At 61.4% G+C, this 52,304-nt stretch carries 46 protein-coding genes and 1 pseudogene; 19 read left to right on the top strand and 28 right to left on the bottom strand.

What is annotated here, in order from left to right:
* On the bottom strand, nt 1–844 hold an 844-nt coding region (locus CXQ88_RS17315), incomplete at its 3' end, for an ABC transporter substrate-binding protein (RefSeq protein WP_104045377.1).
* Between the two features lie 252 nt (nt 845–1,096).
* Here CXQ88_RS17315 and CXQ88_RS17310 point away from each other — a divergent pair.
* Together CXQ88_RS17310 and CXQ88_RS17305 are read left to right on the top strand one after the other, a co-directional pair.
* Complete coding sequence (locus CXQ88_RS17310; protein WP_181037582.1) at nt 1,097–1,954, top strand: PfkB family carbohydrate kinase; 858 nt, start codon at nt 1,097–1,099, stop codon at nt 1,952–1,954.
* Between the two features lie 310 nt (nt 1,955–2,264).
* On the top strand, nt 2,265–3,371 hold the full coding sequence (locus CXQ88_RS17305; RefSeq protein WP_104045375.1) for a LacI family DNA-binding transcriptional regulator: 1,107 nt from the start codon (nt 2,265–2,267) through the stop codon (nt 3,369–3,371).
* A gap of 310 nt (nt 3,372–3,681) precedes the next feature.
* Here CXQ88_RS17305 and CXQ88_RS17300 read toward each other — a convergent pair whose 3' ends face one another.
* The 5 genes from CXQ88_RS17300 to CXQ88_RS17280 form a co-directional block, all read right to left on the bottom strand.
* The gene (locus tag CXQ88_RS17300) at nt 3,682–4,863 is read right to left on the bottom strand and encodes an NAD(P)/FAD-dependent oxidoreductase (RefSeq protein ID WP_104045374.1); all 1,182 of its coding nucleotides are present in this window, start codon (nt 4,861–4,863) and stop codon (nt 3,682–3,684) included.
* Nucleotides 4,864–4,942: 79 nt separating this feature from the next.
* A complete protein-coding gene (locus CXQ88_RS17295; RefSeq protein ID WP_104045373.1) occupies nt 4,943–5,986 on the bottom strand; it encodes a Gfo/Idh/MocA family protein in 1,044 nt (347 codons plus the stop codon).
* Nucleotides 5,986–6,768: an amino acid ABC transporter ATP-binding protein gene (locus CXQ88_RS17290; RefSeq protein ID WP_104045372.1), complete on the bottom strand. Its 783-nt coding sequence runs from the start codon at nt 6,766–6,768 to the stop codon at nt 5,986–5,988. Before CXQ88_RS17290 ends, CXQ88_RS17295 begins: the two co-directional genes overlap by 1 nt.
* Nucleotides 6,765–7,553, bottom strand: coding sequence for an amino acid ABC transporter permease (locus CXQ88_RS17285; protein WP_104045371.1), 789 nt, complete (start codon nt 7,551–7,553; stop codon nt 6,765–6,767). The genes CXQ88_RS17290 and CXQ88_RS17285 overlap by 4 nt, the downstream gene beginning before the upstream one ends.
* A gap of 104 nt (nt 7,554–7,657) precedes the next feature.
* Nucleotides 7,658–8,515, bottom strand: a complete 858-nt coding sequence (locus CXQ88_RS17280) for an ABC transporter substrate-binding protein (RefSeq protein WP_258061966.1) — start codon at nt 8,513–8,515, stop codon at nt 7,658–7,660.
* Nucleotides 8,516–8,679: 164 nt separating this feature from the next.
* Between CXQ88_RS17280 and CXQ88_RS17275 the strand changes: the two genes are divergently transcribed.
* The gene (locus CXQ88_RS17275) at nt 8,680–9,759 is read left to right on the top strand and encodes a LacI family DNA-binding transcriptional regulator (protein ID WP_104045369.1); all 1,080 of its coding nucleotides are present in this window, start codon (nt 8,680–8,682) and stop codon (nt 9,757–9,759) included.
* Between the two features lie 78 nt (nt 9,760–9,837).
* On the opposite strand, the gene CXQ88_RS17270 is transcribed toward CXQ88_RS17275, so the two are convergent.
* A complete protein-coding gene (locus CXQ88_RS17270) occupies nt 9,838–10,203 on the bottom strand; it encodes a hypothetical protein (RefSeq protein ID WP_104045368.1) in 366 nt (121 codons plus the stop codon).
* Between the two features lie 339 nt (nt 10,204–10,542).
* Between CXQ88_RS17270 and CXQ88_RS17265 the strand changes: the two genes are divergently transcribed.
* Complete coding sequence (locus tag CXQ88_RS17265) at nt 10,543–10,776, top strand: hypothetical protein (RefSeq protein WP_104045367.1); 234 nt, start codon at nt 10,543–10,545, stop codon at nt 10,774–10,776.
* Between the two features lie 452 nt (nt 10,777–11,228).
* Here the strand turns inward: CXQ88_RS17265 and CXQ88_RS17260 are convergent, their stop codons facing one another.
* A complete protein-coding gene (locus CXQ88_RS17260; RefSeq protein ID WP_104045366.1) occupies nt 11,229–11,657 on the bottom strand; it encodes a hypothetical protein in 429 nt (142 codons plus the stop codon).
* Between the two features lie 680 nt (nt 11,658–12,337).
* Between CXQ88_RS17260 and CXQ88_RS17250 the strand changes: the two genes are divergently transcribed.
* Nucleotides 12,338–12,640, top strand: coding sequence for a DUF4193 domain-containing protein (locus CXQ88_RS17250; RefSeq protein ID WP_104045413.1), 303 nt, complete (start codon nt 12,338–12,340; stop codon nt 12,638–12,640).
* Between the two features lie 49 nt (nt 12,641–12,689).
* On the opposite strand, the gene CXQ88_RS22625 is transcribed toward CXQ88_RS17250, so the two are convergent.
* From CXQ88_RS22625 to CXQ88_RS17230, 4 genes are all read right to left on the bottom strand, one after another.
* Nucleotides 12,690–12,965, bottom strand: coding sequence for an ANTAR domain-containing protein (locus CXQ88_RS22625; RefSeq protein WP_306737081.1), 276 nt, complete (start codon nt 12,963–12,965; stop codon nt 12,690–12,692).
* An 886-nt stretch (nt 12,966–13,851) separates the two neighbouring features.
* Nucleotides 13,852–16,473, bottom strand: a complete 2,622-nt coding sequence (locus tag CXQ88_RS17240; RefSeq protein ID WP_258061965.1) for a GH32 C-terminal domain-containing protein — start codon at nt 16,471–16,473, stop codon at nt 13,852–13,854.
* Between the two features lie 260 nt (nt 16,474–16,733).
* Entirely contained in the window at nt 16,734–17,027 is a 294-nt protein-coding gene (locus CXQ88_RS17235; protein WP_104045363.1) for a putative quinol monooxygenase, read from the bottom strand.
* Nucleotides 17,028–17,080: 53 nt separating this feature from the next.
* The gene (locus CXQ88_RS17230; protein WP_104045362.1) at nt 17,081–18,079 is read right to left on the bottom strand and encodes a LacI family DNA-binding transcriptional regulator; all 999 of its coding nucleotides are present in this window, start codon (nt 18,077–18,079) and stop codon (nt 17,081–17,083) included.
* 164 nt (nt 18,080–18,243) lie between these two features.
* Between CXQ88_RS17230 and CXQ88_RS17225 the strand changes: the two genes are divergently transcribed.
* From CXQ88_RS17225 to CXQ88_RS22165, 6 genes and pseudogenes are all read left to right on the top strand, one after another.
* Nucleotides 18,244–19,362, top strand: coding sequence for a substrate-binding domain-containing protein (locus CXQ88_RS17225; protein WP_104045361.1), 1,119 nt, complete (start codon nt 18,244–18,246; stop codon nt 19,360–19,362).
* 106 nt (nt 19,363–19,468) lie between these two features.
* Complete coding sequence (locus CXQ88_RS17220) at nt 19,469–20,515, top strand: ABC transporter permease (protein WP_104045360.1); 1,047 nt, start codon at nt 19,469–19,471, stop codon at nt 20,513–20,515.
* Nucleotides 20,512–21,306, top strand: coding sequence for an ATP-binding cassette domain-containing protein (locus CXQ88_RS17215; protein WP_104045359.1), 795 nt, complete (start codon nt 20,512–20,514; stop codon nt 21,304–21,306). The genes CXQ88_RS17220 and CXQ88_RS17215 overlap by 4 nt, the downstream gene beginning before the upstream one ends.
* A 100-nt stretch (nt 21,307–21,406) precedes the next feature.
* Complete coding sequence (locus CXQ88_RS17210) at nt 21,407–22,366, top strand: carbohydrate kinase family protein (RefSeq protein WP_104045358.1); 960 nt, start codon at nt 21,407–21,409, stop codon at nt 22,364–22,366.
* 375 nt (nt 22,367–22,741) lie between these two features.
* Nucleotides 22,742–23,299: pseudogene (locus tag CXQ88_RS22710) on the top strand (phosphotransferase); the annotation flags it as partial.
* Entirely contained in the window at nt 23,263–23,424 is a 162-nt protein-coding gene (locus CXQ88_RS22165) for a hypothetical protein (protein ID WP_219816351.1), read from the top strand. The pseudogene CXQ88_RS22710 and the gene CXQ88_RS22165, both read left to right, overlap by 37 nt.
* Before the next feature lie 514 nt (nt 23,425–23,938).
* Here the strand turns inward: CXQ88_RS22165 and CXQ88_RS17200 are convergent.
* Together CXQ88_RS17200 and CXQ88_RS17195 are read right to left on the bottom strand one after the other, a co-directional pair.
* Nucleotides 23,939–25,240: an Nramp family divalent metal transporter gene (locus tag CXQ88_RS17200; protein ID WP_219816347.1), complete on the bottom strand. Its 1,302-nt coding sequence runs from the start codon at nt 25,238–25,240 to the stop codon at nt 23,939–23,941.
* A 121-nt stretch (nt 25,241–25,361) separates the two neighbouring features.
* A complete protein-coding gene (locus tag CXQ88_RS17195) occupies nt 25,362–26,297 on the bottom strand; it encodes a dihydrodipicolinate synthase family protein (protein ID WP_104045357.1) in 936 nt (311 codons plus the stop codon).
* A gap of 166 nt (nt 26,298–26,463) precedes the next feature.
* Between CXQ88_RS17195 and CXQ88_RS17190 the strand changes: the two genes are divergently transcribed.
* Nucleotides 26,464–27,474 (top strand): LacI family DNA-binding transcriptional regulator, encoded by a 1,011-nt coding sequence (locus CXQ88_RS17190; protein WP_104045356.1) that lies wholly within the window; start codon nt 26,464–26,466, stop codon nt 27,472–27,474.
* 199 nt (nt 27,475–27,673) lie between these two features.
* Here CXQ88_RS17190 and CXQ88_RS17185 read toward each other — a convergent pair whose 3' ends face one another.
* Nucleotides 27,674–28,498 (bottom strand): alpha/beta fold hydrolase, encoded by an 825-nt coding sequence (locus CXQ88_RS17185; protein WP_104045355.1) that lies wholly within the window; start codon nt 28,496–28,498, stop codon nt 27,674–27,676.
* Between the two features lie 824 nt (nt 28,499–29,322).
* On the opposite strand from CXQ88_RS17185, the gene CXQ88_RS17180 reads away from it, so the two are divergent.
* Nucleotides 29,323–29,580 (top strand): hypothetical protein, encoded by a 258-nt coding sequence (locus CXQ88_RS17180; RefSeq protein ID WP_104045354.1) that lies wholly within the window; start codon nt 29,323–29,325, stop codon nt 29,578–29,580.
* Nucleotides 29,581–29,910: 330 nt separating this feature from the next.
* Here CXQ88_RS17180 and CXQ88_RS17175 read toward each other — a convergent pair whose 3' ends face one another.
* On the bottom strand, nt 29,911–30,192 hold the full coding sequence (locus CXQ88_RS17175) for a DUF4193 domain-containing protein (RefSeq protein ID WP_104045411.1): 282 nt from the start codon (nt 30,190–30,192) through the stop codon (nt 29,911–29,913).
* 271 nt (nt 30,193–30,463) lie between these two features.
* On the opposite strand from CXQ88_RS17175, the gene CXQ88_RS17170 reads away from it, so the two are divergent.
* A complete protein-coding gene (locus tag CXQ88_RS17170) occupies nt 30,464–31,051 on the top strand; it encodes an RBBP9/YdeN family alpha/beta hydrolase (protein ID WP_104045353.1) in 588 nt (195 codons plus the stop codon).
* 773 nt (nt 31,052–31,824) lie between these two features.
* Here CXQ88_RS17170 and CXQ88_RS17160 read toward each other — a convergent pair.
* From CXQ88_RS17160 to CXQ88_RS17115, 10 genes are all read right to left on the bottom strand, one after another.
* Nucleotides 31,825–32,544: a hypothetical protein gene (locus CXQ88_RS17160; RefSeq protein ID WP_104045351.1), complete on the bottom strand. Its 720-nt coding sequence runs from the start codon at nt 32,542–32,544 to the stop codon at nt 31,825–31,827.
* A gap of 901 nt (nt 32,545–33,445) precedes the next feature.
* A complete protein-coding gene (locus CXQ88_RS17155) occupies nt 33,446–34,939 on the bottom strand; it encodes an NAD-dependent succinate-semialdehyde dehydrogenase (RefSeq protein ID WP_104045350.1) in 1,494 nt (497 codons plus the stop codon).
* A gap of 136 nt (nt 34,940–35,075) precedes the next feature.
* A complete protein-coding gene (locus CXQ88_RS17150) occupies nt 35,076–36,173 on the bottom strand; it encodes an SDR family oxidoreductase (RefSeq protein ID WP_258061964.1) in 1,098 nt (365 codons plus the stop codon).
* 130 nt (nt 36,174–36,303) lie between these two features.
* Nucleotides 36,304–37,089 (bottom strand): SDR family NAD(P)-dependent oxidoreductase, encoded by a 786-nt coding sequence (locus CXQ88_RS17145; protein ID WP_104045348.1) that lies wholly within the window; start codon nt 37,087–37,089, stop codon nt 36,304–36,306.
* A 26-nt stretch (nt 37,090–37,115) separates the two neighbouring features.
* Nucleotides 37,116–38,174 (bottom strand): 2,3-butanediol dehydrogenase, encoded by a 1,059-nt coding sequence (locus CXQ88_RS17140; RefSeq protein ID WP_104045347.1) that lies wholly within the window; start codon nt 38,172–38,174, stop codon nt 37,116–37,118.
* A gap of 14 nt (nt 38,175–38,188) precedes the next feature.
* Nucleotides 38,189–39,187, bottom strand: a complete 999-nt coding sequence (locus CXQ88_RS17135; RefSeq protein ID WP_104045346.1) for an ABC transporter permease — start codon at nt 39,185–39,187, stop codon at nt 38,189–38,191.
* A 15-nt stretch (nt 39,188–39,202) separates the two neighbouring features.
* Complete coding sequence (locus CXQ88_RS17130) at nt 39,203–40,765, bottom strand: sugar ABC transporter ATP-binding protein (RefSeq protein ID WP_104045345.1); 1,563 nt, start codon at nt 40,763–40,765, stop codon at nt 39,203–39,205.
* Nucleotides 40,766–40,768: 3 nt separating this feature from the next.
* On the bottom strand, nt 40,769–41,548 hold the full coding sequence (locus tag CXQ88_RS17125; protein WP_104045344.1) for an SDR family NAD(P)-dependent oxidoreductase: 780 nt from the start codon (nt 41,546–41,548) through the stop codon (nt 40,769–40,771).
* A complete protein-coding gene (locus tag CXQ88_RS17120; RefSeq protein ID WP_181037581.1) occupies nt 41,548–42,876 on the bottom strand; it encodes a sugar ABC transporter substrate-binding protein in 1,329 nt (442 codons plus the stop codon). The genes CXQ88_RS17125 and CXQ88_RS17120 overlap by 1 nt, the downstream gene beginning before the upstream one ends.
* Before the next feature lie 459 nt (nt 42,877–43,335).
* Nucleotides 43,336–44,085, bottom strand: coding sequence for a helix-turn-helix domain-containing protein (locus CXQ88_RS17115; RefSeq protein ID WP_104045342.1), 750 nt, complete (start codon nt 44,083–44,085; stop codon nt 43,336–43,338).
* Between the two features lie 254 nt (nt 44,086–44,339).
* Between CXQ88_RS17115 and CXQ88_RS17110 the strand changes: the two genes are divergently transcribed.
* Nucleotides 44,340–45,125 (top strand): glucose 1-dehydrogenase, encoded by a 786-nt coding sequence (locus CXQ88_RS17110; RefSeq protein ID WP_104045341.1) that lies wholly within the window; start codon nt 44,340–44,342, stop codon nt 45,123–45,125.
* Nucleotides 45,126–45,195: 70 nt separating this feature from the next.
* Complete coding sequence (locus CXQ88_RS17105) at nt 45,196–46,593, top strand: M24 family metallopeptidase (RefSeq protein WP_258061963.1); 1,398 nt, start codon at nt 45,196–45,198, stop codon at nt 46,591–46,593.
* 176 nt (nt 46,594–46,769) lie between these two features.
* Here CXQ88_RS17105 and CXQ88_RS17100 read toward each other — a convergent pair whose 3' ends face one another.
* Both CXQ88_RS17100 and CXQ88_RS17095 read right to left on the bottom strand, forming a co-directional pair.
* Complete coding sequence (locus CXQ88_RS17100; protein WP_104045340.1) at nt 46,770–47,300, bottom strand: VOC family protein; 531 nt, start codon at nt 47,298–47,300, stop codon at nt 46,770–46,772.
* Nucleotides 47,301–47,314: 14 nt separating this feature from the next.
* Nucleotides 47,315–47,986, bottom strand: coding sequence for a GntR family transcriptional regulator (locus CXQ88_RS17095; protein WP_104045409.1), 672 nt, complete (start codon nt 47,984–47,986; stop codon nt 47,315–47,317).
* Nucleotides 47,987–48,125: 139 nt separating this feature from the next.
* On the opposite strand from CXQ88_RS17095, the gene CXQ88_RS17090 reads away from it, so the two are divergent.
* The 3 genes from CXQ88_RS17090 (at nt 48,126) to CXQ88_RS22160 (ending at nt 52,006) form a co-directional block, all read left to right on the top strand.
* Entirely contained in the window at nt 48,126–50,333 is a 2,208-nt protein-coding gene (locus CXQ88_RS17090) for an alpha-ketoacid dehydrogenase subunit alpha/beta (RefSeq protein WP_104045339.1), read from the top strand.
* Between the two features lie 29 nt (nt 50,334–50,362).
* On the top strand, nt 50,363–51,667 hold the full coding sequence (locus tag CXQ88_RS17085) for a dihydrolipoamide acetyltransferase family protein (RefSeq protein ID WP_104045338.1): 1,305 nt from the start codon (nt 50,363–50,365) through the stop codon (nt 51,665–51,667).
* Nucleotides 51,668–51,865: 198 nt separating this feature from the next.
* Complete coding sequence (locus CXQ88_RS22160; RefSeq protein WP_219816346.1) at nt 51,866–52,006, top strand: hypothetical protein; 141 nt, start codon at nt 51,866–51,868, stop codon at nt 52,004–52,006.
* Nucleotides 52,007–52,304: the final 298 nt, after the last annotated feature.

Below are 52,304 nucleotides of genomic sequence, written 5' to 3'. Positions count from 1 at the left end.
CGGTCTGTTCGGCTTTGGGCAGGTACTGCTCGGGCATCGGGGAGCCCGGGAACCATTTCTGGTAGAGCGTCTTCCAGGTGCCGTCTTCCATGGCCTCTGCCAGGGCCTTGTTCAGGGCCTCCTTGAGTGCGGTCTTGTCCTTGGCCAGAGCGAATCCGGCCGGGGCATCGAAGGACGGGATGTCGGCGACGCTGACCAGGCCATGCTGCTCGGTGTAGTCCTTAGCCGCTTCGTAGTCCAGGAAGTCGGCGTCAGCGGAGCCGCTGTTCACGGCTGCGATGGCTGAGTTGTTGTCCGGGAACCGGACCAGGGACGCGGTGGTGAAGTTTTTGACTGCGTAGGCTTCCTGCAGCGTTCCCTGCACCACGCCAAGCCGCTTGCCGGCCAGGTCCTCTACGCCCTTGATGCCGGAGTCTTTCGTGGTCAGGACCGTCAGGTAGCCGGCGAGATATCCGCTGGAGAAGTCCACGGTTTCCTTGCGCTTGTCGGTGATTCCAATGGCGGCCACACCGACGTCGAACTGGCCGTTGGCCACGGCGGGAAGGATCGCGGAGAAGTCCTGGCCGGTGAAGACGACATTGTCCACTCCGGCCCGCTTCGCGACGTCCTTGAAAAGCTCCACATCGAAACCCGTGAAATTACCCTGCGCGTCCGCAAAGGCATACGGCTTGAGATCGCCGACGCTGGCAACCCGGACAGTGCCCGGCTGGATAAGACCGTACGAGTTGTCCTCCGACGGGGCTGAGGAGGAACTGCCGCCACAAGCGGTGACGAGAGTAGCGATCACAGCCGCTGAGGCCAATGCCAGGCTGAGGCGAAACTTCTTTGAAAGATGAGCGGGCATTGCTTTCCGATCTGTGAAAAAGATAGACATTCCGGGCCCTAAATTTGTGGGGGCTCTCTTCTGCTGTGAGAGCGTTATCAGGTACGAGCAAAGCTACCCGCCCTCATTTCGTCTCGTCAAGAGCTAGATGCTCCGGCGGTATTACACGGGATGCGGCTGTTCTTTCGCAGGGAAGCCACACTTGCTCTCCACGCTTTGCTCGACATTCTGCGAACGTTCTCTTACGCTCGTACAGATACTTACTTGGGAGGCATGATGGTTTCAATCCTGACAGCGAGGGACAACGTCGTTGACTGTTACTTGGATGAGGGGCAGGTTTTTGCGGGTGGAAACGCCCTGAACGTTGCCGTTTTCGCCCGGCGCGCGGGAGCAAGAGCAGCCTACGCAGGCACAGTTGGGACTGATGCTGCCGGAGCTCTTATCCGGAACGCCCTGGCGCTTGAAGGCGTGTCCACGGAATTTTTGCAGGTCCGGCCCGGGAGTACGGCTTACTGCGTGATTGGCCGGAATAATGGGGACAGGGTGTTCCGGGAAGTTGGGCTCGGAGTCTCCCGGGCTGAGTTCGATGGCGGGTTCGTTTCACCAGCGTCCGAATTTGATGCTGTCCATCTCAGCGTTTCCAGTGGCCTGGAGGATTTGGCGGCTGACCTCGCATCTGTTTCACGCCTGTCCTTCGACTTCTCGACCAGCAGAGATGCCGTGCTGCTCAGCGCGGTCGTTGGGCATTGTTATCTCGCATCCTTCTCGGGAGGAGACCTCACGGGGACCGAAGGGCTCGATCTGGCGCGAAGCGCCATCGGCATGGGTGCAACCTGGGCCCTGGTTACCCGTGGAGCAGACGGTGCTGTCCTGGTCAGCAAAGAACACACCCACGAAGCTCCCGCGGCAAACACCACGTTGGTGGACACTCTGGGGGCCGGTGACACGTACATCGCCACGGTCTTGACTGAACTCCTGCAAACAAGGAACCCGGACGAAGCCTTGACCGCAGCATCGGAAGCTTCCGCTCTCACCTGCAGCAGGCTTGGAGCCTTCGGGAAGGGCGAGCCCCTCACGGCCGTAGCTTTGCCGATAGAGCAGGGCGCCGCACCATTAGTCACGTCTCACTAAAATACTGAGTCTCATATCGACCTTGTCCCTGTTGTCCTGAGCAGGACAACAGGCACAAGGTCGGTGGCTGAAGGATCGCCCGCTGCAACATAGACCCGAGGAAGGCAACCTCCTGGCGCGTGTACTAACCGGGAACCGTCCGGTGTGGGGCCCCCTCGCCGGGTGGGTACCATTCCGGCATGTCGAGGACTCCGCGATCCGTCCATGCGGAGCTCAGGCAGCAGTCCGGCGTTTCTTTGTGAGGGGCGCTGTTCCATGTGGCGGGTAAGCTACTGACCCCCGGAACACTCTCAATGACGGAAAGACTCCCATGCCGCCACCGCCCAGGATTACCATCACGCAGGTCGCAGCTGAAGCCGGCGTCAGCACGGCTACAGCCGGGCGGGCCCTTGGCGGCTACGGTTATGCCAGCGACGAGGTAGCTGCCCGGGTTCAAGCTGCAGCCCGGAAGCTGGGCTACAAGCCCAACATGGTCGCCCGAAGCCTCGTCACCGGCCGAAGCCAAACCATAGGCGTAGTCGCCGCCGACATCGACAACGCCTTTTACGCCCGGGTCCTGCGGGGAATCGGCGACGTGGCAAGGTCACGGGGGTTCGGCGTCATCCTCACCAACAGCGATGAAAACCTGGAACGAGAAAAGGAAGCTGTTCAGCTTCTCCTTGAAAAACGCGTCGATGGGCTCATCATTACCCCCTGCGACGTCCAGGGCTCAGACCATCTGCGCAGCCTCATAGCCGGCGGCTGCCCAACGGTCCAAATAGACCGGGCAGCCTACGACCTGGCGGCAGACTCAGTGACAGTGGACAACCGCGGCTCCGCCCGGGAAGCGGTAACTCACCTGTTGAAAGCAGGACACAGACACATAGGAATCATCGCAGAACTCGAGAAGATCGAAAACGGCAGCCTGGAGGACTTTGTCGCCCAAACGGCCTTTTCCCCTGTGAGTGCGCATACGCTTTATCCAAGCTGGCAGCGGCTGCTCGGATACCTCGACGCCCACAGGGACGCGGCCATCCCCGTACACACCCCACTGATCCGCCGTGCAGGAGCCTACTCCTCAGAGGCGGCACGCCAAGAAGCCATTCGGCTCCTCGACTCCGGCAACCGACCTACCGCCGTCTTCGCCGCCGACGGAACCATGTCCCACGGACTCATGCAGGCAATCGCCGACCTCAAAATCGAGGTCCCCGACCAACTTTCCGTCGTCTGCTTCGACGACCTCGACTGGATGACATTCATGCGGCCGGCCATAACATCCGTCCACCAGCCGGTGCACCGCATCGGCTCAATGGCAGCGGAGCTCCTGCTTGCCAGGATCGCCGGCGAGACATCCGTCCCGAAGCATAATGTCCTGGAAGCACGGCTCAATCTCCGAGACTCAGTCGGCCCTCCTCCGCACCAGGTAGAAACCGGCTAGTAGATCCCCCAATGCGGGTCCCCGCCCTTCGCAGCGGGTTCCAATCGTGCGTGCCGGCAAGTCACTGCGCCAGAAGCCGAAAAGAGGCTAAGGGCTTCTTCGCTTGGCCGCACTCGTCGCCGCGGGAAGGCAGGGCCCGGACCCGACGGCGATGCCGCCCTACCGGTGCTGCAGGAAAGTGCCGACAGATCCCGGCTTGATAAAAGGATCGGGCTGACCGCGCAAAGGGGACCCGGAGCGGCGGGGCACTGGAAGGACCCTCCGGGGCCGAGGAAGAGGTGGACCGGGCGGTCCACCTCTTCCTGGCTTGCTAGTTCTGCGGGACGGGTGCCCAAGCCCCCGTGCCGACGGACGCCGGTACGGCGGTTCCGCTGTCGAACCGGTCGAGGCGGAAGGACTTCAGTACTGGAGACGGTGTTCCGGTGAGGATTTCCTCGGCGAGGAGTTCGCCGAGGATAAGCCCGAGGGTGGCACCGGAGTGGGTAAACATCATGTGCAGTCCCGGGATTGCAGGCACGGGGCCAACCACCGGTTCGCCGTCGCCAGGGATGGGTTTCAGTCCCGCACCGACTTTCTGGGCGGTCAGCCGGGGGTTCCCGGCGAGGACCTTCGATGCCTCGTCGAGCAAGCCCTGCACCGACTCATCGGGAACCGTGAAGGAGCCATCGTCCTCGACAATCACCGACTGCTCTGCCCAGTCGGCATCGAGTACGAGCCGTCCGTCGGGCGTGGGCCGCACGGCGACGCGCGGGGTATTGAGTACGGTTTCTACTTTGACGTCGATCGGATCGGTGTACAGCACGAAGGCGGCGGGTGTGGCATCTGGAACTGTTACTCCCAGGGCGGCGAGCTGGGCTGGGACCTCGCCCCCGGTGGCCAGCACTACTTGGTCGGCAGCCAATCGTGTCCCGTCGCCGAGTATCACGCCGGCCGCGGCGCCTTGCTGCACGTCAATCCGCACGTTTCCCGCGTGCTCGATGACGGCCGCGCCGTGGGCCGCTGCCTCAGCTACCAGCGCCGGGATGAAATCGGGCATATTCACCCAGCCTTCGCCCGGGTTGTAAATCGCGCCTTCATCGGCCACCGCATCCGCGTTCACGTCCGCCGCGATCCCGGGCACGTCGGCGCGGTCGACCCAGAGGGAGTCGTACCCCGTTGAGCGTTCGAAGGCATAGGTCTCGCGGAAAGTCTCATTGGGGCCGGCCCACTTCAATGCGCCATCGAACCGGATGTAGTCGCGGCTCTCGGGGTGGCGCGCGCTCCAGGTACGGTAGCGGTCGATGGCAAGCATCCGCAGGTAGTGGTAATCGGCGGAGCGGGCACCGGATGAGTTAAGCCATGCAATCGAACGGCCGGAGGCCCCGCTGGCGAGCGGCCCAGCTGTTACGAGCGTCACCTGCGCGCCGCCCCGTGCAAGGTGCATGCAGGTGGATGCACCGAGGATGCCGCCGCCGACGACGATGACGTGTTTGGCTGGAGCTGTGGAGGACATGGTTCTCCCTTTCTAAGTGTTTTTTGGAACGATGATGAGCACAGGGGCGGCATGGCGCTGGTGAGCTGCCCGGTTCGAGCTAGGCGAAGGCGTGAATTTTTTCGATGGTTCGAAGGACTTCAAGGGACTCGGCCGGGTCGACCGGCAGGCTGCCTTCGCCGCGAAGGGCGGCAGCCAGTTGTGCGTAAAACTGGGGGTAGGCCCCGGTTTCGGCCGGAACGCTCGTCGTGGAACCGTCGATGCCCAGGACCCCCCAAGCGTCCTGGGGCTCCACGCCGTACGAGGGGTCCAACGGGGACATGCCACCTGCGAGGGCAGGTTCCTGGTGGTCCAGGCCCCATTTGGTGTAGCCGGCCCGGGAACCCAGGACGTGGAAGCGCGGGCCAACCTGCGCTGCCATGCCGTTCATCCACAGCCTGGAGCGGACACCGGATTCATGAAGTAGTGACACGAATGCCTCGGTGTCAGCTCCGTCCGGGTGCGGGCCGTGGTTTGCCGTCTCCCCGTAGCTTTCTTCGACAGCGCCGCACAGCTGGACGGCCTGGTCGATCAGGTGGGCGCCGAGGTCGTGGAGGATTCCGCCGCCTTCGGCCAGGGAAGCGGTGTCGCGCCAGTTCCCAAAACCTTCCGGCCGCCACCATTCAAAGCGGGACTCGAAGCTGCGGACTTCGCCGAGCGCGCCTTCCCCCAGCAGCTTCTTGAGCGTCAGGAAGTCCGCGTCCCACCGGCGGTTTTGGAAGACGGTAAGTTGAACGCCGGCTTCACTGGCTTTGGAGATGAGGCCTTCGCCGTGAGCCGACGTGGTGACGAACGGCTTGTCCACGACCACGTGGAGGCCGTGGGCCATCGCTGTCGACGCAAGGTCGAAGTGGGTCAACGGCGGGGTTCCGAGGACCACCAGGTCGAGATCGCCGGCGAGGGCAAACAGCGCCTCGGGCGCTGGAACAACCCGGGCCTGGGGGTAAAGCCTGGTCGCTTCGGCAGCGCGGGTTGGATCAGCTGTAACAATGACGTCCAGTGAGTAGTCGGGATCGGCTGCTATGAGTGGCGCGTGGAAGACCTTGCCGGAGACCCCGAATCCCACGACTGCGGTCCGGATCGGTGTGGCTGCAACGTGTCGCATCAGAGCACTTCTGAGAGGAAACGTTGGAGGCGTTCGCTCTTGGGGTTGTCGAAGAGGTCCGCGGGGGTGCCGGCTTCGACGACTTCGCCTTCGTCCATGAAGACGACCTGGTCCGCTACCTTGCGGGCGAAGCCCATTTCGTGGGTGACGACGAGCATGGTCATGCCGCGGCGTCCGAGTCCTGCCATGAGGTTCAGGACGCCCTTGACCAGCTCCGGGTCGAGTGCGCTGGTGGCCTCGTCGAACAGCATGACTTCAGGCTCCATGGCCAGGGCGCGGGCGATAGCGACGCGCTGCTGCTGGCCCCCGGAAAGATCGCGTGGGCGGTGGTCCGCGCGTTCGGCGAGTCCCACTTCGGCCAGGCAGCGGCGCGCGTGTTCGCGTGCTTCGGCTTTAGGCATCTTCTTGACGCTCCACAGGGCCAGGGCGACGTTCTCCAGGGCAGTGTGGTCCGGGAAGAGGTTGAAGTGCTGGAACACCATGCCGATGCGAGCGCGCAGGATGTCGGGGTTGACTTTCAGCGCGCTCTCGCCGGCCAGCAGAACGTCCCCGCTCTTGGGTTCATGCAGGCGGTTGACTCCGCGGAGGAGGGTGGACTTGCCTGATCCTGAGGGCCCGATGATGCAGGTGGTGGTTCCGGGTTTGACGGTGAGGTTGACGTTGCGGAGGACCTCAATGTCCCCGTAGGCCATTGTGAGGTTGGTCAGTTCCAGGCTGGAGCCGTGAAAGGTTTCGATGCTTGGGGCTGTGTTGTTGCGTGAGGTGTTGCTGGCGAGGCTCATGTGTTGCTCCCGGTAATCAGCGGCGAGGCCGCGTCGAGTTCGTTGACTTCCTTCAGGCCGCTGGTGGGCGGCGCGGGCTTGCGTCGGCCGGTGCGGAACCTGTTGTCGAAGTAGTTGACCAGGTGGGTCAGGGGCACTGTGATGACGAGGTAGAAGATGCCTGCCATGACTAGAGGGGAGAGGTTGCCGGAGAGTACGGCGGCGTCCTGGCCGACGCGGAAGAGTTCGCGTTCGCTGACCAGCAGGCCCAGGAAGTACACGAGGGAGGAGTCTTTGACGATGGCAATGAACTGATTCACCAGAGCGGGCAGTACCCGGCGGATGCCTTGTGGGATGACCACCAGTGCCATGGACTTGGCGTAGCTCATGCCCAGGGCCCGGCATGCCTCGCCTTGGCCTTTATCGACGCTCTGGATGCCGGCGCGGAAGATTTCGCCGATGTAGGCGCTTGCGATCAGGCTCAAGGCGATGATGCCCAGCGGGTAGGGCGAGGGCCCGAAGACCGACTGGCTCAACCGGGCGAAGCCCTGGCCGATGAGCAGGATGGTCAGGATCGCGGGAAGGCCACGGAACAGATCGGTGTAGATACGGGCCGGAACGCGCAGCCACTTGGAGGGGGAAATGCCCATCACGGCGATCACCATGCCCAGGAAAACACCCAGGATGGTTGCAGCGAGGGAAATGATCAGCGTGTTCAGGAGCCCGACTCCGAGGAGTTGCGGGAGGACTTCGGCCATCGCCTTGAAGTCGAAGAAGGTGCGGATGATGGTGTTGAACCAGTCCATGGTTGCTCTCAGACGTAGTTAGTTGTGAATCCCGGGCGGACCGCGAACGTCGGTCCGCCCGGGCTATGTGCCGCCGGCTGGTGTCCGGCCTGATGCATTGAGGTTTATTTGCTTGCCGTTGCTTCGGTCTGTTCGGCTTTGGGCAGGTACTGCTCGGGCATCGGGGAGCCCGGGAACCATTTCTGGTAGAGCGTCTTCCAGGTGCCGTCTTCCATGGCCTCTGCCAGGGCCTTGTTCAGGGCCTCCTTGAGTGCGGTCTTGTCCTTGGCCAGAGCGAATCCGGCCGGGGCATCGAAGGACGGGATGTCGGCGACGCTGACCAGGCCATGCTGCTCGGTGTAGTCCTTAGCCGCTTCGTAGTCCAGGAAGTCGGCGTCAGCGGAGCCGCTGTTCACGGCTGCGATGGCTGAGTTGTTGTCCGGGAACCGGACCAGGGACGCGGTGGTGAAGTTTTTGACTGCGTAGGCTTCCTGCAGCGTTCCCTGCACCACGCCAAGCCGCTTGCCGGCCAGGTCCTCTACGCCCTTGATGCCGGAGTCTTTCGTGGTCAGGACCGTCAGGTAGCCGGCGAGATATCCGCTGGAGAAGTCCACGGTTTCCTTGCGCTTGTCGGTGATTCCAATGGCGGCCACACCGACGTCGAACTGGCCGTTGGCCACGGCGGGAAGGATCGCGGAGAAGTCCTGGCCGGTGAAGACGACATTGTCCACTCCGGCCCGCTTCGCGACGTCCTTGAAAAGCTCCACATCGAAACCCGTGAAATTACCCTGAGCGTCCGTGAAAGTGTAGGGCTTCGAATCACCCAAACTGGCGACCCGGACAGTGCCCGGCTGGATCAGCCCATACGGGTTCTCAGCTGAGGACTGGGCGGGAGTTGACCCACCGCAGCCCGACAGTGCCAGGAGGGCCGCGACGCCGGCCGCGACCAGGCCCGCGGGGCGGAAGTTGAATCGTGTGCGCAATGTTTTTCCAATCGTGGGAAGAATGATGACCTTTTTTGGCCTTTGGTGATATTGCTTGCTGAGTCCGGTCTCAGCGACTAAGGTTGAGACCGGACTCACATGGGGTTGGTAAAAATGTAACTCAAGCCACATCGGGCGTCAAGGCCCCCTCTGGAAAGGCAGAAATGAGCAGCAACAGTTCAAGACGTCGCGACGTCACGGTCGCGGATGTTGCTAGAGCAGCCAATGTTTCCAAGGCCCAAGCGGCCCGGGCGCTGGGTAATTACGGCGCCGTCAGCGACGATGTCCGGGAACGTGTCCTTGCTGCCGCGGAGGAACTTTCCTACCGCCCCAATGAGCTCGCCCGCAGCATGAACACCGGAAAATCGCACACCCTGGGCGTGGTGGTGGGTGATATTGAAAACCCGCACTTTGGCCTTGCTACCAGGGGCATATCTGACACCGCAAAGAAGAGCGGCTACAACGTGATCCTTGTGAACACCGACGAGGAACAAGCTGCGGAAGTCGACGCCGTCCAGGTTCTGCTCGACAAGCGGGTGGACGGCCTCATAGTGGCACCTGCGTCCTCGACAGAAACAGAACATTTGCAGCGTGTTTACGAGTCGGGGCGGCCTTTGGTCCTGCTCGACCGTGCGGCCAACGGACTCTTGGTAGAAACTGTCGCCGTTAACATGACGGGCATCTCCCAGGAGGCAACAAAATACCTCCTGGATTCCGGTCACCGCAGAATAGCTTTCATCTCCACCCTGAAGTCTGACTCGCCATTTAGTACGGCGGCTCAGGTGGATTCTTCCCAGATCTCTGAGCGCCTAGACGGTATGCGCCGGGCATTTTCCGACAACGGACTGACGTTTCCCCACGATTTGGTGCGGCTCAATGCCGGCGATTCAGAATCCATCCGACACATCACGCGGGAACTCCTCTCCCTGCCGGACCCAGCTACGGTCGTCGTGGCATCAGATGGACTCATCGCCCTCAGCGTTCTGGGCGCGATACAGGAACTCGGTCTCGTGATCCCCAGAGACGTCTCGTTCCTCATGTACGACGACTTCGCCTGGACGCGCCTCACCACTCCACCCCTGACCGTCATTGCCCAACCCGTCTATGACATTGGCGTCACCGCTGCCAATGCTTTAATCCGGCAGATTGAAGGACGGAAAGCAGCCGACACCGCACCCGCCCTTGAAGCGCGACTAATACAACGAGGCTCAGTAGGGCCCGCCAAGGTGCTATCCAATTCCTAGGCGGCGCCGAAGCAGACGGCAAGGCAACACCGCCGTCTTTGCTAGTGCCCCGATTGAAAGCGGTGCCGCGCCACTCAGCTAGTCCTCCTTCACTTCTTCCAGGACCGCACGCGCAGCTGCCGCATCGTGAAGGTCTGGCAGGTACTTTTCCTGCTCTTCGAACTTGCGTCGGTAGAAGTCATGGGCGGCTTGTTTCGTGATCCCGAGGGCCTCGCCGATCTGGGTCCAGGTCGCGCCGGCCTCCCGGGCAGACTTGATAACGTACCACCGCCTGCCTGTGAGCAGCTCGACGGCTTTCGCGTTTGCCCGCAGCGCCTCCAGTGCTGCGACTTCCCTTACCTCCGCAAGGAACTGTGCTGCGGCCTCGCGCGCCTGGTCGCTGCCCGTGGCTGAGACTCCGCGCCACGTCTCGCCGCGGTTGAAGTCTTCCCAGACTTTGAGCAACTCATGGACATCACCGCCGTTGATAGCTTGCTCGACCGGCCCCGCGTCATCATGCTGAAGTCAAGTTAGCTTGACGCCAATCTGCGGGTCAAGTGAAGCTCGGGCATTCGTCCGGTCAACAGACTCAACTCGGGATTGCGTTCAAACCGGCCAGGGTGGCAATCAGATGATGCGGGATTCTTTCATCTACCGAGCGCGGTGGGCTGGACTCCGATAATCGTGATTCCGTCAAGCTGAGCAGGCCGCATCATCGAAGTCGGAAGTCTTGCTGCCGTGGCAGCCGGGCTCTAACGTAGCGAACCAGGCCAACTTTGGCCTGCACAGTTGGGGGAGAGCGTCATGGCGCACATCAATGCAGTACTGGCAGGACTGACGGCAGACGAACTGGAGGAGATCAGGGTACTTGGTCCCAAGGGACATCTGAGTCGGCATCTGATCGACGCACTAGACCGTGCCGCCGGAGGTCCGGATGCCGGGCGAGGATTTTACGTCCTGGACGGCACGGTTAACGGCAACGGTGGACAGTTCCAGGCCCCCCGACCGCCGACTGAGGAATCCCTCGCCGACAGGTAAAGAAAGGGACTCTTCAACCCTTCTCCCACCAAGGTTAAAAACGCCGATAGCGGATATTCCGTCAATCTACGGCGACGTCCGAACATGGCATAACAGCGGCCCGGGAAAACGCTCATTCCAGCTTTGCGTTCCGGAGGTACTGGTAGGTCACGCACCGCGCTGATTTTCGGTCTGGGATTGGGGCGGGCTGTTCTTATTTCCGATCGATTCGCCGGGCTTGCTGCTGGTGTTCCTCAAGCTTTGCTTCCGCGGCTCGGCGGCGATTTCCGATAGCGCGGGCCTGGGCAGCGGTGGGGTGGCGGTGCTCCCGTTCCCAGGAGTGGTCGTTGACTCCGGTCCTCACGATCGATCCCCATTCGGAGTGCTGTTGCCTTGATCCATGCGGTTTCCTTTTCGATTAGCCACGGCTGGACAGCCGCTGGTTCGTCAGGGGCGACTCCCTGTGGAGGTGCCTATTCGGGCACTTCGAGCCGGAACCCGCATTCACAATGCAGGACGCGGGTAGAGAGGTAGACATCCAGGGTGTCGTCGTCTGCTTCTTTTCGGGGCGGGGGTGCTGGGAACCGGCGCAGTTCAGATCCGGTTTTGGTCATTGGCCGTCCGCAGTGCAGGTATCGGGAGCCGAAGATCAGCACGTCTCCTGTCTGGTCAGTTCGTCCCAAAACTATTGACAGGTCAGCGACGCTGGCAGGATGTTCGCTGAAGAGGGTGCAGCGGTTACAGATGTAGGAAACCAGGACAACGTCGGCCGGGCGGTCGGGCAGATCGGCGACTGATCTGATCACGAGGTGCTGATCGGTGCCGCAGTGGGCGCACATTAGCGGCAGAATCCGGGGCAGGCCTCCGCCGTCGGGCCGGAAGCCCGGAGATTCCAGGGACATCAGCGGCCGATGGGGTAGCTGGTAAGGACGTCATCCTCGCGGCGCACCCATTGATGCACAACCTGCCGCGGGGGGCCGGGGCGTTGACGCGCATAGCCGGCTTGGAATGATTGGCCGGCCTCTAAGAGCGGTCGGGGCCAAGCCGTCGGTTGGTGGGCCCGGAAAGCGGCGTCGTGGAGGAGTGACGGGAAATCGGAGGTGGCCATCGCAGGCTCTTTCCTCTATGTGCGGGATGGCCGCCATGATGCTACAGCGGCGTAACCTCCTAACGCTGCACAACGTCCGGAGGTGCCCTGGAGAGTACGTTTCACAACCCCAAGGGCTTCTACGAGAAACTTATCTTCCACAGCCTCACCTTGTACAGAGCCTGGGAGACGCTGGTATGCGTGACGCAGCTCCCTGCCAGAGGCTCACCGGCCGACGCGCACGCCGTGCCGGACGTCGGATTCCAGCGGAAAGTTCTCGGGCCGGCCACTATGGCTAAAACCCCCGCGGTGGGGGAGGGGCTGTCCACTCCCACGGGCTCACCCGGGCGAAGAGGGCGCGTCCCTCGATGACGCTGCTTGGCTCATCGACGCCTCGTCCGGTCGTCTGGGCGGGAACACCGCGGTGATGGTGTGCGTTGCAGTCTCGTCAGAAAAGAACATCAGGCAACAACGCAAGAAATGAGAAGCACCGAAGTGGCAACCGACTACGACGAACTTCGTTCCGACGTCAAAGAATCCCAGGACCGTTCCCTTGAGGCGCTGCAGACTGCGAAAGCACCGGACGCCCGCAGCGTCGTCAGCGAACTCGATGAAGCCGATGCCCTCGACGAGGGGCTGACTCCAGGCGGAGAAATTGTCTCCGAAGAACTCATCGTTCAGGTCATCCCTCAGGCCGCAGACGAGTTCACCTGCTATTCCTGCTTTCTGGTACGACACCGGTCCCAACTTGCCCGCAAGAGCAACGGCCACTCGTACTGCATCGAGTGCGAAGGCTAAAGCGGCGCCGTCTGCAAGGAGGAGCTCTCGTTCGGGCTGTTGCTGTCAATCAGTCGAAATGGGTCCCCACGGTGTCTCCAGACAGGTTCTCGACCAGTTCGGTCGCTACGTCCCGCAACTTGCGGTTGCGGTTATTGGAGACCCTGGTGAGGATCTCCATCGCTTCTGCCTGCGAGCACCGGTTCTGCGCCATAATGACGCCACACGCCAGATTAATGGCAGTCCTGCCCTGCAGGGCTGCCTCCAGGTCTTCCACCCGCGTCATTGCCGTGCCGATGCGAACTGAAAGATGCAGTGTGTTGCGCGCCGTCGCGGCAAAGCCCAAGGCCCTGTCGTAAACGTTCGGAGTGAAAGCGCCGGGCGTGGAGGCGAAAAAGTTCAGGGCGGCGCTGGCATCGGCGCTGATGTCCAGGGGGCACCCCCAAGGAACTGTGCACGCCTGCCTCCGCGAACTTCCGGTTCACTTCCGGCCACCGCAAATCCAAAGAGACATCATCGATCAGCACTGGGGACATGTCCCTGAGCGCGCTCATGCAAGGGCCATCACCGACGGCCGGTTCCAAATTATCCAGCTCCACGGCCCGGGCGCTACTGCCCGCAGCAGTCACCGGACCGCGCCCGGTCTTGACGGTCACCGCACATTCGATCTCAGTGCAGGCAGCTTCAGATACCGCGGCAGCAGCAAGCTTAGAAAGCCCGGAGAGAAACTCTGAAGCATTCTCCGCACCCACAAGGACCTCTGAAGCTGGTCTACGAGGCTAGGTTCCGCTGAACTCGACATGCGCACATCCTACGCGGGGACCTCAAGGGGCTCGATGACGGCATTGAGGGTGACTATTGAGCCGTCCACGGCTGGGGACAATTCAGGTTATCCACCGCTTGTGATTGGGCCATAAGGGTAGCTCCATTGCAATAAAGGCGGTGGATAAACTACGAGGGTCGTCCCTGTTGTGAGCCGCGGCAGCTCACTGTCCACTGCACTTCTAGAAGCCAGATTAGAAAGTGCTCAACACATCACGACTCACCGACGTCAGGTTGGGGTGTGCCTCATGCTGACGGGAGTGAGGCGAAAAGGCCCGTCCCAAGTTATTGTGCTCCTGCCGACACATCGCAACATGCATGGGAAAAGCTGAAGGGACTGGGCCGGTGTGTTACCGAACCCAGTCCCTTCAGCTCCAGCTCGCAGGTGAGCTGGTCATATCGTGGCCGTTTTATTTCTTTTCTGGGAGGAACATTGCCTTTTCCAGCGGTGTCACGGTGAGTGATCTGAGCTGGGCGGTACCGCCTTCGGCGAAGAGGGCCATCTTGTCGGCTCCCGGGTTGGGGAATACCTGGTCAGTGATGGTCGTCAGGCCGTTCTGGGCGAACACCTCCACGGAGGAGCGGTCGAGGTAGATTCGCATGGTGACGTTGCCGTTTTTGTCCAGCGTGACGGGGGCGTCCTCGATGGATGCGAAGGCCGGGTGGAATGCGGTGTTGCCGGATTTTCTGCGGTCAACGAACATCTTGCCGGTCGTGGCATCGTAGCCGATGACGGTGGACGACTGTCCGTCGCCAAGGACGGTGATGCCGGATTTTGTTGCGGTCCCGGGGGCGAAGGTGATGTCCACCTGCTGCACCTGGCCTGCCGACTGTGCAGGCAGCGGGTGCGTGCCTGCTGAAATCGGGCCGCCCTTCTTATCGTTGTAGGTGACTTTCCCTCCCAATTTTTCGACTTGCTTTACGGCACTTTGGGTGAGGCGGGGACCGTCAGGGGTTTGGGTGAGTTTTACTTCGCGGGGGAGGGCCATGGCGCTGCGCCAGGGGCTGGTTGGGGTGTTGTTGGCGTAGTCCCAGTTGCTCATCCAGCCCAGCATGATCCGCTTGTCATCGGGCATGTTGGCGAAGGATACGGTGGCGTAGTAGTCCCGTCCGTAATCCAGCCAGTCATAGGCCTCCAACCGGGACGCCGCTGGCGTGGGGCTTGCGGTGAATTCGTCCGCGAGGATGTGCCCCCAGCCGAACCTGTTGTTATCGACAACCTTGATTTGTGCCTGCTGGCCAACGAATTCCTTGACATCCCATGATGCCCAGTCCAAGGTTTCACTGTCGTTGCCGGTGGCCGTACGGACCACCTGTCCGTTGACTACCAGGTTCACCGTTTCTTCATCGGACCTGGGAACAGCTGCGGTGTCGGTGAGCATGACGTGGTCAAGGGTCAGGTGTCCCCACCCGCCGGTAGCTTGGTCAACGATCCGCAGCTGGGCGTTTTGCCCGGCGTATTCGGAGACGTCCCAGCCTTTCCAGTTCAGCAATCCGCCGTTGGCGCCGGCCAGAGAGCGGACCACGTTGCCGTTGATGAGCAGTTCGACGGCGAGGGTTTGTCCGGAGTCCGCCGAGCGGTTGCCGCCACCGACCAACATGCTCATGAAATTCTTCGTGATGGGGAACTCGGGGGATGTCAGGGTACCTTGGCGGTCATCACCGGGCACGGTGCCGGTTTCGAAGGTGTTGATCCGTTTGGCGCCAATGTAATAGTCCCCACCGCTGGTGGCTGGCTGGTAATTGGGGGTCAGGTCTTCTGTGCCGGTCCAGCGGGCATCGGCCAGCGTCGTCCCCTCGGGAACCTCGAAGCCCTCAAACTTGAGCTCTCCCTCGGGCGGGTTATTGTCCAGCTTGTCCGAGACGTGGGGGTGCTTGCCTCCGCCCACGAGGAAGTTCAGGTAGTCGTCGCTCACGGTGAATGTGGGTGACTGCATGGAACCGAGGGGCCAGTCCCCATCATTGAAGGAGTTGATCAGTCCGCTGCCACCGAATCCGGTCACGGGGCTCTGGCCGGGCAGGGAGCCGGTCGCTGGGGCGTCACCGAAGGGGCCATTCTTCGAGTTGCCCGGTTCGTTGTTCAGTGTCCAGCCGTTGTAGGTTCCGTCGTTGAATCCGGCCAGGACTGTTCCGGCCGGTGCCGCAGTGGCTGGTTTGGTGGTTTCGGAGGTGAACGTGGTGCCGTCGAAGTTGCCCACGAAGTACTGGACGGCAGAGCCTCCAGCGACGCCGCCGGGGTTGATGCTGACTATCATGACCCATTTGACGTTGTTCGGGTCACCGTCAACAGCCAAGGGGAACAAGTCGGGGCATTCCCACTGCCCGCCGGTGGCGTTGGCGGGGCCGAAGTCGCTCAGGGCGGTCCAGTCCTTGAGGTTGTCGGACTTGTAGAGGACAACCTTGTGCTCCTGCGATTCCACCGCGGTCATGACCCAGTAGCCTCCGCCGGCCGGGTTGTCGTACCAGAAGACCTTCGGGTCACGGAAATTGGCTGAATTCCGGTTCAGCACCGGATTGCCGTCGTACTTGGTCCATGTCTGGCCGTCGTCCAGGCTGTAGGCCAGGGACTGGGCCTGCAGCCCGCGGTGCGGGGAAGCTTCCTTGTAAGCGCTGGTGTAGATGGCAATCAGGGGCGGGTTTTCCGCGGTGCCGAGTCCTGATGTGTTGTTTTTGTCCACGACGACGCTGCCGGAGAAAACATCTTCCTGGGCATCGGTGGAGATGGCCAGCGGCTGCTCTTCCCAGTGGACGAGGTCCTTGGACGTGGCGTGGCCCCAGGACATGTTCCCCCAGGTGTTCCCGGAAGGGTTGTGCTGGTAGTACATGTGGTAGACGCCCTTGTGGAATACGAGCCCGTTGGGGTCGTTCATCCAGTTCTTTTCCGGCGTGTAGTGGATGGCCGGCCGGTGCAGCTCATCCCCGAGTTCGGCGGCGGACGCGGGCATGGAGCCGGCCAGTGCAGCGGCGAGCGAGAGGCTGGCCAGTGTCAGTGCAGAGACGCTGCGCGTGCTCCGCATTGTGGATTGTTTCATGTTGCTTGTGTCGCCCTTCATTGCGCGTGTCTAGCCAGTAGACAACGTTGTCAGTCAATGCGTTGGACTCTAAGAGATGTCTATTGGACAAGTCAACGGTCATTTTGTGGCCGAATTCTTGAGTCTGATTGCGGTGCTGCGGCACGGGAACGACGACTGGCCCCGCGTCCGCAGGACGGGGGCTGAGGCGATTTAGATGGGCGGCCCTTGAGGGACAATCCCTGGGTGGCGCCTACCCTAGGGCCGCTGTTTTGGCTGGGCTAGAGGACCGGATTGAGCCAGGTCAGCTCCGAGGCGTCGCCTTCGATGTGGCGGGCCAGTTCATCGTTGAACCTGGCTCCGTAGTCGGCCGTGATGTGCTCCTGGAACGCGGCTTCATTCCGGTAGACCTCGAAGACGAAGTACTCCCGGGGATTCTCTTCACGGGTGTAGGGGAGAAACAGTTCGTTGCCTGGTTCATTCCGGACGTGCTGGGTCAATTCGACCATCATTTCGGCAACCCGGGCCTCACTGCCGGCTTTGACGGTGAACTCGGCATACAAGGTTTTGGTCATGATCTCTCTCTTCAGGTTGGTTTTGCAGAGTCGAAGTTCTTTTGGGAAGGGGGTTATGCCGGCGGGCGGATTTCGCCGGAGCCTCTTTGGATGAGCTCGGAGGGAACAATGTAGGTCCGGGGAGGTTGATCGTCGCCATCGATTCTGGCCAGAAGCCGTTCGGCCGACTTGATGCCGATCCGCTCCGGGTGTTGAGCGATGACAGTAACCCCGGGGTCCATCATGTCGGCAAGCGTGAAGTCGTCAAACCCGACAAGGGCAACGCGCTTGTGTACACCCAGCTCCTTCAGCGCGCGCATCGTTCCGAAGGTGACGAGGTTCTGGCTGGAGAAGATGGCCGTCGGAGGATCCTCGGAACTCAACAGTTCAAGGGCTGCCCGCCTCGCTGCTTCCTCATCATGAAGATTTTCCAGGACAGGTATGGCCGACGTGGGAAGTCCTGCCTTGCCGACCTCCTCGAGGAAGCCCCGGCGGCGCTCCTGCGCGGTCTGGATGTCTGTGCGGTCGCCCAGATAGGCCAGCTTGGTGTGGCCATGCGCCAACAGATGTGCCGCCGCTTTGCCAGCGCCCACTGCGTTGTCGGTGACGACAGCGTCAGCCTCCACCCCTACCGGTTCCCGGTCAATAAAGACCATGGGCAGGTTTCTGGAGTGCTCCGGGATCATGTATGCCTGGTTTTTAGCGATCGGCGTCAGGACAAGCCCGTCGACTCGCCTGCCCAGAAAAGCTGCGATGATGGCCTGCTCCCGCTGAGGGTCATCGTCGAGACTGGCGGCGAAAACGGCTATTCCCCGGGCGCCAAGCGCGTCCTCCATGGCCCGGTGTATCTCACCGCTGAACGGGTTGGAGACACTGGGTAGCAGGAGGCCAACGGAGAGGGTCCTTCTGCCCGCGCGGCGGAGGCTGCCGGCTGTGACGTCCAGATGGTAGTTGAGCTGCGCGATGGCATCGAGCACCTTTTGCCGGGTGGCCTCGGATACTCCGGCCTCGTCGTTGATCACCCGTGACACGGTCTTGATTCCGACACCCGCAAGTGCCGCGACGTGACGCATCGTGGGCCGCGTCGGGGACAGATGTGGCTGGTAACGATCAGACATCGTTGTCAAGAAAGTAGCTCCTTCTCGTTCTTTTCCTATTGACTCTAGCGTGTGATCCTGCTTACCTCGTTATGACATCGTTGTCGAGGCCATGGAGGCCTCAAACACCAGGAGATTCAATGTTGAGTTCCATAGCACCGCGTTCAACCGCCACCCGCCTCTTCGCAGCCGGGGCAGTCCTGACTTTGGGAATGCTCAGCCTTTCCGCTTGTGGGGGAAGTTCCACCGCGCCGGGTGCCAGCGAAGCCACGTCAGAGGAGAAGGTCGGCGTCTCCCTGATCGTCAAGACCACCACGAACCCGTTCTTTGTTTCGATGCAGGACGGTGCGAAAAAAGCCGCGGAGGCTGGCGGTGTTGATTTGAAGCTGGCGGCAGGCAAGGCTGATGGCGACGAGGATACGCAGATCCAGGCCATCGAAAACGCCATTTCCAAGGGCGACAAGGGCATCCTGATCACGCCCAACGGCCCCTCTGTGGTCGACGCGCTGAAGAAGGCGAAGGACGCTGGTCTGTTTGTTATTGCTTTGGACACCCCGCCGGACCCCGCCGACGCTGCAGACATTACGTTCGCCACCGACAACTTCGCCGCCGGCGAGCTGATCGGCAAATGGACCGCTGCTCAGTTGGGCGGCAAGAAGGCCACGATCGCCCTCGTTGACCTCTTCGACGACAAAATTGTCTCCGTTGACTACAACCGGGACCAGGGCTTCCTGACCGGCCTGGGCATCGACACTGCGGACAAGAAGAAGAACGGCGATGAGGCCAAGACCGGAAAGTACACCGGCGGCAAGGGCGGCGACTACGAAATCGTCGGTAACCAGGCCTCGCAGGGCAACGAGGACGGCGGCCGGACGGCAATGGAAACCCTCCTATCGAGCAATCCCGACATCAACGTCATCTACACCATCAATGAACCTGCGGCAGCGGGAGCCTTCGAGGCCCTGAAGTCAGCCGGCAAGGACAAAGATGTGCTGGTCGTTTCGATCGACGGCGGCTGCACCGGCGTAAACAACGTCAAGTCCGGCGTCATCGGTGCCACTGCCCAGCAGTACCCGGTCAAGATGGCCGAACTCGGCGTGAAGGCAATCGTGGACCTCGCCAAGACCGGTGAAAAGCCCGCCAACTCCCCGGGCCTGGACTTCTACAACACCGGTGTCGAACTTGTCACGGACAAGCCGGCGGACGGCATCAAGAGCATCACCACCACCGAAGCTTCCGAAATCTGCTGGGGTAAGTAAAACCCCGGCCATGCGCCCGGGGAGGCCGCACCGCTGTGGCCTCCCCGGAGCACAACCCCCGCGTTAGCCACGCGCCAGCAACCATCACCACAGATCAGGACCAATCGTGACCCAGCAACAGACCGCCGGCCCGCCCAGCGCCGGGCATGCCGACCTGGCGGAGGAATTCCTTGACCGCCAGACACCGCTCAGCCGGATACGCAATATCCTCCACCGTTACCCCGCCGTCAGCCCCGCCCTTGTCCTTCTCGTCGCGGTGGTCGTGTTCGGCCTGCTCAATGACAGGTTCCTGCGAGTTGAGAATCTCTCGCTGATTACCCAGCAGGTTTCGGTCGTCGGCACCCTGGCCATCGCCCAGACGCTCATTATCCTCACGGCCGGCATCGACCTGTCCGTCGGGGCCGTCATGATCCTCTCCTCCATGGTTGTGGCCCAGCTCGCCGTCAACAACGGAATGCCAGCACCTGTTGCCCTGCTCTCCGGCCTGGTCGTCGGACTGGCAGCAGGAGCACTCAACGGATTCTTGGTCACCAGGTTCCGGCTCCCACCCTTCATCGTCACCTTGGGCACACTTAACATTTTCATCGCCCTGACACTGCTCTACTCCAACGGGGCGACAGTGCGCGGCTCGGCCATGCCGGGCTTGCTCACCTGGACCGGAACTACATTCCCTGTGGGCCCGGTCAGGATCTCCACAGGCGTCGTCGTGATGCTGCTGCTCTATATCGCCATCGCATTCATCCTCGGTAAAACCGCCTGGGGCCGGCATGTCTACGCCGTGGGCGATGACAAGGAAGCCGCCCGCCTGGCAGGCATCGCAGTGAACAAAGTCCTTATGAGTGTCTACCTCGCCGCCGGGGCCGTCCTGGCCATCGGCGCCTGGATCCAGATCGGCCGCACCAACGCCGCGAGCCCCAACGCCGGCGTAGACCTGAACCTCGACTCCATCACCGCGGTCGTCATCGGCGGAACCAGCCTCTTCGGCGGACGCGGCTCCGTCTGGGGAACCCTTCTGGGCGCCCTGATCGTCGGCGTGTTCCGCAACGGGCTCTCCCTCGCCGGGCTGGATGTGCTCTACCAGACCCTCGCCGTGGGCGTCCTGATCATCCTCGCTGTGTCCATCGACCAGTGGATCCGAAAGGTCAAGTCATGACCATGACAGAATCAGCAGCCCCCCGCACCGCCACCCGCGAGCCCATCCTGAAAGCCAGGAACCTCGTCAAGACCTTCGGCCGCGTCGTCGGCCTGGACGGTGTCAGCCTCGATCTGTACCCGGGCGAAGTCCTGGCGATCATCGGCGACAACGGTGCAGGCAAATCAACACTGATCAAATGTCTCACCGGAGCAGAAGTCCCGGATTCGGGCGAGCTCTTCGTATCAGGACAGCCGGTGCATTTCAAACGGCCGCAGGATGCTCGTGTCCACGGCATCGAGACGGTGTACCAGAACCTCGCGGTGTCGCCGGCACTGGACGTGGCTTCGAACCTGTTCCTGGGCCGTGAGGAAAGGCGCGCAGGACTCCTCGGGAGCGTGTTCCGGATGCTTGACACCAAAGGCATGCGCACGAAGGCCAAGGACGAGCTGACCCGGCTCGGCATCTCCACACTCCAGGACGTCACCGTCCCGGTGGAGAACCTGTCCGGCGGCCAGCGCCAGGCCGTCGCCGTAGCCCGTGCGGCGGCGTTCGGTTCGAAGGTCGTCGTGCTGGATGAGCCGACGGCGGCACTTGGCGTGCGCGAATCCAACCAGGTCCTGCAGCTTGTCCGCGACCTCCGGGACCGCGGCCTGCCAGTGATCCTGATCAGCCACAATATGCCCCACGTGTTCGACGTCGCCGACCGGATCCACATCCAGCGCCTCGGCAAGTGCGCGGCCACGATTACGCCGCAATCACACAACATGACCGACGCAGTTGCGATCATGACCGGTGCAGCCACGGCCTGAAACTGCTTGCCCCATGTCAGTCCGCGCACCGGGATTACCGGTCCGCGGACTGACGTGGCTGGAACATGCCCCAGCATCACCTCCCCCGAAGAGACAGACCATGGATTACCTCAAAACAGCCCGGCATGACGCTCACCAAACCCTTGACGTCATGGTCGTCGGCGAAGCGCTGACGGACGTGGTTACAACCCCGCACGGACGGGCGGAACACCCGGGCGGCTCGCCGGCCAATGTCGCCTATGGGCTTGGCCGTCTCGGCATAACCACTGGCCTGCTCACGGCCATCGCACCCGACGCCCGGGGGATTGCCATAGAAAACCATCTCCGCAGCGCAGGAGTTACACTCCTGCCCGGGTCAAAATCCCTCGCCCGGACAGCATCGGCAACAGCAACCCTTGCACCGGACGGATCCGCTAAGTACGACTTCGACATCTCCTGGGACCTTGCCCCAGCAGTCCCCGCTCACTTCCCGAAAATACTGCACACCGGATCCATCGCCACGTTCCTCAGCCCGGGCGCCAGTACCGTGAAGTCTCTGCTCGAACAGGCGCACAGACACTGCATGATCACGTACGACCCCAACATCCGGCCAGCCCTGCTCGGCAGCCACACGCAAGCGAAATCCATCTTCGAAGAGCTCGTGGCCCTAACCGACGTCGTCAAACTCAGCGACGAGGACGCCCAGTGGCTGTACCCCCGAAAAAGCGTGGACGAAACCGCCGCTCACATCCTCGGGCTGGGCACCAGGCTGACCGTCATTACCAAGGGCGCCGAAGGCTCACAATTCACCACCTCCGCCGCCAACATCAGCATCCCTGGCGTGAAAACCAAAGTTGCAGACACCATCGGCGCAGGTGACTCCTACATGTCCGCCCTGATCCTGGGATTCCTCACCCGAGGAACCGAAGGCTTCGCCCCGGCTGTTCTGGAGCAGCTAGGACACACCGCAGCCGCAGCGGCAGCCATCACAGTACAGCGCTCCGGAGCGAACCCCCCGACCCTGGAAGAACTCAAAGTGGCAATCGAAGCACATGCCGCCGCCCATTACGCGGGAGCCTAAGGCACCTCACCCAGCACCCCCCACAATGGGCACCTGGCCGGTACCGAGCCGTTCTCGGCTTAGCGCCGCCGATAACGGGGCGGCAGTCTGCCCGGTGGTCGCCCGCGGTTCTGATCGGGGCGACTCTGTTTTAGTGATTGGGTTATGGCATGGCCGGGACGCACGAACCGATGCTGGAGATGCTGTGGGAAACCAGCGACGCCATCGACGCACTCGAAACGCGGTTCGGCTTCAGCGACGGCGCTACGGCCGGTCGCTGGGTCGCCGCCATGGTGGACGAGCAGTGGGGCGATCAGGTTGATTCGTGCGACCGGATCGTGATCAGCGACCGCAACGCGTTGGCCTGGGTCGGTACGTCGTCCGGCCTGGCTTGGCCAGACGGGCTTGCCGGTCTCGGCGCCGGTTGCCACATTGGACGGCCGTCTTCAGGTCGAAGCAGACGGTGTATCGATGGGCCTGCAGCGTCAGATCGACGGCCTCTTGGACATCACCGATCCCGGTCAGGTCCGGATGGCTGGGGCCGTCCTGGCTCAGGTGCACGACGCGCTGGCGGTCTATCCTGAGGCTGATAGCGCCCTAGGGCTGGACCACCCGTCCAACCCTTTGGCGGAGAAGATCAACGGCTGGCTCGATTCCTGCCCCGGCCACGTGCCAGCCGCAGCGCAGGATGCTTTGCGGCGTCTGGTCGCTGACGCGGATCCAGACCCGCTGCCGACACAGCTCGTTCACGGCGACTACCGGTCCGCAAATATCTTGGTTGCGGACCCGGCGTCGCCGCTGTCATCGATTTCGAGGAGGCCCGATTCGATCATGGGATCGACGAGTTGGCGCGATCGGCGGTCATGCTCGGAACCCGTTTTCGGGACTGGGGGCCTGTATCGCCTGAGGTCCGGAGCGTGTTCCTCGACGGATATCAGTCCGAGCGCCGCATGACTGCAGCGGAGGCGAGCTGGTGGGACGCCCTCGTGTTCTGGTACTCCCTGATGCTGACACCGGCCGGTGATGGCCCGACCGGATGGGGCCAAGCGGCACTGGACCAGCTGGGGGAGCTCAGTTAGGACGACGGCGCGGGCTGGGAATAGTCGCTTCAGATGCAACCACCCCCGTTGCTTCAAACGCCGATAACGGCCTTCCGTCAACCTGCTCAGACTCTGACTTGCCCTGGTTCCCTGCCACGCTTGCCCGAACTAGGGTGACCTTGGGCCATCCATGACTGGGGTCAATTCGGGTTATCCACGGCTGAAATTGGGGGCCGTTGGGGTAACTCCCACGCAGCAGTAGCAGTGGATAACCCTACGAGAGTTGTCCCCGGCTGTGGGCGGCAGCGGGCTTATCCACCTCGGAGCGGCAACCAATCGCAACTGAACCTGTGAGCCATAAAAGGATCTGTTCCACGCGTCACTCGCTTTCCTGCAGCGACTGTTAACAGTCCAAGCATCAGTTTTGGGTGTAGGTCTTGCTGACGTGAGTTGACCAGCTATACATCTAGGGCAGAGCGGTGAATCGCGGCGATACGTGGGCAACAAAGTAGTGCCCCCACCTACGGGTGGGGGCACTACTTTGTTGCAGTGTTTAGCCGAACAGTGTGGTAATCAGCCGGATGGACAGAGCGATGATGGCGAGGAGGCCGATGGCTCCAAAGAGGTTGTGCCACCACTTGTTGCGTAGGTCTCCCATGAGGGCGGTTTTATTGGCCATGGTGACGATCAGGACCCCGAGCAGGGGTGCGATGAGGACTGTCAGGGACTGTGCGATGACGATCAGTCCGACGGGGGAGGACTGGAATGAGAGGGTGATGATCAGGCCGAAGGCCAGGATCATGCCGGTGAAGATGCGGGCTGCGGGGGACCCTGCTTTGGAGCCGCGGCCGATGGCGTCGGAGAGCATGGTGCCGCCTGCGGTGGCGTTGGCAATCATGGAGGAGAACGCTGCGCCGGAGAGTCCCAGGGCGAACACCATGGCTCCGGTGGGGCCTGCCAACGGGGTGAAGACGGAGGCCAGGGCGTTGATGGTCCCTGCTTCGGCCCCGGTCTTGCCGAGTACGGCGGCGGCGACCATGATGACGAGCGCCGTCATGATGCCGGGTGCGACGATGCCGGGAATGGTGTCGACGAGGGTGATGTCCTTGTAGTCAGCGCGGGTGCGGCGGTGTTCCTTGATGCCGTAGGAGGTGTAGAAGGCGGCGTTGATGGAGAAGTTGGTGCCGACCAGGGCCACGATGAGAATCTCACTTCCGGCCGGCAGGCTCGGAACCATGCCTGCCATGGATCGGTACCAGTCCGGTTGGGCAACGACGGTGCTGGCGATGAAGGCTAGGCCCATGAGCACGACGATGACTAGGAGCGCTTTTTCAACGATGCCATAGACGTTTTTGAAGGCCAGGACGATGCCGACGGCGATGGTGCAGACCACGGTCCAGAGGACTGGGGAGCCGCCGAAGATCAAAGACAGGCCGAGTCCGGAGCCCACGGCGTTGCCGACGGAGAACATGAGGGTGATGCCGAAGACGCCGAAGCCTGCGAGAAGACCGACCCATTTGCCGAGGTGTTCCTTTATCGAGGTGATCAGGGATACGGGCGTTGCAATGCCGAGGCGGACGCTCATGTCGGTGAAGAAAATCATGAGGATCGTTGATACGGCGATGACCCAGACGAGGGTGTAGTCGAACCGGCTTCCGGCCTGCACGGCGGTGGTGAGGTTTCCGGGGCCGAACTGCCAGGCTCCGACGACGAAGGCCGGGCCCATGAGGGCAAGGTAGCCCAGGAAGGTGCGGCGCTTTTTAGTGCTGCCTTCGGCCTGGTGTTCTTGCTGGGTTGCCATCTGGTCTTCCCTGGCTCCGGGGTGGGTGATGGTCTTATTCTGCTGCTCGCGCATTGGCGAGTCCTCCTTATACAGCGACATTGCTGGGTCGTCGATGACCGGGGTGGAGAGTAAAGAGATGGGCACAGGTGGCGGGCGGTGGCCCGCCACCCGTGAGGATCCGGGGAAGAAGGGATCAGGCGCTGACGGTGACCTTGCCGATGTTTGCGGCAGCGAAGGCTTCCGCAATCTCGGTATCGGCGCCCTCGGGCAGAGGCAGGAGCGGGGTGCGCACCGTGGCGTGGTCCAGAATGCCGCGGTTCACAAGGCCCCACTTCAAGGCGACGGTGCCCTCCATGTGAGAACCGCGGTGGTAAACGTTCTTGGTCACCGGGAGCAGCCGCTCGTGGATGGCGTGTGCACGCGGGTAGTCCTGCGCCTTGCCGGCCTCGATCAGTTCGACGAGCAGTTCGGGGGCGATGTTGCCGTAGCCGACGAGCAAACCGTCGACATCGAACATCGTCGGCAGCAGGTACTCGTCATGGCAGGACAGCACCTGCAAGTCGGGGTACGCGGCACGCAGCGCGGGGATCTCGGTGTACCAACGGCGCATGTTCCGGACACCGTTCTTCGTGGCAAAGACACCCTCCTGGCCCGCGATCTCCAGCTGGGTATCGAGGTCGTAGGTCGCCTTAGTGTTGTCGGGGTACTGGAACAGGATCAGCGGCAGACCGGACTCTTCATAGATCTCCTGGTAGCGCGACTGGGGCGCGCCGTTCTGGTATCCGAAGCGCAGCCACCCGTGCGAGGGGTAGACGAGACCAGCTGACGCGCCGGCCTCGACGGCCTTCTTTGCCTCGAGGGCCGCCGTCTTGTTGCCTTCTTTGGTAATGCCCGCCACGACCGGCACACGGCCGTCGGTCGACGCTACGAACGCGCGGATAACGTCCAGCTGCTCCTCTTCGGTGAGGAACGTGCCTTCGCCGGCGTGCCCCAGGACGACGAGGCTCTTCACGCCCTCAATCGATCCGAGCCACGAACCCAAACGCTGGATCGCAGCGAAGTCGACAGCGCCGTCTTCGGTGAACGGGGTGACAGGTGCGGGGCTAAGTCCGCGGAGATCGAGTGTCATTACAGCTACCTCTTGTCTTCATTGATTGTCGGCAACCCCGCTACTATGAGAACGTTTGCGGGAACGTTTTCAAGTTTGCACGTGTCGCAGCTCACTGTCAAGAGAACGTTTGCAAGTCAGGAGGATTAGAGTGTCTGTACCACCTCTGCTGACCAGGAGAACCCCCATGGAACCGGCCGCCCCCGGCAACGTTGTCACCCTTAAGGACGTCGCAGCAGCCAGTGGCGTGAGCATCTCCACGGCCAGCCGCGCCCTCGATGAACGGACCATCTCCCGGTCCGCGGCCGCAGCGAACGTCCGGAAGGTAGCCGAGGAGCTCGGGTACCGGAGGAACTCCTTCGCCTCAAGCCTGCGCCGCGGTGAGACCCGGACCTTGGGCGTCCTGGTCCCGCGCCTGAGCGACACCGTGATGGCCCTAATGTTTGAAGAACTCGAAAAGGCTGCCTCCTCCCGCGGCTACTTCGCCATGGTCGCCACCAGCGGAGACGACCCTGACGAGGAACGCAGCGCAGCTGAAACCCTGCTCGACCGCAACGTTGACGGATTGATCCTGGCAACGGCCCGGCTCGACGACGAACTCCCCCGGCTCCTGCGTGAACGCCGGGTAGCACATGCACTGGTACTGCGTACCGACGGCATCAGCCCATCAGCACTCGGAGATGACGAAGTGGGCGGCTACCTGGCCGTGCGCCACCTCATTGACCTCGGCCACCGCGACATCGCCGTAGTCACCGGCCCTGACTTCACATCCTCGGGGAAAGCCCGTCTCGCCGGGGCCCGCAGAGCCATGGAAGAAGCCGACATCAACGCGCCTGACGAATGGCTTATCGCCGCGGGCTACGGCATCGAAAACGGTTACACCGCCGGTGAAACACTCCTCGGCGCCAGCCACCGCCCCACAGCGATCTTCGCAGCAAACGACAACATCGCCATGGGTGTTATGGCTGCAGCCCATCGCAACGGCATCACCATCCCCGATGACCTCGCACTGGTCGGGTACAACGACACACCCCTATCGGCGCGGCTGCCCACACCCCTAAGCTCGGTCCACGTTCCCCTGGACCAAATCGCCGCCACCGCCATCGATCTCATCGTCAATCCGGGCACGGAACCCCTCATCAGGCGGTCCATGCCGACCCTCATCCCCCGCCAATCCAGCGGAACACCCAAGCACTAGTCCACAGCTCTCGGGTGATGAACTGTCGGGTTGGGGTGTTCCCTATTCGAACGTCGGTTGTCCCAGTACTAGAAATGGCGTGCCCCTCTTGGGCTTTGCGCGCTCTTGTAGCGCGGCGCCCGTTTAGGGTTGCTGATAGATCCTTGGCTTGATGAAAGAAGGCTTCAAAGTCGAGCGGGGGAGGGGCCGGCGGCGCCTGTCACGAGCGGGTGTCGAGGTAGTGCAGAATCGCCCGGGCGGTTTCCTCCGGAGCGCTGACGTGGGGGCAGTGCCCGGTGGCCTGAAGCTGCACCAAGGTGCTGTGTTCCAGATTCTTGTGCAGGTAGGCGCCCACTTCCGGCGGGGCAAGCCGATCGTGGGAGCACTGCAGTATCAGGGAGCTGGTGCGCAACTTTTTCAGTTCAGGGCGGGTGTCGGAAAAAAAGGTTACCCCGGCGAAGTGCCGTGCGATGGACGGATTGGTCCGGCAGAAGCTGACGCGAAGGTCCTCCGCTAATTCCGGCTCCTGCGGGTTGCCCATAACCAGGGGCGCCAAGGCCGCGGCCCAGGCGAAATAGTTGCTGTCCAGAGATGCCAGCAGGGCCTCGATGTCTTCCCGCGAGAACCCGCCCACGTAGCCGTCGTACGGGTCATCCGTATGACGGGGTGAAGGAGCAAGCAGGATCAGGTGCGAGAAACGGTTGGGGTCCTGCACTGCGGCGATCACGGCGATCATCGTGCTGACACTGTGGCCCACCAGGATGACGTCCTCAAGTTCAAGGGCGGCGCAAATCTCCAGCAGGTCCGACGCGTACCCATCCAGGGACCCGTACTTCTCCCAGTCATAGGCGCTGATGTCGGAGTGCCCTGCACCAACATGGTCAAAAAGCACCAGCCGGTAATTATCAACGAAATAGGGCAGCAGCTTCCGCCACATAGCCTGATCGCAGCCAAAACCGTGGGCAAACATCATCACAGGCCCATCATCCCGGCCGAATATGGTGACGTTGTTCCGGCCGATTACCGCAGCAACTGCTTCGATCACGTTCTCACTGACCCTCGCGTAGAGTTGCGTCCTGTCCCAGACTATCCACGGGAAATAGAGAATCCTAGGGATCCTCCCACTATGACCTTACGGGTGACGTCGATTCAGCCCGCTCCATGCGACGCGGCTTACGCGGCTCTTCCGACAGGGACCACGATCGCGATCAGAGCGTTGTCGGCCAGGATCTGGGCGTACCAAACCGGCTACGCTTATTCAAGGAAGTGTTGGCGCGCGTCCGACCGACTCATCCTGCGCATGAGTACATAGCAGAGCACCACCGCCTGTCCGTCACCTCTGCTGCCAAGTTGCTACCCATCCGCCAGGAAAACGGACTAGCCCACCCGACGTCGAACCCGACCGGTTCGGCCGCGACATGGTCGCAATTTGGGAGGGGCCCCAAGCCCAGTGGCTAGTCAACCGGGACTCCGACCTCGTAAAGCTGTGGGCAACACCTTCCGTTTACGGACACGCCCGGATGCGACGTCGTCAGGGAAACATCTCCTGTTCAAATCTCAAATGGCCGTAGCCCCGCTGTCGGCGATCCCAAAGAGGATGGGTCTCTCGAACCTCCCCGTTTGCAGCTCGTTCAAGGGCAGGCAAGCTCAGCACACATCGCCAACACAATTCACCGTCAGCGGGTTGTCCTCAGAATGGGCCCCGGGCCTGCTCCGTGGGTCGCTGCCGGCGCCAACGCGTGTAGTGCCTGCCGCTGTGGGTATGGCATCGACGTCCTACTGACACGGCAGCGCGCTCCAGATAAATTTCTGGTAGGGCGGGCCGAAGGGGTCCTCGCTCATGAGGCGTTGATGAAAGAGAGGTCCGCCATGAATCAATCGCACTTTGAACGATTCCTCACCCACGCGGTCACTGAGGAAAGTGACAGCGAAGCAGGCCTCACACTTGACGAACTTTACGGGGTTTACACCAGCTGGTGCCTGCTGAACAAAGAACAGCCGCAGGCCCCTGAGGCCCTGTGGCAGGCACTCAAAGCCCACAGAATTCGGCCCGAACACAACCACCTGGTGATGAAAGGCCCGGCCGCCGCGGACTACATCATCGCCAGCGCCCCTGACGTTGTCTGACCGACCAAGAGTCGATGCCGGAAGTCCAACCCGACAAGCCACGGAACCTGTCAACGGGCGCACCCGGCCCGCCGGGCACTTCACTTGCCGGAGCTCCGGTCACTGGCTGTTGACCGAAGCTCCGCCCCATTGTGCGTCCGGCAAGCTTGGCAATGGCTGGGTGTCGTCGGCACACTGCCGGCAATGTCCGTACGCGACCGGGCGGCTGGACGCAGGATCCTTCAGGCCTGGAAGCACAAGAGCTTCGCGGCAGGGGGACGAGGCCGCCCACGACGTCCTCCAGCCATGGCATCCTAATCGAGGAATGTCCTAGCTTTCGCACTCGATGCGTTAAGCGTGGCCGCTGCTTTCGCGGGCGATCTGGGACCTGTGGCGGACGAGGAAACAGGAATAACAGGTGAACTCATCCGCGGCCTGCGGAATTACCTGAACGATGAGCTCTTCGGCGACAATCTCCCCGCCGGGGGTGAGACCTTCATCGAGGGCGTCGGCTTCATCCAGTTCGTTGACGACGCTGCGGGCATCCGGGGCGCTCGCTGACTGCAATGCCTCAAGGGAGCGTTCCTGAGATTCCTTGACGTCCGAACGGACTTCGTCGTAATCGGTTGCCACTTTGGCGATTCTCATTTCTGACGTTCTTCGTTCTTCTTCCTGACGACACTGAAACGTACCCCAGGCGCTGTTGTTCCCGCTGTACGGGGGCATCGACCAGGCCTTCCCCGCCTACTTTCGAGCGTCGATAACGGCTGGTTGCTGGTGCCCGGCGGCTGTTGGCCAGTTGGACAGGTGGTCCGCGTCCATATCCAGCCCGGTGCCACCCTACTGTGGCGGTATTCGCTCTGACACGGCTGTCGCACCAGCGGATCCTTTAGAGTCTTTGAGTATGAACGTAACAGCCAGTAACGTCCCGGTTCGACCCGTGCAGCGGGTTGTCATTGTCCACGGGTACGAGGCTTCGCCGGATGCGAACTGGTTCCCTTGGCTTCAAAACGCCCTCGAAGCTGAAGGCATAGCCGTCACAGTCGTTCCCCTCCCCGCACCGGACGATCCTGAGGAAGCAGCGTGGGAGGACGCGGTCAGCGTGGCACTCAAAGTGCCCGATGCGGCAACGGTGATTGTGGCGCATTCCCTCGGTGTGGTCACTGTCCTACGAGTACTCGCGGCGTTGCCGGAGCCATGGGGACTGGGCGGTCTTGTGTTGGTAGCCGGTTTCACTGAACCACTGGAGGCATTGCCGGAACTCGATGGTTTCCTCGCAACTGACGTTGACGTTGAACGGGTAGCGACGAGCATTGGGGATCGAACAGTGATCCGCTCCGACACAGATCCTTTCGTGCCGCCGGCAGCATCCGATGACCTGGCCAAGCGCTTGGACGCAGGATTGCAGGTTCATCCCGGAGCAGGACATTTCATGACAGAAGACGGCGTCACAAGCCTGCCGGCTCTGCTTGACCTGATCCTGTCCAGATAGCGCTGCTCCCCGCAAGTAGCACGTCCCCAGTAAGTGCTTGGACTACTCATTGCCAGCTACGGTGGGCAGCCATACTCGGCGGCACTGGTGTGTGCCTAGGCGCGGATGCCCGGTTCCGCGGGCTTGCCCGTCTCAGTTGGCTCAGGTGTGGCACAGACCCTCTGGTACTTGAGCGTGAGGTCAGAAACTACCAGGCCCTGGAGCGGATCCTCAAGGCCGTGCCGGGGCGGTTCTCCTCCTTCAGGGGTTCGCTGGACGGCCGTGACAAGGGTATTGGCACGACGGAACAGGTGCCCCCGGCGGGCCAGAATACAGTCACTGCGGCCTGTGTTGTTGCTCGCAGCGCCGGGATCTTCATCCGACAGGAGAACCCCCAGGGTCACACTCTGGCCCAGGGGCTCACACCAGCTGAATTGTCCAAAGTTGTCTGGACAAATGAGACCGGCAACTTTTCGGGCTGTGAGGTCAATGCCCAAAATCGTTAGGCCGACGTCTGGCTGATTGTCGATCAGCTAGGCCCTTTTTTGTCGCCAGTTGAAAGCGTAAAGGAAGCCGCCAGAGGCATTCCTACGGTTTCAAACTCCGAACGTCTGAAAACCCTGCAGGCGAAGTCAGTGTGGAATTGAAGCAGCTTCCCTGCGGGAAGTAACAATTTGTCCAAAAGAGTGCGGTTCTTGAGCCAAAAACAAGCAATGCATGCACTGATGAATCGGCCACCGCCAGATGTTCAAGTAACCTTCAAAACAGCTGGAGCCGTGTTCTTCTAATTGCGGCTAGTTTAGTTCAGAACGATGACGTGGCCGCTGCCTCGGCCATTCCCATCCTTTGAATGGCACATCCTTCGCATTGAAACGGGCGGTCCTCTCAACGTTGTCGTCTGTGAGCATGAACCGTAGGTTATGCGCACTCAACCAGCCACCACCCTTGCTGCCCGGATCGGCGTGATCGGTTGAAAGTTGGAGCTGCTTCGTTGAGATACTTGTATTGCTATGTGGAAGCAGGTCGAGAATCGGCGCGCCTTCACCTCGGCCAAAGTTATATCCGGCGAGTTCCAGCATCTGCCGAACCGCATGCGCGCTTGCATCCTGATCTGATTCATTGTGGAGTATCTTCCAAAACTCGTCGCGCGCCGCATCGTACCCCCGCCTCGTATCCGGCTGCTCACTAATCGCACGCTCCCAGACCTCACGCAACGCGGGGGTCTGTCCGAAGTCCGAGTGGTATGCCCGGATAGTGGCGTCCACCTGGGCCCGGTCTTGCGCATTCTGTGCCTGGGCGGCTGCCTGTCGGGCGGCTCCGGCTTGTGCTGGCTGTTGCGCGCCTGTTTGCTGGGCCGCTTGGGCGGCCCACGCAGCTTGGGCTGCTGCCTGCTGTACTTGCTGGGCTGCCATTTGTGCATTGAACTGAGCCTGCGCTGCTGCCTGCTGTGCGGCTTGTTGTGCTGCCATTTGTGCATTCCACTGAGCCCACGCCCAATCGTCCATTTGCAGCATTCTCCACTTCTTGATGAAAAGTGAGCTTCAACCCTTGCCTGGGATCGCTTGTTATGTACGAACGTTGGCCCGAAGGTCAGCTTCAGCGCTGGCCCATCACTTCTCCACGCCAGCGACGACGACTGCCAAGACAAGGATGCACAGCACCCAGAAGACCACTGCCTGGTGCGTCCGCTTGGGATTCTGACCTAGAGCATTATTAGCCGTCGCGCTAATTCTGGAGTTTTTTCTTACCTCACACTCGGGACGCTAATCCGCGAGTCTGGGAGCACCCTGAGACAGCCATGCCTTTACCACATGTTGAAAACATCGGTTCGTGGAGTGGGCGTCCCCAGCACCCAGGAAGTCCCGCGTAAGGGCGGGCGAGGTGAGTAACGCCAGGCAAAACACGTCGTGAACGCATAAGACCAACCCCTTGCGCGTTGTCCGCAAAACGGCCAATGACCCGCTGCGTCCAAGCTGAGACCGACCCACCCAGAAGTGCCATGGGCCCTTCTGTCATCCACGACACGAGATCAATTCCCTACGAACTACGAAGAGCCCGTTTGACCCGGCATTCCTGGATTCCCGCGGTGAACCGGGCGCTGGCTGATCAGTTCTGAAATCCTTCAGTTGTGGGAGTAAACGCCGCAAATGATGGCAGGAAAAAACCCCTTTTGCAGGCACTCCTCTGCCTCCTTTAGAGAGCCGATAATCAGCCTTCTGTAAAGCAAGCCTTCATTGGCGACGTAAATTCTGTTTAAAACAATGCTGTTGGGCCGCAAAGACGACGTCGGGTCCCAGTTCTACTTCAGGCTGTGCTAGGTGGCCCGTTGTGCTTCATCTATTCGTGGCCCCAAGGGGGGGTGTAATAAACGACCCAGAGGGGGCGCGTCAACGTCTATCCGGTTGGGGTTTCCCGCTAGGGTGCGTACGGGTCGGCGATGCCTATGTACTGGGTGGTGGTGTATTCAGCGATGCCTTCGGTGCCGCCTTCGCGGCCGAGGCCGGATTGCTTGACGCCGCCGAAGGGTGCGGCGGCGTTGGAGATGACACCGGCGTTGAAGCCCACCATGCCGAACTCGATCTGTTCCGCCACGCGCAGGAGTCGATTGAAATCTCGGCTGTAGAGGTAGGAGGCGAGCCCGTATTCGCTGGTGTTGGCCAACCGGATGGCGTCTTCCTCGGTGGCGAAGGTGGTGATGGGGGCGACGGGGCCAAAAATTTCCTGGGCCAGGATTGCCGCGTCGTTGGGAACACCCCCGAGCACGGTGGGCTGGTAGAAGTAGCCGGGCCCGTCCACGGGGGAGCCCCCTGTTAGAGCGGTGGCGCCGGCGTCGACGGCGGCGGTCACCAGTGCATGGACATCGTCGCGGGCGCCGGCGTCGATGAGCGGGCCGACTTTGCTGTCCGCCTCGGTGCCGCGGCCCGTGGTCAGGGCGCCCATCGCTGCGGCGAACTTCCGGGTAAATTCCTGTGCCACTGACTCCTGGACGAGGAAGCGGTTGGCGGCGGTGCAGGCTTCGCCCATGTTCCGCATCTTCGCCGCCATGGCGCCTTCGACAGCCTTGTCCAGGTCTGCATCGTCGAACACGATGAACGGTGCGTTGCCGCCGAGCTCCATGGATGTCCGCAGCACGTTGTGTGCAGCGTCCGCCATCAGGCGCCTGCCCACCGGGGTGGAGCCCGTGAACGATACTTTCTTCAGCCTGGAGTCCTTCAAGAGCGGCCCGGAGATTCCGGACGCAGAGGAGGATGAAACGACGTTGAGCACGCCGGCGGGCAGCCCGGCCTCCAACATGACCTGCGCGAACAGCTGGGAGGTCAGGGGTGTGAGCTTTGCTGGCTTCAGGACCATGGTGCAGCCTGCGGCGATGGCGGGGGCGACTTTGCGGGTGGCCATCGCCAGGGGGAAGTTCCACGGCGTGATGAGCAGGCAGGGTCCGACGGGTTTGTGCTGGACGAGGATCTTGTTTTTGCCCTCCGGGGACGTCAGGTACCGGCCGTAGTCCCGGACGGTCTCTTCGGAGAACCAGCGCAGGAACTCGGCCCCGTAAGTCACTTCGCCGCGGGCCTCAGCCAGCGGTTTGCCCATTTCCAGGGTCATCAGCAGGGCGAAGTCCGCGGCCCGCTCTGTGATTAGGTCAAAGGCGCGGCGCAGGATCTCGGCCCGCACCCTCGGTGCGGTGCGCGCCCAGGACGCCTGAACGGCGTCGGCCGCATCCAGTGCGGCGACGGCGTCCTCGCTGGTGGCGGAGGCGAGGGTGGCGAGGACCTCGCCGGTGGCGGGGTCGTGCACGTCGAACGTGCCGCCGTCGGACGCGTCACGCCACTGCCCGCCGATCAGCAAACCGGTCGGGACCGAGGCGAGAAGCTTTGCCTCGCGTTCTGAATTCACAGCATGCTGGTCGGACATGTCTCGTTTTTCTTTCTCGATGGTGCCGCTGGGCGGACACGTGCGGGGCTGTATGACATTTGTCAGGGGAGGTACTGACGGCTGTGCGCCGTTCGCCTTGCGGAGCGAGGGTAGGGGTTGCAGAGCCGGGCAAAGGCTAATCGGGGATTATCTTTTCTGCCCGGTACCGGTCGAATAGCCGCAGGAAGGAGTCTTCCGTGCGCCTGTAACCGCTAAAACCGCCCAGACGGCTCTTGCTCATATCTGCGAGGACCTCCATGTTGCGTCCCAGATCGGCGTCGGTGTGCCACCAGGACGCAACGCGGGCCAAGACGGGCTCCACGAGACCGTGAGTGGCGGCAATTTTGGACCACGCGGCGTCCATGTCACGCATCTGTTCCTCAAGCGGCCGCGGGTAGCTTTGAAAGCCTTCGGCTTCCACGCCGAAGTAGTCAGCAAGCTTCGGCCACATCCAGCGCCACCTGAAGATGTCGCCGTTGACCACGTTGTAGGCCTGGTCGCCCGCGTGTTCGCTGGTGGCGGCCCAGATCATGTGCTCGGCAAGGAGTTCCGCGTCCGTCATGTCTGTGAGACTGTTCCACTGCGTCTCAGAGCCGGGGAAGACGAAGGGCTTGCCGAGTTCCCTGCACAAGGTGGCCTGCGCTGCCAACGTGAGGCCCATGTTCATTGCATTACCAACGGCGTGGCCGATCACGGTGTGGGATCGGTGCACGGACCAACGGAACCCCTGCCGTTCTGCTGCGGCCCAGAGCTCGTCCTCCTGCGCATAGTAGAAGTTCGGCACCGGGAGCCGTGGCTCGTCCTCGCGGAAGGGGGTGTCGGGAACGGGTCCGGCTCCGTATGACTCGAATGGGCCCAGATAGTGTTTCAGCCCGGTCATCAGTGCGACATGTTCAACGGCGGCATGGTTTAGGGCTCCGAGCAGGTTTCGGAGCATTGCTGCGTTGACGCTGATGTTTTCTTGTTCTGTGTCTTGCCTCGCCCATGCGGTGAAGAAGACGTGTGTGGGTCGCTCGTCAGCCAGTGCCAGGGCCAGGGACTCCGCCGACATCAGGTCGGCGGAGATGGGCTTCGCGGGCGAGCCGGCGACCGGATTTCGTGATAGTGCAAGAACAGTCCAGTCACCGCTCTGGTCCAGTTGCTCGACGAGCGCCGAGCCGGCGATGCCGCTTGCGCCGACAACCAGAGCAGTCTTGTTATTCGTGCTGTCTGAACCGATGGCCGGAGTGTTCATTTTTCCTGGCTTTCTTAATGAAGGATGCACGTCGTGGTCAAGCATGAGGCCGTCGGGTGCTATCGGTCGGGCCGAAGCGCGCGAAAGTTGCAGCGAGGTCTGCGCAAATTTTGAATAGGTTTCGGAACGCTTAGTGGAAAACGACGCCGCCGTTGACGTCCAGGGAGGCGCCGGTTATGTAACCCGCTGCTGGTGAAGACAGGAAGTAGACGGCTTCGGCAATGTCTTCGGGTTCTCCTGCCTTGAGCATCGGGATTTTGTCCCATTCAATTTTTTTGATTTCCTCGAAAGAGATTCCGCGTTCAGCTGCTTCGGATTCCAAGGCGCTCTGGTGCATTCGGGTGTCGATGTTGCCCGGGCAGATCGTGTTGACCCTGACTGTGGGCGCCAGTTCTTCTGCCAGGGCCTGGGCAAAGACGATAAGCCCGGCCTTGGCTGCACAGTAGGCGGCGAAGTAGGCGTGTCCAGATCGTCCCCACCAGGATGAAACTGCTGTGATGCTGCCGCCCCCGTCCTGCACCAGCAGTGGTGTCAGGGCGTGTGTCAGCTCGTACGGGCCGGTGAGGTTTACGCCCAAAACCTTGTCCCACTCCGCGCGTTCAAGTTTGGCGATAGGTGCTGCAGTTTGCACGACCCCTGCCACCAGCGCCAGTGAGTCCAGACGTCCGAAGTCACTTTCGACATCCCGGGCCAGAAGACCCACCTGATGGGAATCGGTGATGTCGACGGTGTAGCCGCGAAGACTGAGGCCAGGGAACTCTGCGCGAAGCTCCTCAGCAACTGCATGTACGTTCTCGTTGGCGTCGACCAGCGCAACTGCGGCGCCCACTTGGGCGAATCGCCGTACTACGGCGCGGCCGATGCCGCCGGCGGCGCCCGTAACTAGGGCCACGTGGCCGGAACTGATTTCACTCATGTGTTGTCCTTTCGGGGACTGTCTGCCTACACGCGAACGAGCAGCTTCTGTGCAGTGCCAGCAGGATCCAGCAGCCGGTCAAACCCGCCGGCAACCACATCCTTTACATCGATGACCTCGGTGAGGACTTTCTCCACGGGATATTTGCCGCTGGCTATGAGGGCGGTGATGCGGGGCCAGTCGTAAACGGGGTAGCACCATGTTCCGACCAGAGTCAGATCAAGGTTGGACAGGTGCATCGGGTCGATGGTGGCTGGTTTTACGTGCAGCCCGACTTGGGTCACTGTTCCGTGGCCTCGTACGCTTTCGAGTGTTGCGGTTAGTCCTGCCTGGCTGCCGGAGCATTCGGCAGCCACGTCAACGCCGATGCCGGAGGTTAGATCCCGGATGTATTCGGGAACATTTACCTCGGTAGGATCGATGACGGTGGCGATCCCAAAAGCGTCGGCAAGCTCTCGGCGGTGGGGGTTGGGTTCGGAAATGATGACGTGGCTGGCTCCGGCGGCGTGGGCGTAGAGCGCTGACAAGGCACCGATGGGTCCTGCCCCTGTGATGAGGACGGTGTCTCCTGGGACCGTGCCGGTGCGGTCAATGCCGTAGGCCGCGACAGCGGCTGGTTCGATGAGGGCTCCCTGTTCATCGCTGACAGAGTCTGGGATGGGTGAGACCTGGTAGTCCTCAACGATGACTTGTTCACTGATGCCCCCGCCGTCCCAGCTCAGTCCGGTACAGGCCATCACTGTGCAAAGGTGATTAAGGCCCCGCAAGCAGAAGTAGCACTTCCCGCAGCTGACCAGGGGCATTACGGATACCCGGTCGCCGGGGCGGACCGTCGCGACGTTGCGTCCTGTTTCCAGGACTACTGCGGAGAACTCGTGGCCGAGGACTTGGGGCGCGGCCGCGCCGGTGAGAGGGTGGGGAACGGTCGGGATGACTATGGGGCCGAACGCGTACTCGTGAAGGTCTGTTCCGCAGATGCCACACATGTGCGGCCTGAGACGGACCTGGTTAGGGCCAACTCCGGCCGGTTCCGGAATTTCTTCTACCCTGATGTCGTGACGGTCGTGGAAAACTGCTGCGCGCACTGGGTGCACACTCCTTACTTGACGAGTGACATTTTTCGGCGGTCGATGGTAATGGCGACGGCGACGATAACAACAAGGCCTTGGATGACGTTCTGGAGGAAGGGGTTCACAGCCGCAATCACCATGCCGTTGGCCAAGATCGCGATGATCAACACACCGGTAACTGTTCGCAGCGGACCGCCAAGGCCGCCGGAAAGCGGGGTGCCGCCCATGACGACGGCCGCGATGGCTGGCAGGAGGAATGAATCGCCCATATCGGGGCTGGCGCTGTTGGCCCGGACGAGCTGCAGAAGGCCGGCAATTCCAGCCAGGAAGCCGGCAACCATGAACGCGTACACCTTGTAACGGCTGACGGGAACGCCCGAGAGACGGGCCGTCTTCTCATTGCCGCCGATGGCGTAGAGGTAACGCCCGAGGCGCGTGTAGCGTGCGAGCAGCCCCACGATGAGCAGGACAAGGATCGCCCAGAGGGCCACTACGGGGAAAACACCTATGGCTCCAGTGAACAGACTGCCCACGCCGCCACTGACGAGCCCGATGGGCCGTCCGCCGGCCATGTAATTGGCGAGACCGTTGAAGGCATACAGAGTACCTAGCGTGACGAGGAATGATGGCAGCTTCCCGTAGGCGACTATGAGCCCGTTAAAGAGGCCACAAAGGAGCCCGATGATGGGAAGGAGCAGAAGGACATTCGTGTCACCCGTGCTACGGGCAAGCAAGGCGCCTGTGAAGGCAGTGAGGGTGAGGATGGACCCAATAGACAAATCGATGCTGCCCATGAGGATGATCAGGGTGGAGGCTAGGGCGAGAACGAGGAGCACGGAGCTTTGCCGCAGAATGTTCAGGCCGTTTTCAAACTGCAGGAACCTGGGATCAGCTATGGAGAACGCGATGATCAGGGCGAGAAGGGTCCCGACTGGGGCAATAGTTGACCAGTGCCTGCGGATGAAGGCAAGAACCTGGTTATCTTCGCGCCCAGCTTCGGCCAGGGGTATCGACTCTTTCAGTGCCATTGTCTTTACTCTCTTTTAGACCATCGTCGCGACGAGGTCGGTCTCTTTGGGTTTGGCTGCAACCGGCGCGTCCACACGGTAGGTGATAGCCCCGTCTTTCATGACCACGATCCTGTTCGAGAGCCCGATGACTTCGAGCAGGTCATCGCTGATCAGCAGGATGGCTACGCCGGCGTCGGCTAGGTCCCGGATCAGGTCATAAATGCCTTCTTTTGCACCGGCATCGACACCACGGGTCGGGTTGTCAAGGATCAGCAGGTCGACTCCACGGGCGAGCCAACGGGCCAGAACGGCCTTTTGCTGGTTGCCGCCACTGAGGCTTTCAATGTTGGCGCGGGGGGAGCTTGTCTTGATGCCCAACTCCGCAATATAGTGCTCTGCTTCCCTCATTTCGCGGCGGAGGTCCAGCAGGGGTGACTTTTGGGACACGATCCGTGCGAAGGAAATGTTTTGGGCTACCGAGAACGTGTCCAGCAAACCGTCTTCCTTGCGTTCGGAGGGGACATAGCCGACTTTGGCACGCGACATGGACTGCGCGCTCCAACGGTGGAGCCGTTTGCCGTGGTGTTCCAGGGTTCCGTTGTGGGCGCGCCGATCACCGAAAACGGCCTGGCCCAATTCAGTCTTCCCGGAGCCCAAGACCCCAGCGACTCCCACAATCTCACCCTTGAGAACACTCAGGTTGACGTCGCGGAACGTCGTATGGTCACCGAAGCCTTCGAGCTGCAGCACCGGCTCAGCCTCAGGTTCACGTTGGCGGTCTTCGCGGTAGAACTCTTTGTCCCGCTCCCGCCCGACCATGAGGTAGTGCAGCTTTTCCTCGGTCAACTCACGCGAACCAGCCTCGGCAACGACTTCACCATCCTTGAAGATCACGATTCGGTCGCTCCACTCCAACAGTTCGCTCAGGCGATGGGAGACCAGAATGATGGCGCAATGCCCTTTAAGTTTGATGAGAAGGTCGCGAAGGAAATCGATCTCGTCAGCAGCCAGGGCTGCCGTCGGTTCATCGAGCAGGATGACCGGTTCGGTCTGGCCGAGCAGGTCAGCCAGGGCGAACGCTTTGAGCACTTCCAAGACCTGGCGGACCGCGAAGGGATAGTCCTGGACCCTACGCTCCGGATCAATCCAACCGTGATCAAAACGCTCCAGTAGTTCCTTCGCCCTGCGGATTCCGTCTTTGCGGCGGATGAAACCAACGGTGGTGAACTTCTGCTCGTGTGAAAGGAAGAGGTTCTCCCATACCGTCATGTTCTGCACCAAGGCGAGTTCCTGGAAGATGCGGAAGACACCATTTCGGGTGGCTTCATGGTAGTTGCCGAAGGAGACTTCTGCACCTTTCAGGATGACGGTTCCTGAGGTTTGCTTGTCGGTGCCGCTGATGATGTTCAGCAGCGTGGATTTGCCGGCTCCGTTCTCACCGATAAGTCCGACGATCTCACCTTTGCGGACCCGCAGGCTTACGCCCCGCAGGGCGTGAACCGGACCAAAGACGCGGGTGATGTCGCGGACCTCCAGCACCGGCTGGGTGGATTCTGCCTTGCCCGGCCCGAGGCCGCTGTCTTGAAGTATGTTCACCGGTTACACCGCCATGATTCCGCCATCGATGTTCACGGCCGTTCCCGTGAGATATGTGATGTCAGGGCGGAGGAGGAACAGGACAAGTTCTGCGATTTCCGCCGTTGTCGCATATCTGCCGGCAGGTGTTCCCTGTTCGAAGCGATTGCGCTCGTAGCTGGGATCACCAGGGTTGACCAGGATCTCCGACCTTGTCATTAAGGGAGTGTCGACAGGTCCGGGGCAAATGCAGTTAACCTTTATTCCATCTTTGGCGACCTCGCTGGCAGCAGTCCGTGTCAGTCCGAGCACGGCATGCTTTGTGGCCACGTAGTCGGATCTGTCAGGTGCTCCCTTGAGGCTGAGGATGGATCCGGTATTGACGACCGCCCCGCTCCCGGCCTGACGCATGAGCGGCAGCACGTGCTTCAATCCCCAGAAGACGCCGTTGAGGTTCACACCCACCGTGCGCAGCCAATCGTCCTCGCTGGTGTCCGCAATCGACCGATGAACGCCTTCGATACCTGCGTTATTGAAAAAGATGGTCGGGAACCCGTGCAGTGAGGTTGCCGCCGCGGCGTAGTCCCGCACGTCCTCGCTTTGGGAAACATCGGCGCGGTGCGCCACGATCTCCCCCTGTGAGAGAGAAACGGTCTCCTTTGCTGCATCGGGGTTGATGTCGACGGCAAGGACCTTGGCACCCCTCTCCGCTAATGCCAGCGCCACGGCGCGCCCGATGCCGCTGCCCGCCCCGGTGACAATCGCAGAACGGCCCTGGAAATCCGACTCTGTGGATGTATTCATCAGATGACGTCCTGTCCGCCGTTCTTGCACTTGCTGCGGACGTCTTTCCACGGGTCGGACTGAAAGGCCGACTTGTAGGTTGCCGCGACCTTCTCGAACTCCCCGGCGGCTTTGGCTTGCGCGTAGGCTGCTGGGATGCTGTACCCGGCAGGTTTGGGGCTTGCGGCCCAGTACTTCTCGATATCGATGGGGGCCAGCAGGTTCTGCGGGTCCCAGTCCTCCGGGTGGAGCGCCTTGGACATCTTCTCGTAGTTGAACGGCAGCGGTCGGTCTGAGTACATCAGCTGCTGATAGGCATCGGCTGCCTCGGGGGTATCGATAATGAAGCCGCCGAAATACATCATGCGCTCGGCGGGAGAAAGCTTGGCACCAGCCAGCGCGTCGAAGACGCGGACAGTGGAAAACGCGCCGATGAATGCACCGTGATGGCCCCAGGTCGCCAGTGCCGAACCTCGCTTGATGGCATCGAGGAATTCGCCGATGGCATCAATACCAACGATCTTGACGTCCTTCATGCCGCGGGATTCGACGGCGTTGACAGCGGCGATGGCAGAATCGTCGTTCTGGCACATGATGCCCTTGACGTCGGGGTTGGCGGTCAGCAGGCTCTCGATGACAGGCTGTGTGCCGCCGCGGCTGAAGCCTCCGGGCTGGCGGGCCACCATCTCAATGTTGGGAAACTCCTTAAGAGCCAAGTCGACGCCGGCGGTCCGGTCATCAGAGGCGGTGTTGCCTTGGATCCCTTCGATGTGGATGAACTTTCCAGAGCCTCCCATCTCTTTGAACAGGACCTTTGCGATTTCACGGGCTCCCGCGACGTCGTTTCCTGCCTGGAAGGAGTAGAAGTGCTCGCCGATGTCAAAAGGCGTGCTCCAGGCAGCGTTGGACCAGTTGCTGGAGACGTAAATTCCGGCCCGCTGGGCGATGCCGAGAATTTCGGGAGACGCAGCTGCCGTATTGGGAAGCGTGCTGATTCCTTGAATTTTCTTCGTCTGCGCACCTTCAAAAATCGACTTCAGCGTATCCACGTTGGAATTGTCGACCTGCTGATCCCTTGACATCAGGAGGGCTGCTGCAGCGGCGGCGGATCCTTTGGCCCATCCCTGGAAGTAATCGTTGTCAAGGGTGTAGAAGCTGTCGATCATGCTGAACTTCTTGTTCCGCGGATCAGCCGGGTCGGTCACGACCGGCGTACTCGGCGCGGCCCCGCCACCATTCTCGGCGGTGTTGCATGCGCTGAGCAGGGAGGCCATGGAGGCGAGCACTCCGAGCTGAAGGCCGCTGCGGAGGATGGTGCGTCGTGAAGCCGGGAGGTTGAGCGAAGACATGTCACTCCTCGTTGAGTTGGGGTGGGCGTGTGTGATGCGCCACATATCGCTTGTACACTGATACTGAACGATGCCGCTGGAGCTGTCAAGTGTGGATGATCATCAAGGCCCAAGCCAGGTCTTCCCACCGACGCCCGGCGCCCCTCGCTTGCGCCTCGTGCAGCCGGCTTATCAATTTCTCTACAAGCGCCCAGGAAGTGTGCCGCAGGCGCGGGCCCCAGGGCAGACAGCGCGGGTGTCCGCGGTCGCCCGGGTCCAGAGAGAACGGACCCTCCGCGTTCCTGCGTTCACCTTCTTCCGCGGCCTCTTTAACCCTCGCGGCCGGCCGCACTCAAGGTTGGCTAACGTGGCGGCGTCCGACCGGCAGGGGTTGAAGGAGATACGGCTAAAGGCAACTTCCCGGAGGGGGACGGCTGGAACATAACTGGTACCACGCGGGCCTCATTCCGCGCGCGGATTTTAAACGGAAGGATCAGGAGCGGTCGAACCAGGCCATGGTTCGTCCCAAGGAGCCCCTGGCCCACTGCCTTCAGCAAAAAATGCGGCCGGAAGATCGTTGTGGCGCCCCTCGATATACCAGATGCCCTGGGCAGCAGACTCGCTGCGGTTGATGTACATATGGGGCCGGGTGCTGTCGAAATTGAAGGAGTCGCCGGCCTCGAGGTCGATAATGTCGAAGCCGACCTGCAGCGTCAGCTTCCCCTCCAAAAGATACGCGTATTCGTGCCCGGTATGACGCATCAACCGGCCATCGATTGAGCTTGAGGCACCGGCTCGGTAGGTCACCAAAAGTATCTCCGGACCCGTTGTGCTGCTTCCGGAAAGCCGCTCCCACCGGACCCCGTTGTCCATGTCCAGGGTCGGGTTTTCGTCCCCGCGCTGGACGATACTGTCCGGGGAGATAGGGGAGGTGCGTCGGACAACGCCGCTGGTCGCAGGAGGCAGGGTTGCATCGGCCTCCTGGGTGGCCGGAGGTCCTCCTTGAAGCACCTGATCCAGCGAAATGCCTAAGGCGTTAACCAGCGCATACAGGGTTGCCACCGAAGGCTGAACCTTGCTGTTTTCCACCTGTGACAACAGGCTGGCCGATACGCCCAGTTCCGTTGCGAGCTGCCGGAGGCTTTGGCCCTTAGCCTTCCGGGCAACTCTAATTCGGGCCCCGATATTCTCCGGCATGACGCTCACACCGCCGTCTGACTTGCCCAGCATGGGCGCCTCCTGCTTCTTCCGCCTGGGTTTCCAGACTGTTGACCAATGCTAAGTTACCGTGCTGCCCGTCTCTGCCTTCAGGCCCTGCCGGTCCTACGACTATCCGTAAACCCTCATGCAGGAGACCTTGACAGTCGCCACCTTGGCCTGTTCACTATGTATAAAATCGTACAGTAATACTAAACATGGCCTCAATGAGGCGGCCTTGGTTTTTCAGAACCCTTGCTGCCCCGACCGAAGGAAGAGGGAGCACCATGAGCCGCATGGAAGAGCGAGTGGCGATCATTACCGGGTCAGGTAGCGGAATCGGACTCGGAATCGCGGAAGCGCTGGCTGCAGAAGGCGCCAGGATAGTGATTGCAGACCTTAACGGTGAAGCCGCGGAAATTGCTGCCCAGAAGATTCATGCATCAGGCGGACGCGCCGTTGCCGTCCAGGCGGACGTTGTAAAGCGCCAAGACGTCAAGGGGATCGTTGAAGCCGCTGTTACGGCCTTCGGACGAATTGATGTCTGGTTCAACAACGCCGGTTACAACAAGCCGCTGCATTTGCTCGATGTAACTGAAGAGAACTGGCGTTCCATCATGGAGGTCAACGGGCTCGGCACACTTATCGGCATCCAGGAAGCGGCGAAACAATTTATCGTCCAGGGCCAGGGCGGCAAGATCATCAATACCTCCTCGATGGCGGGGAGGCAGGGCTACCCCAGCTTTGCGCCCTACTGTGCCTCCAAGGCGGCTGTTATCTCGCTGACGCAGGCGGCGGCCAGAGGACTTGCTGAACACGACATCACCTGCAACGCGTTCGCCCCGGGGGTCGTCGACACACCACTGTGGGCAAAACTGGACCAGGACCTTATGGAAATCGGGGATTCAAGCGCTCCCGGAGAGGCCATGAGCTCATTCGCTGAAGGCATTCTGCGGGGGCGCCCTGCCAACGTCACTGACATCGCCGGGACTGCCCTGTTTCTTGCATCCAAGGACTCGGACTACATGACAGGACAGGTCGTCATGATCGACGGGGGAATGGTCCTCGTCTAATCCGCCGAAGGGCGGCAGTAACGACAGCCATACAAGGCTGCAAATTCACTATATAACTGGAGGACTTATCGTGCCTGGAATTCTTGACAGCACTGCCACACGCGGCGTCATGGGAGTGGACTGGGAGCAGCGGCTGGACTTTGACCGACTCCGAACCCAGAGGCTCGCCCGCCTGAAGGCCGAACTCCAGGGCTCAGAGGTAGGCGCGCTCCTGGCCTTCGACTTCGCGAATATCCGCTACATGACCGCCACCCACATCGGAACCTGGGCCATCGACAAGATGATCCGCTTCAGCCTCCTGACCAGAAACAGCGACCCCATCTCCTGGGATTTCGGATCCGCCGCGAAGCACCACAAGCTCTTCAACCCTTGGCTTGACCAAACAACAGCAGAAGCCGACGCCGATCCACACGCCCCCCATCATGGTGCCACCAGGCCACGCGCAGAGTCCGGAGCCCGCGCCGGCATCTCGCTCCTGCGCGGTGCGTTCAGTCCGGATGCAGCGATGGCCGAAAAGGTTGCGGAGAAGATCAAGCGCGAACTGGAGAAGTTCGGTCTCCTGAACGAGCCATTGGGTGTGGACGTTATCGAGCTGCCGATCCTCTTTGCCCTGCAGAAAGCAGGGATAACGGTCGTCGACGGACAGCAGATTTTCCTTGAAGCCCGGCGGATCAAAACCTCCGACGAAATCACGTTGCTGACACAAGCCGCTTCCATGGTGGATGCGGCCTACGAGGACCTCTACAGCTTCCTGCGGCCAGGCGTCCGCGAAAACGAGTGCGTGGGGCTGGTCTCCAAGGCCCTCTACGACCTGGGCTCCGAGTACGTCGAAGGGGTCAACGCAATTTCAGGCGAGAGGTGCTCCCCCCACCCGCACGTATTCTCCGACCGCCTCATCCGTCCGGGAGACCCCGCCTTCTTCGACATACTGCACAGCTTCAACGGCTACCGGACGTGTTACTACCGGACTTTCGCCGTCGGTTCCGCGAGTATGGCCCAGCGGGATGCGTACAAGCGCGCGCGCGAATACATGGACCACGCAATCGCCCTGGTCCGGCCCGGCGCCACAACGGCGGACATCGTCAGCGTCTGGCCGAAAGCCCAGGAGTTCGGCTTCCCGGATGAAGAGGCCGCTTTCGCCTTGCAATACGGCCACGGCGTGGGCCTGTCCATCTGGGAAAAGCCAATCTTCTCCAGGCTTGTGTCCCTGGACTACCCCGAAATCCTGGAAGAGGGCATGGTATTCGCGCTGGAGACGTACTGGCCTGCAGCCGACGGAATCGGGGCAGCACGTATCGAAGAAGAAGTAGTGGTTACCGCCGACGGGTGCGAAGTCATCACAAAGTTCCCGGCAGAAGACTTGCTCGTGGCCGGTAAGCGCTACTTCACCGTAGATGGACCATTGAGCACCCTGCGGGATTCACAATCGCATCTCAACACCGCGGCAGGGCAGGGCACGAACGCCTGAGCAGGGAATGGCCAGCCGGCGGACCCGTCGTTGAGACGGGCCCCGTCCGCTGAATGATTTCGCCACACCGCGGAAATCCTCGATAGAGGGCACGCAGTCCTCGGTATATGTGAATGACCGGGACCGTTTTGATCGGGCACAGAACGCGGGAGTGCTTTGTGCTGAAGAAGTGCCGGTCAGGGCTTCCAAAGTTTGACCGGGGCCGTGGCTTCGTAGGCTTTGCCGCCGGGGAAAGAAACGAGTTCGAACTGCATGCCCCAGGGCGCCAGGAAGTAAACCCACCGCTGGCCTGCGCTGGCTCCGGCGCTTCGCGTTGGCTCACCGAGGATGGTGATGCCGCATCCCTTCAGGTAGGCGACGGCGGTGTCAAGGTCTTCCACGTAAAAGGCGATGTGGTGCCCGCCCACGTCGCTGTTGCGTGGCGGATCGAGGGTTTGATCGGGTGATTCGTAGTGGAAAACCTCGAAGTTGGCTCCGTTGAAACACCGATAGAAACGGATCTCCTTCATCACTGCCTGGGGGTGAACGTTGAGTTTGTCGCGCATCAGGCCGGGGTCCGCAGGAAACGGGCCCAGCGAGTAAACGTAGTCGCAGCCAATAACGTCCACCAGGAAGCGGTGCGCCTCTTCGATGTCAGGAACGGTGAAACCTATGTGGTCCGTCCCGGTGATTCCCGGAACTCCCCGACGCTGTGAGGATTCGTTCATGTCCAGCCTTCCTGTTAGCTGTCGAATATTTCGGGGTGATCCGCCAGTGAGAGCCTGGTTTTGCGGATGTGAAGGCCGTGCAATTCCTCCGCGGAGCGGCGATCACGCCTGCGGATCGCCGCAACGAGCAGGCTGTGCTCAAGGTGGGTTTCCCTCAGCCCGTCGATGCCGACAATCTGCACGTAAGCACGCCGATAATGCTGGGTCGTATTCCACAACCGCTCCACCATGTCCAGCAGTGTTGGCATCCCGGCACTTCGGAAGCTCAACTGATGGAACTGTCTGTCCAGGTCCATGAACTCCTCGAGGGTCTCCGAGTTTTCCATCTCGAGTACCAGAGCTTCCATCAGGTCGATAGTCTCCTCGCCGATGCCCGCGAGGGCCTGACCAAGGGCAAGCGGCTCGAGGCGCTCCCGGATCAGATAGGTTTCAACACACTCGGCAAGGTTCATTGAGCTCACCCAGGCCCCCGTTGCCGGCACCAGGGTTACCAGCCCCTTGGACTCGAGGATGCGCAGCGCTTCGCGTATGGGCAGTCTGCTGACACCAAGTTCCTCGGCTATCTGCTCCTGCCTGATCCTTGTCCCAGGCGGCAGGGCACCCGAGAGGATTCGACTGCCCAGCTCATCGGCAATTCGCTGACTTGCCGCCCCGGTTTTCCTCGATGTCGTGACTTCCGTTGTCATGCTCTCAGCATACGGAAAAGAAAGATTGGATCCAATGCCGAGCATAAACAAGGCTTTGCTTCCAAAAACTATTGCATTGGATCCAATGGGTCTCTACTCTTGAAGAAATCGCCCTTCCTTCAACGCCGCAGGAGCTTTGATGTCTACCGACACCCCATTGACATACTCAACGACGTGCGTGGAGCTGCGTACATCCTCGGATGACTGGGACGCAGCGGACCCGGCGCTGCTCGAAGCCATGCTGGTGCAGATGACCACTGTCCGTGTGTTCGAAGAAATTGTTCTGCAACTGGCTGGGGAAGGACTGGTTCACGGTCCTGCGCACTCCAGCATCGGACAGGAAGGGTCAGCCGTTGGCTCTGTCCTGGCCCTGCGTGGCAGCGATGGAGTCAACGGTACCCACCGGGGCCACCACCAGTTCCTCGCCAAAGGGCTCACGTTCTTGCGCCCCGAGGGCATGAAAGTTGCCGAAGGAATCAAAGATGAGCAGGTTCTGGAGTTCCTCCACCGGACCATGACCGAGATCCTTGGGCTTAAGTCGGGTTTCAGCGGAGGCAGGGGCGGGTCCATGCATCTGCAGTGGCTCAAGGCCGGCGCCTTAGGAACAAATGCCATCGTTGGAGGCGGCGTTCCCCTGGCGGCCGGCAACGCATGGGCACAGCGCCACGACGCACAGACCGGATCAGGAACCAATGGCATGGACGTCACAGTCACCTACTTTGGTGACGGCGCCTCCAACATCGGCTCGACGCTGGAAACCTTCAATCTCGCGGCTGCCTGGGACCTGCCCCTGTGCTTTTTTATCGAAAACAACCTCTACGCTGTCTCAACCCACGTATCAGACGTCACCGGCGAACCGCGCCTGGGAGCCCGTGGTCCGGGCTTCGGCATCAAGTCCTGGCGCGTCGACGGAATGGATCCCTTGGCCGTGTACCTCGCCCAGCAGGCAGCGGTCCAGCACATGCGTTCCGGGAAGGGTCCAACCCTTATTGAAGCCGAGACCTACCGCTACTTCCACCAGAACGGGCCATTCCCGGGAAGCGCGTTCGGCTACCGCAGCAAAGAAGAAGAAAAACAGTGGCGCGACCGGGATCCGTTGGACAAGGTTGCCGTCGAAATGATCCAGAGAGGACTGCTGACCGGGGAACAACGCGAAGACCTGCAGTCCCGTATCACGGAGATGATCACCGGCATTGTCGACGGAATCACCGAGAAGGACCCCGAAAGCAGCAAGGGAGCCCGGCGAATACGTCCCGCCCTGTGGCCCGACACGTTAACCGTAGACGACGGGGTCCGCGCCGAACCGGTCACGGCAGGACCATTCCTGGACGACGGTGCCCAAACAGCGACGACAACCCGGCGGTTTGTTGATGCGATCGCCGACGTGCTGGGCCGGCGCATGGCGACTGACCCAGGTGTCGTCATCCTGGGCGAAGACGTGCACCGGCTCAAGGGCGGCACCAATGGTGCAACACGGGGACTCAAGGACTCCTACCCGGACCGTGTGCTCGGAACTCCCATCAGTGAAAATGCCTTCGCCGGCCTCGGCGGGGGACTAGCCATGACCGGCCGCTACAAGCCAATCGTCGAATTTATGTACTCTGACTTCCTTTGGGTGGCGGCTGACCAGGTCTTCAACCAGATAGCCAAAGCCCGGCACATGTTCGGTGGCCAGTCAGGCATGCCCGTCGTGCTGCGTTCCAAAGTCGCCATGGGCGCCGGCTACGGATCCCAGCACTCCATGGACCCCGCCGGCATCTTCGCCACCAGCCCAGGCTGGCGGATCGTGGCACCTTCCACCCCTCGGGATTACATCGGGCTGATGAACACTGCCCTTGATCTCCAGGATCCCGTGCTCGTGCTTGAACACGTTGATTTGTACGGGGAAAAGGGCGAGATCCCCGAGGACGACCTAGACTACCGGCTGCCCCTCGGGCAGGCGTCAATTCGTCGAGCAGGCAAAGGCGTCACTGTACTCAGCTACTTGAACATGGTTGATATGGCACTCCTCGCCGCCGAACAGCGCGCCGACCTCGATGCCGAAGTCATCGACCTGCGTTGGCTGGACAGGGCATCCCTCGATTGGGACACCATCGAAGAGTCCATCCAAAAAACCAATAACGTCCTGATTATCGAGCAGGGAGCCCGCGGCACGTCCTACGGCGCCTGGCTCGCTGACGAGATCCAGCGGCGTTTTTTCGATTATCTGGACCAGCCCATTCAACGCGTTACGGGCCGGGAAGCTTCCCCAAGTATCTCCAAGGTCCTTGAAGCTGCAGCCAACGCCAGCCTGGACGACGTGCTCGCGGGTTTTGACGAAGTCGCCCGGAACCTCGGTCATTCCTGACCCACGCTTACTGAAGGAACGGAACCACCATGGCAACAATCATCACCATGCCGGCCGTCGTGGCCGATGCAACCGAGGCCGCTATTCAGCAATGGCTCGTATCGGTGGGGGATACCATCGCCGCGGGCCAGCCAATAGCCGAAATCGAGACCGAGAAGGCAACCGTTGAACTCGAAGCAGAAGCCCAGGGCACCGTGGGTCGGCTGCTCATCGAGCCCGGAACCTCCGTGGAGGTAGGGGAACCAATCGCAGTACTCGTCGAGCCTGGCGAAGACGAATCTTCCATCGACCGCCAAATCGCCGCAGCAAGCGGCGCTACGGAGAGCGAATCACAACAGCCGGTACCAAGCGACACAGAAGCGCCCACCCTTACTGATACCGGGGAAGCGCCAGCCGCCGGCCCATCAACGTCTCCGCGAGAGCGGGTTTTCAGCACGCCCATCGCCCGCAAGCTCGCGAAGGACGCCGGCGTTGATGTAACCGCGTTGAATGGCTCAGGTCCCCAGGGCAGGATCTTGCGCCGCGACGTCGAACTGGCCCTAAGCCACCCTGCAGGAACTGTTCCAACGACTCTCCCGGCTGATTCGCCGGCACCCGCCGAACCATCTGCCGGGACTAAGGGCGAAGCGGTGCCGCTGGCAGGAAGCAACTTTGAAGACCTCCCCTTGTCGGGGATGCGGCGCGCCATCGCCCGTCGCCTGACCGAATCGAAGACGACGGTTCCGCACTTCTACGTCTCCATCGATGTTTCGATGGATGCCCTTCTGGCCTTGCGTCGGCAAATCAACGACGGGTTTGAGTCGACCGGACTGAAGGTCACCGTCAATGACCTTGTCCTCAAAGCCCTCGGCGGCGCACTCACAGACACCCCGGCGGCGAACGCCACCTGGCAGGGAGACAGCATCCGCCGCTACTCAAGCGTCGATGTCTCGGTGGCCATTGCCACGGATGATGGCCTCCTCACGCCCGTCATTCGCGGACTCGACCGGCTTTCCATAAGCGCCCTGGTTCAGACAATGACCGACTACAAGGAACGCGCCTCAACGGGACGTATCCGGCAACAGGAGTTGGAGGGGGGAGCGTTCAGCCTGACCAACCTCGGCATGTACGGAACCAAGGAATTTTCGGCCATTCTCAATCCGCCGCAGGCAGGAATCCTGGCAGTCGGAGCGGCCGAGCAACGACCAGTGGTCCGTGACGGCGAACTGGCGGTAGCCACGGTTATGACTTGCACTCTCTCTGCTGATCACCGGGTCATCGATGGTTCCGTAGGCGCCCAACTGCTCTCGTCCCTCAAACGGAGAATTGAGACCCCTCTGAGCCTCCTGCTCTAAAAGCTCAATCTGGTTCAAGGTCACTTGAGCTAAAGTATCGGAACTCTTGGCGGCCCGCTCCGCGTACTGGGCTTTACCAAGGCACTAGGTAGGAGAGAAAGGCTGTTGAAACCAGAGGTTTTGCCTTCAGAAACATGGCCCACAACAACGGAGCCAGCAATTCAGTGGTCGTTAAGCCACCTGGCTAACGATCCCGGTTTGGCTATCGCAGTCGTGGCCGGTTCTATCACTGCACTCTTGCTGCTGGCTATTTTGCGCCTCATTATCGCGGAGGCACGCAAAGGGCACCGCACAATAGAAGATTCCGAGGCGGCCGTGCGCCACTTCCTGCCGTTCTGACCAGCGATGATAGCAGGAACCATAATTGAGGAACCCTTGTGCCAGGCTCTCCGGGAAGAGCTGCCCTGACCACGGGTTGGGCCTTGGCGCGGGTGGATGGGTCCTCGTTGTGCGTTGCCTGGCTGGGAGTTTCCTGTCAGTTTGCTTGCCGCCCTGTCAGCTCTGTCCCGGCGGGAGTAAATTTGCAGATTATAGTCGATCCGCCGTCCTCGTGAAACGGCGGAAGGCGGACCGGGAAGAGGTCAGCATGTATCCGTTCAGGCGCATGACGGCGGCAGCCTCCATTGCTGCATTAATC

The organism is Arthrobacter sp. ZGTC412, from assembly GCF_002929215.1.
Lineage (GTDB): Bacteria > Actinomycetota > Actinomycetes > Actinomycetales > Micrococcaceae > Arthrobacter.
This window is presented reverse-complemented; position numbering and strand designations above follow the sequence as displayed.

Coding starts and splice junctions, on each gene's coding strand:
- CXQ88_RS17265 (WP_104045367.1), top strand. CDS start 10,543: ATGGCGCACATCAATGCAGTACTGGCAGGACTGACGGCAGACGAACTG.
- CXQ88_RS17110 (WP_104045341.1), top strand. CDS start 44,340: ATGAGCCGCATGGAAGAGCGAGTGGCGATCATTACCGGGTCAGGTAGC.
- CXQ88_RS17215 (WP_104045359.1), top strand. CDS start 20,512: ATGACCATGACAGAATCAGCAGCCCCCCGCACCGCCACCCGCGAGCCC.
- CXQ88_RS17240 (WP_258061965.1), bottom strand. CDS start 16,473: ATGAAACAATCCACAATGCGGAGCACGCGCAGCGTCTCTGCACTGACA.
- CXQ88_RS17210 (WP_104045358.1), top strand. CDS start 21,407: ATGGATTACCTCAAAACAGCCCGGCATGACGCTCACCAAACCCTTGAC.
- CXQ88_RS17200 (WP_219816347.1), bottom strand. CDS start 25,240: ATGCGCGAGCAGCAGAATAAGACCATCACCCACCCCGGAGCCAGGGAA.
- CXQ88_RS17090 (WP_104045339.1), top strand. CDS start 48,126: ATGTCTACCGACACCCCATTGACATACTCAACGACGTGCGTGGAGCTG.
- CXQ88_RS17310 (WP_181037582.1), top strand. CDS start 1,097: ATGATGGTTTCAATCCTGACAGCGAGGGACAACGTCGTTGACTGTTAC.
- CXQ88_RS17260 (WP_104045366.1), bottom strand. CDS start 11,657: ATGTCCCTGGAATCTCCGGGCTTCCGGCCCGACGGCGGAGGCCTGCCC.
- CXQ88_RS17290 (WP_104045372.1), bottom strand. CDS start 6,768: ATGAGCCTCGCCAGCAACACCTCACGCAACAACACAGCCCCAAGCATC.
- CXQ88_RS17135 (WP_104045346.1), bottom strand. CDS start 39,187: ATGGCACTGAAAGAGTCGATACCCCTGGCCGAAGCTGGGCGCGAAGAT.
- CXQ88_RS17235 (WP_104045363.1), bottom strand. CDS start 17,027: ATGACCAAAACCTTGTATGCCGAGTTCACCGTCAAAGCCGGCAGTGAG.
- CXQ88_RS17100 (WP_104045340.1), bottom strand. CDS start 47,300: ATGAACGAATCCTCACAGCGTCGGGGAGTTCCGGGAATCACCGGGACG.
- CXQ88_RS17300 (WP_104045374.1), bottom strand. CDS start 4,863: ATGTCCTCCACAGCTCCAGCCAAACACGTCATCGTCGTCGGCGGCGGC.
- CXQ88_RS17150 (WP_258061964.1), bottom strand. CDS start 36,173: ATGAACACTCCGGCCATCGGTTCAGACAGCACGAATAACAAGACTGCT.
- CXQ88_RS17180 (WP_104045354.1), top strand. CDS start 29,323: ATGAATCAATCGCACTTTGAACGATTCCTCACCCACGCGGTCACTGAG.
- CXQ88_RS17225 (WP_104045361.1), top strand. CDS start 18,244: ATGTTGAGTTCCATAGCACCGCGTTCAACCGCCACCCGCCTCTTCGCA.
- CXQ88_RS17160 (WP_104045351.1), bottom strand. CDS start 32,544: ATGCTGCAAATGGACGATTGGGCGTGGGCTCAGTGGAATGCACAAATG.
- CXQ88_RS17125 (WP_104045344.1), bottom strand. CDS start 41,548: ATGAATACATCCACAGAGTCGGATTTCCAGGGCCGTTCTGCGATTGTC.
- CXQ88_RS17195 (WP_104045357.1), bottom strand. CDS start 26,297: ATGACACTCGATCTCCGCGGACTTAGCCCCGCACCTGTCACCCCGTTC.
- CXQ88_RS17295 (WP_104045373.1), bottom strand. CDS start 5,986: ATGCGACACGTTGCAGCCACACCGATCCGGACCGCAGTCGTGGGATTC.
- CXQ88_RS17085 (WP_104045338.1), top strand. CDS start 50,363: ATGGCAACAATCATCACCATGCCGGCCGTCGTGGCCGATGCAACCGAG.
- CXQ88_RS17305 (WP_104045375.1), top strand. CDS start 2,265: ATGCCGCCACCGCCCAGGATTACCATCACGCAGGTCGCAGCTGAAGCC.
- CXQ88_RS17155 (WP_104045350.1), bottom strand. CDS start 34,939: ATGTCCGACCAGCATGCTGTGAATTCAGAACGCGAGGCAAAGCTTCTC.
- CXQ88_RS17145 (WP_104045348.1), bottom strand. CDS start 37,089: ATGAGTGAAATCAGTTCCGGCCACGTGGCCCTAGTTACGGGCGCCGCC.
- CXQ88_RS17095 (WP_104045409.1), bottom strand. CDS start 47,986: ATGACAACGGAAGTCACGACATCGAGGAAAACCGGGGCGGCAAGTCAG.
- CXQ88_RS17115 (WP_104045342.1), bottom strand. CDS start 44,085: ATGCTGGGCAAGTCAGACGGCGGTGTGAGCGTCATGCCGGAGAATATC.
- CXQ88_RS17170 (WP_104045353.1), top strand. CDS start 30,464: ATGAACGTAACAGCCAGTAACGTCCCGGTTCGACCCGTGCAGCGGGTT.
- CXQ88_RS17230 (WP_104045362.1), bottom strand. CDS start 18,079: ATGCGTCACGTCGCGGCACTTGCGGGTGTCGGAATCAAGACCGTGTCA.
- CXQ88_RS17190 (WP_104045356.1), top strand. CDS start 26,464: ATGGAACCGGCCGCCCCCGGCAACGTTGTCACCCTTAAGGACGTCGCA.
- CXQ88_RS17285 (WP_104045371.1), bottom strand. CDS start 7,553: ATGGACTGGTTCAACACCATCATCCGCACCTTCTTCGACTTCAAGGCG.
- CXQ88_RS17120 (WP_181037581.1), bottom strand. CDS start 42,876: ATGTCTTCGCTCAACCTCCCGGCTTCACGACGCACCATCCTCCGCAGC.
- CXQ88_RS17275 (WP_104045369.1), top strand. CDS start 8,680: ATGAGCAGCAACAGTTCAAGACGTCGCGACGTCACGGTCGCGGATGTT.